The sequence below is a fragment of the Fodinicola feengrottensis genome (assembly GCF_010993775.1).
GTDB lineage: Bacteria > Actinomycetota > Actinomycetes > Mycobacteriales > HKI-0501 > Fodinicola > Fodinicola feengrottensis.
On the sequence record NZ_WOTO01000016.1, the window covers coordinates 55,910 to 111,410 of the forward strand.

The following is a 55,501-nucleotide window of genomic DNA, read 5'->3' on the forward strand; positions in this document are numbered from 1 at the left end:
GCCTGGCCACCACAGGTCTGTCCCACCAGCGGACTATTGCACCTTGATCCTAGAGATACCGGTCCGACGTTGGGGTGCCGCTGACACAAACTTTACCGTTGGACAGGATTGCCGAGCCATTGGCCGCGGCAGTGTAGTTACCGCGGCCGAGGTCGTCCTTACTGTCATGCTCAGTTTTCCAGCTCTTCCGGAAAGCAAGCCCTCCACTCCAGGTTTGGTCGTGACTGTAGTGGGGTCCTGACGCGTGGACGTGCCAGGCGTACGAGACCGCAGTGACCTTGACGGTAAATCCGGTAGTGAAGTTCGCGGGGTGGCCGTTTTTCTTCTCATGAAGGTAGATGTTGGATGAGCCGCAGTTTCCGTACACCGTATTGTCTGGCTGTACTGTTCGCACAGTCGTGCGCGGGTGCAACACCAGGTTGACCTCGTCCTGTGGTACGGAGACAGTGCTGCCGTCGTCCAAAAGGACAGGCACCGTTCCCGTATCGCTGACCGGGCCGGCGACGCGTACCGCCGCGGCGTAGTGCATGGGAGCGCTGACAATGACATTTGACGACGCGGCGGCTGTCTGCGAGGCGTCGGCGGCGGATCCGAAGTTGGTCGCGAAAAATGCCGCGGCCAAAGCTGGAATGGCGGTTCCGCCGATCAGCAGCCTTTTGGTCTGAGGTTTCATCGTTTTCCTTCTGTGACATCGCCTGCAGATAATTCGCGGGGCGGTTGGATGGGGGTTGCGGATGTGAACTGGTCCGAATGGTCTTGGCCTGGCCGACTCCTACGATCCAGCACGGCGAGTTGTCGCCACTTGCATCCGGCTGACTACCCATGAATGCCCGCTAGTACAGGCTAGAGCTGCACGAACACTAACCAACCAATGTCCTTGGCGGCAGTTCAGCGGCAGGTGCCGACGGCAGTTCCGCAGCCGACCCGGCGTCTCGGGCTCGCGGTGAATGTCGCGCGTGAAGTTAGGCTGCCGTCAGGTTGGTCAAAGGTTAGATTTCTGCTGGGACCGTCGGTCTCTGGCTCTACGTTGCCTAGTTGTCGTACTCGCGGCGGTGTCGCTGGAGCCGCTCAGATTATGTTGGCCGGTCGAGCGGCGGCCGCCGTGGCGTGGCGTACTAATCAAGGAGGCCGAGTCCGCGCGCTGGTCAGACCACTCGCGGTTTGCGGTGTCAGCATTAGCGCGATAGGGCATCCCGTAGCGAGGGCATCGGCGCGCTTCTGCCGCTTGTTCTGCCTCTCGAAGGTCTGGTGAACCCCTGAGTAGAAGTGGCATTTTCGCTGTTCAAAGGTCAGTGGCAGCCGACGAGCAGAGGTGGTTCAGCAGGCAAGCCGCTTGCAAGGCACGCTCGCGAAGATGGCCTTGTCCAATTTACCCGCTCAGCGGAACGAGGTCTTCGATGCTTACTCTTGCACAGCGCCGGGTCGCGACGGTCGCAGCGTCAATGATGGCCGCGGCTGCGGTCACGTCGGTGCTCAGCGCTCCAGCCAATGCCACGACTGCCCAGACCGAGTATTGCCTGTACAAGCCTCGCGACACTGTCGCCCACTACTTCTCGCTTGCCACCTACCCGCCGGTCGTCAAGGGCGTGTACTCGGCGAACCAGACGTTCTACGTGCCCAAACCCGGCCGGTATGACACCGTCGACGGTGTCGAGTACGTCCAGCGGGCCGCATCTCCGCAGTACTGGCTGCGAACCAGCGCGATCATCCGCGTTCCCCGCACCGAGTGCGCGACGACCTGATGCACCGCGTCGGCGACCTGCTATCGGCGCCCGGAGACGGTGGCCAGCAGGTCGGCGACTACATCGGCCTCCGGCGCGCCCAAAGCACTGAAGATGTCAGCGGCGGCACGCCAGGTGAGATCCGCCTTGGAGTGATCGCCCGCGGCAGCCCGGATCTGGCCAAGCTCCATCAGCACCCGGGCCCGGCCGTACCGGCTCTCGTCGTCGTCGTAGGTTCGCAGCGCCTGTTGTGCCCAGTTGACGGCAGCGGCGTCGTCGCAGCCCAACCGGTAGAACGCGGCGAGCCGAAGTGCGCTTTCGGCCACACATTTGCGATCACCGGTTCGTTCGGCCAGTCGGAGGGACTCGTTTGGGGCGACCAGCGCGGCCGGCCGGTCGTCGAGCGCAGTCAGGCTCTCGCCGAGAGTGCCCAGGGCGATGGCCTTCGCACCCTGGTCGCCAACCTTGTCGCACAGGTTCACGGCTCGACGCGCGTACGCTCGCGCCTCAACGGGGCGGTCAAGACCGTTAAGCGACTCGCCACTGTTAATCAAGGCAATAATCTGGATTTCCTGCTCTCCGAGCGCGGTAGCCACCGTCAAGGCTTCCTGATAGAAGCCCGCGGCTTCGGCGTTACGTCTGCGACGGCCGTACGAGCTTCCGATGTTGACCAACACCCGCAGCTCGTTCAGTTGGTCAGAGGTTTTGCGGAAGAAGTCCAGGGCGCGCTCATGCAGCGGCTGCGCCTCGGCCGACCGGTACAGACCATCCAGGCAGAGCGCGAGGCTGATGCAGGCGCGGGCGGCAAGTCGCCCGTCACCGATGGACTCAGCGAGTTCGAGCGCGCGTCGCGCCGACCGTTCGAATCCAAGCCAGTCGCCGCGCAGGTGGCAGTATCGCCCGAGCAGCAGCGCGAGATGGGCGCCCGGCTCGACAACACCGGAGGTGAGTGGAATCTGCCGGATCAGCTGGAAAAGGCTGCTGGACATGCGGTCGAGCCAGGCACGCGCCGCGGAGGAGTCCGTGAAGGTCAGCCGCAATGGGCTGTGGACGACGTCCTGCGGCCGGTCGGGAACGCGGCGCGGCACCATCACGGCAAGCGCGTGCTGGCTCGTACTTCCGGCGAATGTCATCATCCGAACCGCTACCGATTCCCGCTCGGCGTCGGTTTCGGTACGGTCACTGAGTTCTCGCGCGTACAGGTGCAGCAGATCGTGAATGTGGAACATATCTGGTGTGGGGCTCTCCAACAGATGCAGGTCAACCAGCGGATCAAGCACCTCATCAACCTCGGCGGCGCTGCGGCTGAGCAACGCAGCAGCGAAATCGGCTGGCAGCTCACTGCTCGGCCACTGGCCGATCATTCGGAACGCCCAGGACTGCACGGCCGGCAAGGTTTCGTAACTCAGTTGCAAGGATGCGCGGACAGCGAGGTTGCCGAGCCGCAGCTCGTCCAATCGCCGAGTGGAGTTCGCAAGCCGGTCGGCGAAGATGGCCAACGGCCACGCGGGCCGGCTGGCGACCCGTCCGCCGGCAACCCGTACGGCCAGCGGCAATCCGGCGCAGGTCTCCGCGAGCAACGCCGCGGCCGCTGGCTCGACCGCGATCCGCGCGGAACCCGCGATCCGCGCCAACAGGTCGATCGCCTCGGCCGCGGCGAGCGGCGGCAGGACCACCCGCTCGGCGCCGGCCAACTCGGCGAGCGTCCGGCGGCTGGAGACCAGTACGGCGCAGCCGGCGTTACCCGGCAGCAGCGCCCGAACCTGGTCGGCGTCGGTGGCATCGTCGAGCACCAGCAGCATCTTCCGACCGCTGGTCAGCGTGCAGAACACCGCGCCCGATCCTGCGCATTGACCGGAATCTCGCGGACAGCCAACGAAGACAGCAACGAGCCAAGCGCGTCCGCCGCCTCTACCGGATCTCCGGAGGCTCCCCTCAGGGTGACAAACAGTTGGCCGTCCGGGAAATGGTCCCGGATCGCTTGCGCCGCATGCACGGCCAGTGCGGTCTTGCCGAATCCGCCTGCCGCGCTGATCACCACAATCGCTGGTGCGGTGCTGGAATTCTCCAGCAGATGTTCGCGAATTCGCCGCAGCTCGGAGTCTCTGCCAACAAAGTCGGCGAGATCAGCGGGGAGTTGCGCTGGCCGCATCAGCGCCGGGTCGTGTACCGCCGAACCGTCCGCCACATCAGTCCCAGCGTTGAGCACCTCGTGGTAGCTGCGTTGCAGATCCGGGCTCGGATCAATACCGAGTTCCTCGGCGAGGTCGTGTCGGACCCTGCCGTAAAGGTCCACTGCGGTGGCGTGGCGACCGGCCGCGGCGAGCGTACGGATCACCGCGGCACACAGGTTCTCGTTCAGCGGATCCTCGTGGACGATGGTCAGCAGAGGCTCCACAGCCTCTCCGGCTCGACCGGCCGCCCGTGCCGCGGTCGCGAACTCGATCACCGCAGCGGCGATCTCGCGCGATACCGCTTGAACCGCCGGATCGACGCGCAATCCTGGAAAATCAGCCAGCGGTGGGCCCGCTGCTACTGCGATGGCGGCAGCCCACTCCTCATATGCCCAGTCGCTTCTTCGCGCTTCGCGCACCCGTGCCCGAAAGTCAAGCAGGTCGACCGCGCCATCTGGCGCAGCCAGCTGGTAACCGGTCGGGACACGCTCGAGCCGAACATCCTGTTGGCCCCGCAGCATCTGCCGCAATCTGGAAACCTGTTGGTGCAACTGGTCGACCGCCGGGCTATGTTCCGGCCAGACCGCCTCCAGGAGCCGGTCGCTGGAGACCGGGTGGCCGGCATGAAGGGCAAGATACGCCAGCAGGGTGCGCTGCCTCGCCGATACCAGCGGCACGGCGGCACCGGCCCGCTGGACGCCGAACGACCCCAGAATCGTGACCCTTACTCGTCTCGAGTCCGCTGTCATCCCGAGCGCGGCCAGCAGCCGGCGACTCGTGTCCACCTGTGGGGAGCCCACCCGGCCGCGTTCGAGATCTCGGATGGTACGTACGCTCACGCCGCAACGCTGCGCCAACATCGCCTGCGTCAGCCCTGCAGCCTGCCGCGCAGCGCGGAGAGCCTCCCCCGTGGGCACGACAGACACGGACTCACCCCCGTACGCGGCACAAGCATAAGCAATACAAGTCAGCGACCGGCATTTTTTTCGTCTGACTGCGTCATGCTATGCCGTTGCGCCCGTCTCGTTGACAACTGGATCTAGCATTCGTCACTGATCAGTGACGAAGGAAATAGGGACGCTCATGAAGATGCGAAGGTTCGCACAGCTCGCTCTGGCCGCCGGACTGTCAGGCCTCGTGCTTGCAGGTGGCGTCTGGGCGAGCGCGTCACCAGCGCGGCCGCCGACGACCCGTGCTACCCGGTTCCCGGTAACCCGACCGACCACCAAGGCATCCCGGGCGATGGAGGCACCCACAACCCGATTTGCGGAAATGACCCCGTCGGACACTTCGAATCGGCCCAGCTGATCAACCACGGCAGGCAGGTCGAAGTAAAGGGCTGGACGATCGACCCGAACACCGCGGATCCGATCGCGGTGCGGATCACCGTCGGCGCGAAGGTCTACCGAGTCGACGCCAATGTCAACCGACCCGATCTCGCTGGATTCCTCGCCTATGGGACCAAGCACGGCTTCCATGCGATTCTCACCGTGCCATCCAGCGGTGCCGCTCATGTCTGGGCGACAGCACTGAACGTCGATGCTGGCAAAGACACCAAGTTCAGCACAAAGAATCTTTGAATTTTCTCGCTGCAACTGAACGCGCACGCCCTACCATCACGATGGTCCGCCGGCACGATCTAGATGCCGGCGGACCGTTTTGGCCAGGTGCATCTCCCCGGCGATATGCAGGTCATCGACCCGCCTTCAGCCCCTCCTACTCAGACATTGTCCGTGTCGAGCTCAATGAGCAGGGCCTTATTGTGATCACCGCGTACACATCATCTGGTGCTGAATACGTCGTTCGATATCCAAACGGCTCTTTCGTGCCACTTCCGAGCGTCCCCCTTGCTGGTCCTTAAAAACTACTCGAAATGGACGCGGTTTTCGGGACCATAGCGGCAGTTGTCGCGTGGCTGGGTTTCGCGAGCCTGTTCGCGTCGGTCGTCGCGAGCGACTACACTCCCGGCCGCGACCACCAGCGGAGTCCCGGGATCAAGCACCGCCAAGCTACTTGATGGGATGGCCGCGCACCCCGGCGACCACCGTCGCGTTGGCGGTCTTCCTCGTCGGTCACATCCTCGACGGAATCCTGCTGGGCATCGCCGTGTGGAGGGTCATCCCGGTCGGGGGCCGCGGTTGCCCTCGCAATCTCGCAACCCCTGCACCCGCTTTTTGCCGCAGTCGTAACGATCCCGGTGCTGGACGGCCTGGCATGGGTCCTGCTCGCCATCGGCTTCGTCGCAGCCGCCCACGCCAGCATGAACGTGCGTACGTCGACAGTCGCCCAGCCAGTGCCCCAGTCGAGCCTTCACTCACTCCCACCCGGCCTTGCGTTGTTGATCTTGTTTAGGTTGCCTATCGAAAACGGACATCTAATCGTTATTTCCGTTTTGGATAGGCAAACTAAACAAGATCAACTCACATTAAGGTCCTGCGATGGCGCCGCCGGGATATTGCCGATGCCACTTGAGCGAAGACGAACAGGAGCACTGCGACCAGGATCCCTCCCCAGCCGACCGAAATCGGGCCGAGGAGGAACAGGGGAATGGTCGCGGCGAGTGCTACCAGCGCTGAGATGACTGCGGTGAACGCGACCCGGCCGGTGACCATGGCCCCCGCGATCAGCAGCACCGAACCCGAGAATGTTTCCCCGACGGCAAGTCCCAACGACTTGTTCTGACTGATTGAGCCAACAATGAAGAGCACGAGCGAGGTAGGCAATCCGAGCGTTCCAACGGCGACCATGACAAGCCCCACCACCGCGCGAGCACCCGTGAGCTGAGGCCCTGGATCGTGTTGTTTGGGCTGCCTGATCTTCTCCGGAAAGACCTTGTGACTGTTTCCTTTTGCCACCGATATTCCGTCGTACCCGAACGCGTAAGCCAGTCCGAAGAGAACGATCAGAAATCCGACCGGTATGCCGGCGACGACAAGACCGGGAGCGTCCCAGCCGGTCGACAGACACGCTCGGAGAGCTAGGGCGAAGACGATTAAACCGGCAATGCCGAGAGCCATCCAGGCGATTTGGATGATCTGCGTCTTTGTCCCACAGGACACGGAGACGTCGACCTGATGGTCACAGTTGCGGCACTTCACCTGGACAACCGCGGAGCCTTCAACTGGGCGACTGAATGCGACCGGGTACGTCGTGTAACTGTCGGTCTTCCTCACCGAGTAGCCCGTACTTCTGACGCTCCCGCCCACCCAGCAGCCGAGCCGCTTGCGCGGATGTTTCTGGATCCGTAGAAAGCCCAACGTCAGCCCCTCTGTGAGTACGCTGAAACGACCGTCTGTCCAAGCAAGTAGTCGTGACCGGCGCCGACGTTGATCGCGACCACCGATGCCGGCTGGGGTGTGGTGATGCCGGCCGCGGGGACCTTCGCGCCGAATCCGCGAGGGTTGTGAGCATCCGTTCGGTCCCGGGAAGCAACCAACGGGTATTTATTGGTGCCGATCGCGAGAACCACCTTGATCGTGTTGCTGGTGCTCGGATCCGTCGCCCGGCCGGTGATCATCCATTTGCCGTTGATCAGGTCGCTATTATCGACGGTGCCGGTTGGTGTCCATGCGTCCGGCGACGGGCGGTTTCCGGTCCACGGGAGGGAATGTGGGGTGACACCCGCCGCGGCCTGCGCCGGGACACCGACGACGGCCAGGCCGAGGCAGTCGGTGGCCAGTGTCGCGCCGATGATGCGGAAAGCTCGCCTGCGCATATCAAACTCCGTCCGTTGAGATATCGATGAGCGCGTACGAATCGTGTTGCCGCGACCTCAAGATAAGCTGAAAGCGGCCGACGTCGAGCTTATCTACGTCCAGCCGGTAACCTCCAGCACCCGGGATCACCACCGGACTGAGGCCGGCCTTTTCCGCCGCCGGCGGACCCGCCCGCAGCAGCGCCGCAACGTCGACAGGTACGTGTAGAGCGCGTCGACCGCAACTTCTGGCGCGGCATCCGGCCACACGAAGTCGATGATCGCGTCCGGCTGACCGGCCGGCCGGCGGCCAGCGCGAGCACCGCGAGGACGGCACGCGCCTTCGGGCCGCCTACCGAAGTCTCCTTCTCGGCCTCGCCGGCGGCATGCCATGCCCGTACTGCTCCGAGAACCTGCACGCGGACGGCCACGATTTCCCCGTTCTTGACTCGTGTGTATGGAAGACGGGCGTCGCTCACCTATGTCAACACGTTCGAAGTTAACTCCCGATCCGCATCGGCTGTCAACAGAGGTGAGACAAATGCGCTGTCGCTCCACTACAGTCAAGGACCATGACCTCGTCCCCGCCGTCGAGACGAACCATCAGCGCGAAGCTGGAGCACTTGTTTCATACGGTCCGCAAATCTAACCAGCGCGAATACAGCAATGACGAGGTCTCCGCGGCGATTGCCCGCGACCAGGACGAGACGATTTCGTCGTCGTACATCTGGTATCTGCGGTCTGGGCAGCGCGACAACCCGACACTGCGGCACCTGACCGCCCTGGCGCGGTTTTTTTGGCGTACCGGCCGCGTACTTCTTCGACGACGAGGCCACCGAGCGGGTCGAGGCGGAGCTGGCCCTGTTGACCGCGATGAAGGACGCAGGCGTACGCGACGTCGCGCTGCGCGCGGCCGGTCTGTCGCCCGCGAGCCTCCGCACGATTTACGACGTGATCGCCAGGGTCAGCGAACTGGAGGCAACCGCCCCGAAAACGCCCGAATCGCAGTAGGGTTCACCCGTTCTACGGGGGAGGACGGCGTGGATCCGAAGGCACTGCGCAAACGCTGCGAGGAGCGGCTCGCCGAGGTTGCCGTTCCGCGACCATTCGACCTCGGTCAGTTCTGCGCCCAGCTCGGCGAGAGCCGGGGCCGGCCCATCGTGCTGTTGCCGGTCGCGATCGGTGGCAGCGCCGCCGACAGCCCGTCCGGCCTGTTGATTCGCGGCGACCAGCGTGACTACATCATCTACGAGCGCGACACGACTCCCGTACACCAGCGGCACATCGCCCTTCACGAAATCGGGCATCTGCTCTGCGAGCACGGCGCGGCCAGCCAACTGCCGGATGAACATCTGCGGCGGCTTTTCCCGACGCTGAGCCCCGAACTGGTCCGCCGGGTCCTCGCCCGTACCAGCTATTCGACCGACGAGGAGAGCGAGGCCGAGATGCTGGCATCGCTGATCCTGCGGGAGGGAGGCCGACACTCGGGCCGCGAGTACGCCGCCGCCCGCCCGCCGACCCGACGACCGCGGAGATCCTCCGGCGGCTTGAGTCGAGCCTGTGAGCGTCTGTCCGCGATGAACCTGTTCATCTACGCGGTCACGCTTGCCTGCCTCGCGGCGCTGGTCGTCAAGACGCGCGAGCTCTGTCGCGATCCGCGGAACCTGTCAATGCGGTCCCTGTGCCTGGTCCTTTCCGGGCTGACCGTGAGCGTCGGCATCCAGCCCTTCGTGACCGCGATCGACCAGGGCACCGGCATCTCGCGGCTGGGCAGCTTCATCGGGCAGTGCGCCGTGCTCGTCGCGGCCGGCGCGGGACAGGTCTTCCTGATCCGGATCTATCGCGCGACGCCGGCCGCCGAATCCGAAAGCCGCTGGCGGCATGCCCTGCTGCTGGTCATTCTGGCCGCCAGCGTGGTGATGTTCGTACTGAGCCCGCTCGATCCGGAAAAAGGAGTCGGCGCGGCGGGTCACCTTTCGCTGCTGCCCCGGCCTTATCTCTATCTCTACCTGTATTTCGGCTATGTCGCCGTCACGCTTGTCGCGGTCATCCGGATGTGCCTGCGTTATGCCGCGCTGACCGAACAAAAGGCACTGCGTACCGGCCTGCGGATCCTAGTCGCCGGGTGCACCGCCGGACTCGCGTATATCGCGGCGTCTGTGGTCGCGCGGACCATGCAGGACTTCCATCTCAACGTCAACAGCTGGAAAGGTCCCGTCACCACTCCGCTCTACCTCACCACCGACGCCTTGATCCTGATTGGTTGCGTTTTCCCAGCCTGGGCCCCGCAACTGGGAGCTGGCTGGCGCTGGTTCGCCAACCGCAGGGCCGGACGCCGCCTGCAACCACTCTGGCTCGCGCTCTACCGCGCCATTCCGGAAATCGCGCTGGTGCCACTCACGAGCGGCGGCTCCTGGTCGGACACCCGTCTTCAGCTCTATCGCCAGGTCATCGAAATCCGCGACGGCCAGCTGGCGCTGCGGCCGTATGTCGATCCGCGGGCGTCCCGTATATCTCTGGAACTGGCTCAAAACTCCCGACTGACCGCGCGTCAACGCGCTGCGGTCGCCGAAGCCGCGGCCCTCGCGGCCGCGATCGAGGCGAAAATCAACGGCATTCCACCAGGTGACTATGGGTCGGCCGGCCAACCGGAACCGCCCGGCGGCGCCGACGTTGCCGACTTCGCCGCCGAAATCGCCTGGCTGCAACAGGTCGCCCGGGCATTCCGGTCGCCGATCGTCGCCCGTACGCTTCAGCAGCTTCATGCCTAGTTTTGGTCACAAACCCGAGGTTTCCAGGTTCGGATCACCGCCGGATCCGGGTCAGGCGGTGGGTCGGGGGCTGCGGCGGCCGGCAGGTCGTCGACGGACTCGACGTCGCCGTTTTGAAGCAGCGTAAGGTAACGCTCGCCCCGCCGAGCCTGTTCGGCGCGCTCCTGCTCGCTCAGCCCGTCGTGCCAGTCCAAGAGCGGTCGTCGCAGCCGCCGACAACGAGATGTTCGTGGTACGCGCTGGACAACAGTGCGGACCGCAGGTCGGTTCGGAGCGGTCATGCGGGGCCGGAGCGCAGAGATGGCCATTTTGAGTTCGGCCGGCAAATAACGATGATGGCCCGACTGAGGGTTGTCACACTGGCTCGTCGCGTACGATTGTCCCTCCAATAGTTGCTGGGTCTTCGTTGATACGCGTAGGTAGTTCTCAATGGCGGCAAGGTTGGGTAGGATCCGATCCATAGGCGACGCGGCTGATGACTTTGTCGGTCAACTCGCGGAGCCAGCGTTCGAATTCGCGGCGTACTGGGCGACCGTGATGACCACTTTCGCGCTGGGCACAGCGGCCGGCGACATGACCGCCACCACACTGCGTCTGGGCTATTTCTCGTCCGGCCTGCTTTTGCCGTCCTCATTGCGATCCCCGCCGTCGTGTACTGGCGTATGCGGACGAACCCGATTCTCACGTTCTGGCTCGCTTTACATCGTCACCCGTCCGCTCGGCGCATCCTTCGCCGACTGGCTCGGGGTGTCGCCCAGCCGGGGTGGGCTCGACTGCGGTACGGGTGTGGTCAGTTTGGCGCTGGCGGTGCTGATCGCCGTCTTCGTGGTGCGTATGACGCTCGTCAGCCGCAGTAGTCTGCGTGGACCGGCTTAACGCGCGGCGTAGCGGGCCTAGGCCACATCCCACGGATTTGCTCTGATCTGGTCGATCCGACGCCGGATGAGTGCGTAACAGCCCGCGAGGACAGCAAAACCTGCCACTGCCGTACCGAATCCAACCAGCAACGCGACCACTGCGGCGTAGGTGTCAGTGGTAGGGGGCCAGCGTCCGTTTGGGTTTTTACTTGCCGGTTCGGATGGGTTGGACGGATTTACGGACCTGGATGTGGGTGCCGAGCACCACGTGCTGGGATGTTTCTCGGTCGCGGTGCAGGGCGAGTCGTACGGCTGTGCGCCCCAGTTCTTCGTGGGGGACAGCACACGGTGGTGAGACCGGGTGTGAGGTCTTCGGCAAGTGGGATGTTGTCGTAGCCAACCAAGGAGATGTCCTCGGGTACGCGAATATTGGCGTCCCGGAGTGCAGCGATGACGCCGGCGCCGACCATGTCGGTGGCCGCGAAGATCGCGGTGAAGGGGTTGCCCTGGGCGAGCAGTTTTATGGTCCTGTCGATGCCTGAGGCGCGGCTGAAGGCACCGTCGAACACCAATGATGGGTCGGGTTGGAGTCCGTATGCGTGATGGGCGGCGGTGAATCCACGCAGGCGTTGGGAGGTTGTGGTGAGTTTTTATCGACTCTGCCGAGGAAGACGATATGGCGATGTCCAGCCGAAAGCAGGTGACTGGTGATCGCGTAAGCGCCGCCTTCGTTGTCGTATTCCACGACGGTGGCCGGAATATCGGGGCCCAGCGGTGGCCGGCCACACAAGACCAGGCGTGAGCCCGAGCGATCCAGCGCATGAGCGAAGTGGGTCATCCGTTCCAGGTGCAGGTGCTCGGTGTCCTCGTACGCACCGCCGAGGACGATGACGGCGTCGCGCGTGTTGTTCGCGCATCAGTTCTACGACATCGAGCTCGCGTTGTGGGTCGCCGTGGGTAGTGCATAGGAGGCAGAGCCGACCTTCGATGGTCGCCTGGTCCTCTACTCCGCGGGCGACCAGGGCGTGGAACGGGCCAGTGACGTCGTCGAGGATGAAGGCCACGTTTTTTTTTTGTGTTGGTGCCGGCCAATGCGCGGGCGTGCGCGTTGACGACGAAGTCCAGTTCCCGCATGGCGCGCTGCACTTTGGTCCGGGTCGCGGTGGCCACCGGGTATTCGCCGCCGAGTACGCGGGAGACCGTTGCCACTGAGACGCCGGCGAGTGCGGCGGCGACGTCGCGGATGGTCGCTCGGTCCTGACCCGATCCCCTGGTCATTCTGGTCCCTTCCTCTATCGTTGCGTCACCAGCATGACGCCCCATGGTGGCAGGCGTTGCACGCGGGAGAAGGTGCCGTCCGGGGACGCATAGGCTGTCTCGCGACGGGTGCTGCCGGCCAGCTGACGAAGCGTTTCGGTGTCTTGGCGGGACAACGGATCTGGCGCTCCAAGCGACTGCCAGCTGGCCACCACGTTGCCATGGTCGGAGTCAAGGACCTCAATGTCGATGGCGGCGCCCGGATCCAGCCCGGTTAACGCAATCTGCACAGTCGCCGGTGTTCCCAACCCGACCATCCGTTCTGCCGTTTCGCGGGTAGGAAAAGACTCGGGCGGGGCGAGCGGATGTTCGACAGGGTAGTGGTATGCGAGTGCGGTGAGGAGGCCGGATGTGTGGTGCCGGGTGACGATGCCGCCCGGTGTACGAGACAGGAGCTCGTCGCCGAGTGCGTGCAGAAACCGGTACGCGTGGAATGTGGGCTTGCCGATGCCTTGGTAGGTAAGGAGGCCGAAGCCACCGTGGAACGCGCTCGGCCCGGCGCCCTGTTCTTCGAATACGTCCGTAAAAGTCCAGTACGCGAGGGAATCCACGAGCCCGATCGACTCAAGGTTGGCTTTCACGACGAAGGTCGCGGCTGGCAGGTAGTCGTGGGTGTGGTCACGCGAAGACGGGCTTGAATTCCATTCCGTGCAATGGATTTCCGCGTCGGGAAAGTGACTTGTGACAACCACGTCCCGAAGCACGGCCAGATCCCGGCGGGTGGCGTCCACGCCGCGGGTGTAATGCGCCTGCGCGCCGTGCCCGTCCAGCGCCCAGTCGGTCGGGTAGGGGTGGCAGGAGACGAAGTCGACCGGCAGCGCCTCCCGATGGCAGTAGTCCACAAACGCTTCCAGCCAGACTGGCCGCCAGTCCAGCTCATCCAGATCCGCTGTGTTTGATACCACTGCGTGTTGGGAGATGTCCTCGGTTTCGCCGTCGAACCGGGCGTCCGGCACGAAGTTACTGGTGGCCGGTCCGCCGACGCGCAACTTCGGGTCGACGGCCTTGACCGCCTCTGCAGTTGCTTTGTATAGCTCGAAATATTCGGTACGCGTGCCGCTGAAGAAGGGGTGTAGGTTGGGTTCGTTCCACACCTCGAAATACCATTCGCGGACTTCGTCGAGGCCGTAGCGGTCAACCCAGTGCCGTACAGTGCGCTGCACGAGATCCGCCCAGCCGACGTAGTCCGTCGGTGGTGAGCCGTGTGCGCCCCACCAGAAGATGGTTGCCTTTTGTCGGGCGAGTGCGTCGGGAGCGAAGCCAAGCTCGACGGACGGCCGTACTCCGGCATCCAGTAGCCGGTCGAAAAGGTCGTCGATGTACTGGAAGTTGTCGGCACTGCCATGGCGGATGAACATGTCGTCGTGGAAGAGGCCGTGGAATCGGACGTAGGAGAATCCACAGTCTGCAGCGACGATCCGCAGTTGCTCCTGCCAGGTGGCCCTTAGGCCCTCGTTGGCCCGGCCGGCGCCGACCACCGTGCTCCAGAAGTGTCGGAGCGGTTCGCCCGACGCAGTACGCGCCGCCGCCAAAGTGATGGTCATCTGACTCATTCTCTTATGACTACCGGCAGCCCCGGCGACACCGCTGCCCGGCCAACATGAGTTTCCGCGAGTGTCGTCGCAAAAAGCGGCACGCCTTTCGCGCGTTGGTTGATGGCGTGACCCAATTCCGCCGACGGCCTATGTCCCAGGACAACATCGACAAGCTGCGTCACCTCGGCGGCCGTGAGCGGCGGCAGCCGTACCTCGCACCGCGGATCCGTCCGCCTGGCGTACGTCACCAGCAGGCGCAGGCCATCCGAGAGAGCGCCGTCGCGATAGGTGCCAAGCACCAACAGTCTTTTCGTTGCCGTGGAGCGGGCCAGATAGTGCACCAGCTCGACGGTGCCACGGTCGGCCCAATGCAGATCATCGACGAACAGCATCATCGGCTGGCGCTGCAGCAAGCGCTCGACCAACCTCGAGACGGCGATGAACATCCTTGTCGTCTCCAGCTCCGGATCGCCGACCGGCATGGGGATCGGCAGCGCTGGATGCGGGATCAACCTGCCAAGATCGGGCAACCCCGCGAAGATCTCCTCCACCTCGGGTTCGGGCCGCACAGTCAGGTGTGCCAGCAGCGCCTCGACGACCGGCGCATAGGCAAGGCCGGCGTACAGCGGATACGCACGTCCCTCCAACACGGCGAAACCTCGCTCGCGGGCCAGATCGGCCACCTCGGTAGCAAACCGGGATTTACCGATCCCTGCCTCGCCACTGACCAAGACGATCTGTCCGTGTCCACGCTCGGCCGCCGCCAGCGCCTCTTCCAAAGCGACCAACTCACGCTCACGGCCAACCAACCGCCGCGTCGTCATTCCGGCACTCTAACTCCACATCCCGCACGCCGCCGTACCTGCCGGGACACCGACGAGAGCTGGGCCAAAGCCGCCAGCAACTGTGCGAGACTTTTCGCGGGCGGACCCGGCCACCCGCAGCTACCCGAAGCCAAGATCGGCGAGATCCGGCTGGTGCTGGCGCCCGGCGAGTTCCGGCTGAACCCGACGATCGGCAGCAAGAACTTCTGGACCCAACGGACGATCCCGTACGCGGCGGTCAACGGCGCGCAGATCGTCGCCCGGCAGGAGAGTACCAGCGAGTCGCTGCTCGGCGGCGCCGACGTCCGCTGAACCAGGAGAAGGACATCCACTTCGATTACCTCGACAGTGCCGGCACCCCGTCACTACTGCGGTTCGGATGATTGGTCAGCGCCCCGAATCGGTTGACGGTCCGCAAATTTCTCGCCGTGGCGGAATGTTGGGCGGCCATGTTTACCCAGAAGAAGTCCCATGGATACAGAAAGCCCCGGCTTGTCCTGGCTGGGGCTTCTCTGTAACAGATCAGTTGAGCTTGACCGTATGGTGCGTTGCGCCGAATCAAATGTCAAGCCTGGGGCTACCTGTCAGAGTGTCCAGTCCGGCTCGGCCGCCGGTCAGCGCTGCTTTTACTAAGGACCAGAAGGTGCCCGTCCGGCCACATTCAAGTGCCGGTTAGGCTCCGCAGTACATTTGCACAGCGAAGCCACCCTGGTATTGAGTGTCGTCATTTTTGACATTGATGCGCCAAGTTTGATTCGTTACCGGGAAGGAGTCGGTGATCCTCGGACCAAATCCGCCGCCACCGACAACTACCGTACCGGCGGGGCAGTCCAAGGATTGCATCCCGGACTGGCCCGGCTCGAGTATTTTCTCGGGATTGTTTACTCGTTGGTAGTTAACGATGCCACTGCCGCATACCGCCTCAACAGTGGAGGTCACCGCGGTAGGACCGTAATTGTAGATTGTGAATGCCCACGAGCTATATTCGGCCGCTGATTCCTCGACATTGACCGTCCATGATGACGACACACCACCACCACCGAGGACTTGTTGTCCGCTAGGGCAGAATGACTGGGCGAACTTTCCTTCGCCGGGATTGACGGATGTTTCGTAGCTGACAAGATTGTAGTTGCTCAGGCCAGCGAAACACACTGCGTAGGCCTGGATTTGTGCGGAGATTGCCGAGTCATTGCGCACCATCACCAGCCACTCCGAGCCGATAGCATTGGGGAAGGTGCCAACCAGTGTGATTCCACCTACGCTGTTGTTGGATTCACCACCGCTGGTGGCCCGCATGGTTGGTGGGCATTGCTCCGTGATCTCTGTTATCGATCCCGGTCCTAGTACCACCGTGCTCGTGACGACCTGTTGCCGTGCGACGGCGGAACTGGCTGCGGTCCGCTGCGATTCGGACAGCGTCGTTTTGGCCGGGCCACGTGACGCAGCCGCCGCCCCAGTGCCGCCGGACATACACAGCATCGTGAATAACAGGGTGAGAACGCCGCTCAATAGGATTCGCGTGTCGTTTCGCAAAGGTATCTCCTCTGGTGTCTGATCCGCGATGACGATGCTGCATGCTGAGACTTAGCCACTATTCGCGGAGCCCTAACTGTAAAAATCTCCTGACTGAACACACACAGCCAAAAGGGCCGTCCGACGCGCAGACTTCTACGTCCGGAAGTTCCCCGACGCCCGCGTTGGCTGCTGAAGCCGAGGGCACGCCGGGCTGGGTGGTGAGCTGTCGGTTGAGCAGCATCATGTCGATGAGATAGGTGATGAGAGGTGGTGCCGCTCGCCCCGTAGTGCCGCACGGTCGCGTACCAGCGGTTGATTGGTTATGTCGAAGGCGTCCAGGGATAGTTCCCGGCGCCCTAGCCGGTCGGAGATCGCTTTCTGTATCCGCACGTAGCCGCTGATCTTGATGTCGATCGCGTGCAACCGTCCGGTTCCGGACGTTCCTTGCCCTCCGATTTCCAGACGTACAGCAATTCGTTACCGACGACGCCCCCGATTGGAACTGGCTGATTGCCGCAGACGGGTCGTGGGTTCACCACCTCGGGGCAACCGCATCCATCAAGGCGGACCGCGCCGACTCTGGCCGCACATCGAACAGCTATGGCAACGGTGGAACGACCATGACAGACCCACCCGCCACCGTCTCGACCTCCGTTGATCAACCGTGCTCACCAGTTATGGCTGGACTCAACCGAAACCCCATCACATGGAACGGATCCGCATCGCCCGCTGAACGTCGAGTCCGGCGGAGCGGTGCTTGACGGCGACCACGGGGAGCCGTGTCGTCCACCTCGGCCGTTTGGCGAAGTCGAAGGAGCGGGGGCCAGTTCCTACGGCGACTGACCGGGATTGCCCTTTGTGGTCGATCGGATCGCACGTGAGGGAAACCTTCGATCGCAAGATCTCGCATTTTGGTCGGCCCTTTTAGCCCTGCTCTTCTGCTGACGGCATCCTTATGTTGAGGGCGTCGCGAATCTGGATTATTCCATGGATACAGGTGCCTCGCGCCGCCAAGCCGCTGCGCGATGCAGGTTGCCACTAATCCTGTGCCGGCACCAACAGCATCCTGTTTCAGTCAGCAGAGGGAGAAGTGCATGCGAAGCGACGGGCGAAGGTCGATGAGTGGTGTCGTCGTATTGTTGCTCACGGTGTTGTGTGGGGCGGGTGGCACCACCGCGGCGGCCGCGTCCCCTGGCCCTACGAAGCCGGCACCCCCCAACCGGCCAAGGAGCGCGGTCAGTCCGGCTGACACGCGCGAGCAGGTGGTGTCAGGGGTGGTACAAGTGCGGGCAGGCCAGGACTACGGGGTGGAGAAGGACTGCCCACCTGGGATGCTGGCCACCAGCGGCGGCGAATCCAACGACAGCAACGCTGGGGTCACGCTGATTGACACATACGCCTACAACGGCGGCGCCTCGTGGCTGGTGTCGGTCCGCAACGACTCAACAACCACCGCGCAGATCACCGTTTACGCCGTGTGCTTCAGCGGCCTGACCAACTACCACCTCGTCACCAGTGTTAACACTGTTGTCTCCGGCAATTTCGAGGCCGCGCAAGCGGACTGCAGGAACGGGCAGCTCCTCGGAGGTGGAGGTTGGTCCGATTCATGGACTGTTGACCTAACCGGATCAGCGGAGGAGTATGTCACCGAGTGGGGGTACGCCGTCGTCAACCACGGGTCCACCAACGCGAGCATCACCGCCCAAGCGATATGCGGCGACGGTATCAACAACTACCAGCATATCGACGGTGGCGATAAACATTTCGGGGTAGCGGGGTACGCGGTGGAATCCGTGAGTTGCCCGGCCGGAACGGTCGTGGTGAGCGGCAGCGGGGAAGCCGACTACGGCAACCACGTCGAGAGGATTACCGACTCGTACCCGGCGAGCAATCAAACGTGGTACTTATATGCGAAGAACGACAGTCAGACCACGGAAGGATTAATGAACACATTACTGATCTGCGGATCCTGACACCGGCCGATACCCGCCGAATGGCTTCCAGGCCAACGAAGCCGGCGATAATCAGCGACAGCGACTAGTAGTACTTTGTTAGGTCGGGTCGGCATGTCGTGACGGCTTTTCTATTCTTTTCCTGGACAATTCATCTATGAGTTTACGGCGTGGCATTCGCGGGGAGCTTGAGGAGTACGTGTTGGATGTTTTTTCGGTGCGTTGCCGCGCGCCGATCAACGGGGTAAGGCGCTGGCGTATCTGCGTGGTGCGTTGACTGATGGTCAGCGGAAGTCGATGTGGCCGATGGCGGACCGGATCGGTGTGGACTACCAGCAGATTCAGCAGTTTGTGTCGTCCTCGACCTGGTCGGTGGAGCCGGTTCGGGAGCGGCTGGCGCAACTGGCCGATGAGGTGATCGACCCGATCGGATGGTTGCTGGATGACACGGGCTTTCCTAAGGATGGGAAGCATTCTCCGGGTGTGGCGCGGCAGTACAGCGGCACGTTGGGGAAAAAGATCGGGAACTGTCAGGTCGCTCCCAGCCTGCACCTGGCCACCGACGAGGCGTCGGCGCCGGTGAATTGGCGACTGTTCCTTCCCGAGCGCTGGGATGACTCGCTTGCTGAGGAATCCGAGGTGGATGCCATCGCCGCCCGGCGTGTCGCGGCGAAGATCCCTGACGGTGAGCGACACCGGGAGAAATGGCGAATGGGTATGGAAATGATTGACGAAACGATCAGTTGGGGCCTGATGCCTGGGGTGATATGCGCCGATCCCGGCTACGGTGACTGTTCGCCTTTTCGGACCGAACTCACCGACCGTGGCCTGTCATATGTCCTTGGAGTCAAAGGGGAAACCAGCGCGCATCCGGCCGATGCCCAACCGTCGTCACCAGCCAGGCCGCCCTACACCGGCACCGGCCGACCCCGAACCGCCCGATACCGCACCGAGCTCATCAGCCTCAAAGCACACGCCATGCTCGCCGTCCAACGCGATCCAAAGAAAGCGTTCCGGACCATCACCTGGCGAACCGGAACCATCGGGCCACTACGCTCCCGATTCATCATCCTCCGAGTCCGGCCAGCAAACCGGAACATTCCCCGCCGACCAGACGGCAGCCTGCCAGCGGTCTGGATGATCGCCGAATGGCCCAAAAAAAACAACGACGAACCAACGAAATACTGGCTGTCCAACCTCCCAGCAAACACAAAACCAAAGACCCTCGTCCAGTTCGCCAAACTCCGCTGGCGCATCGAACACGACTACCGCGAACTCAAAAAAGGCCTCGGCCTCGACCACTTCGAAGGCCGCTCCTGGCTCGGCTGGCACCACCACGTCACCCTCACCAGCGCCGCCCACCTCTTCATCACCAAAATGCGACTCACTGCCCCAAAAGCAACAGCGCCGGCCCACCCCTGACCCTCTACCAAGTACTCCGAGAAATCCAGACCATCCTCGCCACCTGGGCCGGCGCATGCCATACCTGCAACCAAATCCTACAAACTTAACAAAGTACTACTAGGGCGTGTCTGCTAATTGATGTGCCTCGTGGTAGGTGATGAGGGCTGCGAGGAGGACTCCGCCGAGGAAGTTGGTGGCGTATTTCTCGTAGCGGGTGGCGATGGCGCGCCATTGTTTAATGCCGCTGAAGGAAATGCGGCGTGCGGTCCGTGATTTTCTCAGTCGGGGTGCGCCGAGCTGGCCCAGGGATATCCGAGGCGTCCTGGATGAACACTCAGGGTCCATTTCCGGCCCACCTGGTGGTCTCCCGGCAAGCCGTAATCGCTACTTATCTGCTCGCCCGCGTACGGCTGGCCCGGATCGACCACGAGGATGGCCGCGCCCTTACTTTCACGTGTGACGGTCGCGACGACATCGCGCCGGGGAGCCGCATCGAGTGCGCAGTTCGCTATCGTCAAGGCTGGCAGGATGACTGCGAAAGCGGCGACGACACTGATACACAAGGTGCCCAACACCCAGGCCCAGGGTGGCGGTCCGCAGCGAATAATCCCCACGACGAGGATCACGACCAGGAAGAGAGCGGCGGACGCGAGAGCCGTTGGTATGTAGCCAGATTCCAGGCGATCGTCACGGTGGTACCAAATGGGCAGCACGATTTGCAGAATGATCCCTAACCCTATCAGCGCAAAGGTCCATACGAAGACCTTGCCGATTGTCCGTTCGTAGCAGTCCTCGCGTTCCTGTGGGCCATGGCCGCAATGTAGCCGGCAGAGCCAGCGATCGTCGCCGGTAATCCGGTGCACGTCCTGATAGCACCCACTTGCCGGCGCTTGCGTGCAACTACTTAAACAAGCCAACCAACCAGGGTTGACCACTGTTCAGGTATGAATCAGTGAGCCGATGCTGGATAGTGGCAACTTGCGACGCGGTAACCGTGGGCCTTTCGTAGGATCACCGGGTCTTCCTAAGTCGCCAGGCAAACTGACCGATCGCCGCGACCAACAAGCCGATCATCAACACCGTAAGTCCGCGTCGGATCAGGTTGTCCCAGCCACCGCTCATGAAATTGAAGCCGATAATCACGATGCACAACACAATCTGCGCCGTACTGCTCAGCAGTCTCCGTCTCATGAATCCAAGGTAGGCCGCGGATCGCCGCACGCACTTCGATCAACGCCACCGCTGCGCCTTCGGCAGCCTACCCCGGACCATCCGTACCAGACCACGCGCGCAGCACGGGCCAACGAGTCCCTGCTGGCGGCCCGATTCCTCGTACATACCCGCGGATCAGCTGGACACCGGGATGCAGCTCACCACGTCCCACTGGCCGAGCGTGCGCCGCTCATGGCGCTGCAGCGTCACCTCAGGATTCACCGAATCACCAGGCACCACAACATCACCTCCGGCGCTCCAGCGCTGCTACCGACCGATCGGATAAAGGACAACCCGCCACAACACGGTCCCCTTCAGGCCGGCACTGCCGCCGATCCGACAGCCCGTTCAGCAAGCAAGAAGGTAGGAACTGGGCGCAGGAGGCACTTGACACCGCCCGTAGAGACACGTTGCTGGGGGCTGTGTTTATTGGTATAGCTCCTGGGACCTAGGAGGCACCAGCGACTGATGTGACAGTGGAGCGGGCTCCGGGTGGGGCTGTGCCGGCGCCGGCGGATGTGGTGATCGGGCTAGCTAAATTCCCCATTGTTGCTAGATCATTTTCCCAGTTGAATGTCGTCCGCCGTGGCGTTCGCGCGCTGGTCAGGGTGGACTACTGGCCGTGCGTCGAGCCGGCCCCTCCAGCTCCGCGGCGACGCTGGTGGCCCAGGCCAGCTAGCCGGTAGGGACGTCGTCGTCGCCGCTGGCAGCGAGCATCTCGGCGGCGAACGCGCGTACCGTCTCCAGCATCCGCCAGCGTCCTGCGGCCCCCAGTACGACCAGGCTTTTGTCCACCAGCCGGCCAAGTACGTCGGCCAGCTCGCCAGCAGGCTGGCCCGGGTTGGTGGCGGTGACCGCGGCCAGATCGAAGCCGCCGACAAAAAAAAACCGCCAGCCGGCGAAAGAGCGACCGCTCTCGCGGGTCGAGCAGGTCGTGGCTCCAGCCGATCACCATCCGCAGCGATCGGTGCCGCTGATCGGTACCCCAACCTCCGGCCACCAGCCGCAGCCGGTCACGCAGGGCCGTACGCAGGCCGTCCATGCCCAGCGAGCCGATCCGCGCGGCGGCCAACTCGATCGCCAGCGGGATCCCGTCCAACCGCGAGCACGCGTCCGCCAGTAGTCCCGGCTCAGCTGCGAACGTACGGTCGACGGCCCGCGCGCGGTCGGTGAGCAGCTCTTGCGCTTCGACGCCGAGCGAGCGGCGGCACGACCAGCGTCCGTTCGGCTGGCAGGCCGAGCCGTTCCCGGCTGGTGGCCAGCACGGTGATGCCCGGGCAGCCGGCCAGGATCCGCTCAACCAGCGGCCCAACCTCGTCGTTGACGTGTTCGCAGTTGTCCACCACGAGTACGCCGGCCTGGTCGCCGAGCTGGTCGAGGATGGCGTTCGTCAGCGGCTGGCCCTGCCGTTCGACGACCCCGATGGCGGCAGCCACCGCAGGCACCACAAAACCGGCCCGTACCGGCACCAGATCCACAAAGGCGGCACCGGCCGGTGCGACTTCCATGGCCAGTCGGGACTTCCCGACGCCACCGGGCCCCAGCAGACTGACCAGGCGGTTCTGGGTCAAGGACGTCAGCAGCTCGGTACGTTCGGTGGCCCGTCCGACGAAGCTGCTGGCCGCCCAGGGCACAGCCACCCACCTCGGCACGGCCGTCGCCAGCGACCGGCGGTCGGTGACCCCGGCCTTGCGCAGCAGCGACGAGACGTGACTTTCGACCGTACGGATGGAAAGGTGCAGCCGCTCGGCGATCTGCGCGTTGGTCTGGTGCTCGCCAATCGCCGCCAGCACCTCAGCCTCCCGCGCCGAGATCGTCTCCCTCCAGTTCGCACTCACACGGCCATCATCTTCCGTACTGGCCACGATGTGTCGTATGCGGAGGAAACCGGTGCGCAAAGTCGGTTCTGCGATGTCGATGTCGTCGGATGGCTTCGTGACCGCTTCGAACGCTGGCCGCGAGAACCTGCCAAGGTGGGGGTGTGGCTGTCAAATACCGCGCCGTCCGGTGGTCCAGTTTCAGGATCTCCCTGTCGTGGTGCCGTCGTGGGGCGCGGTCTCCGTGGCAATGACGGCGAGCAGGCCAGGAAAGCGTGAGTCCAGATCGTCGGTGCGTATGCTCAAAATTCGGCGAGCGCCGTCGATTCGTTCATGGATCAGACCGGCCTCGCGCAGGATCTTTTGGTGGTGCGAGAAGGTGGAGCGGCCGATCGTGAGCCCGGCGGCCCGGTAGAGGTCGTTGCAGGGTGACGAGCCCAAGCCGGCGAGGGTTCGTACGGCGAGGAGGCGGACCGGGTCGGCCAATGCGCCGAATACGTCGGTCAGGGTGACGGTCTCGATCGGCGGGTGCCTGCCATCACTGCTCATACGTACAAACTAGGCTGGCCTTTAGTCGATGTCCATCGTACTGTTCGATGACTGTCGACATAAGGAGTGCCCGTGGCAACTGACGCCTGGACCACGTCCTTTCTCGCCTCTCTCGCCGGGCCGGACCTGACCCTCCCGTTTCCACCGCGGACGCGTACGTTCGCCGACCAGACGATCCGCCAGACGGTCCGGCTGCGGCGCGGCGGCACGGCGGTACGACTGGTGCGAGCAACGAATTCGGGCGTGAGCCGCTGGTGATCGACGAGATCGTGTTGAGCAGCCCGTCCAAACGCGATGTGCCGGTCGGCCGCAAGGGCCTTGCGCGCTGGGAGATCGCGGCCGGCGCAACCGCGATCAGCGATCCGGTCCCCGTGACGGTCGAAGCCGCCGACGAACTGACGATCAGCTGCTTCGTAGCCACTCGGACCGAGCCCGCGACCTATCTGCACTCGGCCCAGCGGACAGCCCAGATCGCGCCCGGAAACCAGCTGTGCGAACGGCAACTGACCAAGGCTGAGACGTCTTCGTCGGTCTACTGGATCGGCCGTGTTCTCGTCGACACACCTGCGCAAGGTCCGGTGCTCGTCGCCGTCGGCGACTCGATCACCCGCGGAGACGGCACGACAACCGACGCGGACCAGCGTTATCCCGACCACCTGCAACGGCGACTGCCGAACGGCGCGGTCGTACTGAACGCGGGCCTCGGCGCAAACCGGCTGCTGCGACCGGAGCTCGGTCCACCCATGACCGAACGGTACGAACGCGACGTGCTGTCTGTCGCCGAGGCCACCCACGTCATCATCATGGGTGGGATCAACGACATCGCGTTGCCGGCAATGCTGGGCGAAACCCGTCCGAGCGCCGCCGAGCTCGTGGAAGGCCTGCGTACGCTGGCCCGCCGCGCCCAGGAGCGCGGCATCCGGCCACTGCTGGGCACCATCACGCCGGTCGGCATCAGCCGTATCGACGACTTTGTCGCGTCCGGCAATCAGGACGTACGCCTGGCCGTCAACGACGCCCTAAGAGCACAGACCGAATGGCCAATCGTCGATTTCGCCGCCGCTGTCGCCGACGCCACCGACAGCAATCGGCTGGCCGGTTATTACGACTCCGGCGACGGGCTTCACCCGAACGACGCCGGAGCCCGCGCACTCGCTCACGCCATCGAGCTGGCCCGTTTCGATATGGCCTAGTTGTTGCTCGGTACGTCGAAGAACCAGCGGGTGCCCGACCTGAGCATGCTGGGCAATGGGCTAGCCGACGCCTCTACTGGGCAGAGCCGGCCGACCTCAACGCAGCCGCCTAGGCGTCGTACAGAGCGGACAGGAGTATGCCGAGGCGTGCGCGGCCGCCGCCGCGGCTCAGGTCCAGCAGTCTGCCCTGCAAACACAGTTCAACGGCCGAAGCGCCGCCCTAGCGGTGCTGCAGAGGACGTACGCATCCAGCTCGCCGCCGCGGTAGCGATGGATACCTTCAATCTCCAGTTAGGGGCCCAGTATTTGTCCGCGCTCGGCCCGGGCGGCGCGCCCGCCTCGGCCGCCGTGCGGGCCGTGGGGTTCGCGCTCATCCAGCGCGGCAAGCCGTACGTGTTCGGCGCGTCGGGCACCGGCTCGTATGACTGTTCGAGCCTGGTGCAGGAGTCATACCGGTACGCAAGCATCTCGTTGCCACGTAAGGCCCGGCCGCAATGGCGCATCATGCGGCCGGTGCAGGTCAACGCCTACTTCCCGGTGACATACTTTTTCCCGACAGACCGGAACAACTGGGACACCATTCACCACGTCGGGACCTACCTCGGGAATGGCGAGATGATCCACGCGCCGCAATCAGGCGACGTTGTCGGATCGCGCCCGTCTGGTGGGTGGAGTTCTTCGGCGCCACCCGGGTGGTCGGCGCGGTGCCGCCGGGCCAATCCGGAACCATCCCCACCTTTGCGTCCAGCGTCGGAACCCCGTCACGAGGCACGCAAACCGAACTGTCCACTCCTCAACCGCCGGCGAGCAATCCGCCCATGACGAAGCCACCTGTGACCAAACCTCCTGTGACCACGCCTCCGGATGCGCCATCGACGCCTCCGGGCACCCCATCGACGCCGGGAATGCCCAGCAAACCTCCTACCGACCCGCCATCCCAGACTTCACCGCCAAAACGCTCGATTCTTACTCAGCTCCAGCGGCTGCTCCGTGGTCTCTAAGCTCCCGTCGAAGGGCACTCAGCACCGTTGCTCGGTGGTTCAGAGGGCATTGAGTACCGCGACCATCTGGGCCACTGTGTTGTCGGCAACGGCGTTGAAGCCAGGTTTGAGGAATGGGTCGGCCAGCCTTGCGATGCCGTTGAACACGATCGTTGCGTGATACGTGATCGTGGTCCCGTCGGGTACGGCGGTGAAAGCAAGATCGTCCGTTGCTGTCGCGGTCTTGTTCTTGCCCACAAAAATCAGCCTGGTCTCTTCCATGTGGAAGAGCCGATAGGTGAGTTCAGTTCGACGGCCCCGGAATTCGGAGACGTTGTGCCATTGCGCGCCAGCCTCGATTGGCCCGATACCGACCCGCGTACAGGTCACGGTCCCAGGATCCCACACCTCGGTGTTCGCGAAATCCTTCAAATAGTCAAACAGCGGCCGGACCGGCTGGCGAACGGTGAAGGTACGCTCGACATCCATAACCACTCCCTCATAGGATCCGGCGTTGGTCGGTGACCAGGCGCTCGTTGTTCAGCAAGAGATTCGTCACCGATAGAGCGCCGGTTCACCGCACAGAAGCAGCGGCGGGTCGTCCTCACCGGCCGCCGTGAACGGGTGCGGCCGCCGGTGAAGTTGGTAGGGCCGTGTTCAGTTCGGCGGACTTACGGCGGCGGTTCGAAGGCGACGATCGACCCACGTGACGTAAGAGTGGGAGGCGTGCTGGTCTTCGCTCCGGCGCGGTTGGAAAGCTCCGTCGTCGGTGCTGCGGCTGGATGGGCTGAGCTACAGCGGCGTGCTGCAAGAGAAGGAGACCGGACATTTCCTTGACTTACTACGCACTGGTACAACCTACGTATCCGGCCGAAGACACCGATCCGTGGGCGACCCGAGCGGTCGCGCTGACCTCCGCGCACACCGACCGGGTCTGGACCTGCGGGCACCTGACTGACGACCGGCTGCTCGCACTGCACACCACGGTTTACGCGTACGAGTTCGCCGACCGTGACGCCCCGACCGCTTTTTTTTCGCCTTCCCGCCTGGCTTCCCCCGTCGCGCGCCTACCACTCATCGGAGGTGACCTATTTCTTCGACCAGGGATTCCCGTACACGTTTCGGCCCGACCAGCGGCTACTGTCCGACCAGCTGATCAGCTACTGGGCGACCTTCGCCGCGAACGGTGATCCGAATCGCGCCGGGCAACCACACTGGGCGCCATTCAACGGCCGCAACGCGCAGTCTCTGGCGCCAGGCGCGGTGCGCGGCGTCGATCTGGAGGCCACCCACCACTGCCAGTTCTGGTCTACTGTCTGACCCGTCCCGCGCCACTAACATTCCATCTCTCGAAGGGAATACTCCCATGGATCACCAAAAGGTCATGGACGAGTTGACCAAGCCCATCTCGCAGTAACTGATCAACTCGGCCATTCCGGCACGGTTCGCTTTCAACGGTGAAGACGGCTTTCCGCGGGTCGTTCCGATGGCGTTTCACTGGAACGCGGCGGACATCGTCATGTGCACCACGACAAACTCACTGAAATACCCGGCGCTGCGAAAGTTTCCGAAGGTGGCGCTGACCATCGACACCGAGGGTTTCCCGCCGCGGGTGTTGCTCATTCGTGGCACGGCCAGCACCGAGCTGGTGGACGGGATTCCGCAGGAGTATGTCGACGCCTCGCACAAGATCGCGCCGCCGGCGGGGCATGCGGAATGGGAGGCGGGCGTACGGTCGCTCTATCCGCAGATGGTGCGGATCACCATCCGCCCGGAATGGGCGCGCCTGCAGGACTTTCAGACCACCCTGCCGCAGAACGTGGAGAAACTGATCCGCGCCGCGCAAACCCAGCAAGGCAGCCACAGTTAGCGGCAATGCCGGTTAGTTAAGGGCTTGCGTGTGTTGTCAAGGTTGGTTCGGTGCAGTCTGTTCGACGACCTCACCGGGGTGTGTAGCGATTCATACCCTTCAGTGCACCCAAACAATCGGTCCTGTTGGGGGCTTGACCTGGACTGCGGTCCAGGTAGCAGGCTTCTGCGTCCGTGACGACTTTCGTTGAGGAGCAAAAAATGTTTGTACTCGGCACGATGCATTTTGGCACCCGGCTGGACGAGCGGACTTCCTTTGAGCTATTGGACCGATTTGTGGACGCCGGTGGCACCAGAATCGATACCGCCAACTGCTACGCGTTCTGGAGCGATCCCAGTGGCCACGGTGGTACGAGCGAGGCACTGATCGGGCGGTGGCTGAAGCAGCGGCCGGGCATGCGGGACAGGATCCAGCTGAGCACGAAGGTCGGCGCGGAGCCGGGCGAGACCGGGCAGTGGCCGGCCAACCGGGAAGGGTTGTCCGCGACCGCGATCAAGGCCGCCGTCGAGGGCAGCCTCGGCCGGCTGGGCGTCGACCGTGTCGAGATGTACTGGACGCACATGGACGACCGGTCGGTGTCCTTGACCGAGGTCTCCAGAGCGCTGAACGAGCTGGTCAGCGCCGGTGTCGTCGGTCGGCTGGGCGCGTCGAACCAGCCGGCTTGGAGAGTCGAGGCGGCCCGCCAGGTGGCTGCGGCGAACAACTGGGCGGCATACGGCGCGGTGCAGCTGAGCTACTCGTACCTCCGGCCGCGACCGGAGGCGCTAGTGCCGGGCAACGTCCACGAGCACGGCTGGGCGACGTACGAGTCGCTGGACCACGTCCACACCGAGGGCCTCGAGCTGTGGGCGTACAGCCCTCTGCTTGTGGGCGGGTACACCCGACCGGAGCGCCTTCCTGAGGCGTACGAGCATCCAGGCACCACCGCCAGGTTGGCTGCGCTGGACGAGCTGGCGAGCGAGCTCGACGCCACCCGTCATCAGACCGTCCTTGCATGGTTGCTCGCCGACGCGGCCGTACGTCCCATCGTCGGCGTCAGCACCGCCGCGCAGCTCGACGAGGCAGCCGCTGCCGTACGGATGACCCTCACCGCCGATCAGTTCAGCCGCCGCCTCACCACTCCCGCCTGACCGGTCAGGTCCATCGGTCTCATGTCATCGTGAGATGCGGGATTCGATGCCGGCGCACCGCGCCAATCACGTATGCGTTGACGGCGCGGCAATCGGCATGAGTCGTCCACGCCAACGCAGCCCAGCGTGGCCACCAATGTCTCCCCGCTGGCCAGCGCATGCGGCCCGAGCTGTGGGCGGCCCGCCGCCGTGGCTCAGATCCAGCACCCCGCGCTGCAAACGCGTTCACCAGCCGCAGCGCCGCCTTGGCGGTGCTGGAAAGGACGTACGCATCCCAGCTCGCCGCCGCAGTGGCGATGGATACCTTCAATCTCCAGTTGGGTGACCAGTATTTGTCCGGCGCTCGGCCCGAGTGGCGCGCCCGTTCCGGCCGCCGTGCGGGCAGTGGCGTTCGCGCTCGCGCGCCGTGCGTTCGCCCGCGGGCAGTGGCGTTCGCGCTCGCGCGCGCGCCGCCGCAGCGCGATGGATACCTTCAATCCAGTTGGGTGACCAGTATTTGTCCGGCGCTCGGCCCGAGTGGCGCGCCCGTTCCGGCCGCCGGCCGCCGTGCGGGCAGTGGCGTTCGCGCTCGCCCAGCGCGGCAAGCCGTATGTGTTCGGCGCGTCGGGCACCGACTTGTATGACTGTCCGAGCCTGGTGCAGGAGTCATACCGGTACACGGGTATCTCGCTGCCACGTACGGTCCGGCCCGCAACGGCGCATCACCCGGTCGGGGCAGGTCAACGCACTACTGCCCGGTGACCTGCTCTTTTTCGCGACAGACCGCAATAACTGGGACACCATTCACCACGTCGGGATTTACCTCGGGAACGGTAAGATGATCCACACGCCGCAATCGGGCGACGTTTGTCCCGATCGCGCCCGTCTGGTGGGCGGAGTTTTTTCGCCGCCACCCGGGTGGTTGGCGCGGCGCCGCCGGGCCAATCCGAAAACCATCCCCAGCTTCCCGGCCAGCGACGGAACCCCGTCACGAGGCACGCAAACCGAGCCCCCAGTCCGAAACCGCCGACGAGCAGTCTGTCCGCGACCAAACCGCCGGTGACCAACCCACCCGTGACCACGACTCCGGATGCGCCATCGACGCCGGGAATGCCCAGGCATATCTCCTTCCAACCCGTTATCCCAGACTCCACCGCCAAACCCTCGATTCTTGGTCAGCTCCAGCGGCTTCTCTGCGGTCTTAACATTCCGCCGTCGAACGGCAATTGGCATCGTGTTCAACTCAACCTCAGGTCACTGGGGGATCCAGTCGCTGTGCAAAGACTCGGTCCGATCTGGTCGCTGTCCAGTGTTGCGATCATTTTGATCTCCGCTCGGGAAAAATACGGTCCTTTCTGGTAGTCAGCATGGTCGGCGCCTTGCGCGAACACGGCCTGGGCTTAGAGAAGGACCCGCTCAAGAGTCGCTATGTTGCAACGGTTCCCGTCATTGACGAAGAGGCGATCCGAGAGTCAATACAACGAATCTTTGACGACTATTACGCCAATCTCAGGTTAATCAAAGAACGGAGACCGGCTGAAGCCCGAGAGTCTCAAAACTCTCGGCTTAGGCTTATTGGCATCACATATCAAAACTTGAAGTCCTCCACGCCTTCAATGATGGAACTTCTCGTACGAATCACCTCGTACTCAACAAGATGCTTGTCGAGAACGGATTCTATCCGGTGGTCCTTTCTATGCCCAACTCCCCTCAACAGTCGCCTGATGACTGGACCGCTGAACTAGAAAAGAGCAAGATGAAAAACTATTCTCGAAGTGGAGGCGAAGATGGGTCGCGAGGTGAATACCCGCCCCCGCACAAGGACGCAGTCCTCCCAATCCATGCGATTTTCGAGCGCCAGCTCGTCGGGAAAGGCATTCCGGAGTACTTTCCGGGCACCTCCTCAGAGGACGACTCGCCTGGTCGGTCATTGAATGCCGAACAGAGCGATGATCCAGCGGTCGAGGCGCTCAGGCCAGCGTCTCGCGAGAGCGGGGCGCCGCAAACAGAGATACAGCGGATCAGTTTAGCAACTTCTCACCTCGTGACGGCTATATTCCCGACGAGGATGACGATTACAGTGACTTGCGCTGAAAGCAGCACCCTCTACGTGCTGCCCCTTCGCCGGCATGACGGGATAAGAAAAACGGCTGGGCGCCGCACTCACCGACGTCCTGTCCGGTCGCCAGCCCCTTGCGCTGTTCGCCGTACGGGCGACCAACCATGGGCTTCCATGCGGGTCAGCTGGCGGGAAAGCCGGCCCTTCGACCAGAACATCTCGTCCGCCACTGCTTGCTGGCTGATTTCCTGGCCGGGGTGGCGCCGAGATGTATGAGGATGTGGCGCTCGACTGGTGACAATGTGGGGACCGGTCTGAGGTCCGTAGACACCCGCCAGCGCATGCGATCCGGGTACTGCCAGGGCTGAGCGCCACGCCTCGCGCTGCGGAGTCGCCCCGCTGCCGGCCGGTACGGCGGGGCGGCTTTGGCGTCTGTCAGAGTGCCAAGGCTGGCAGCTTGCCCTCCTGGTCTAGGTCGAACTCGCCCAGTTCGACTCCGGCCACGAATGCATCCCACTCAGCCGGCGAGTAGGACAGCACCGGGCCTGATGAGTCCGTACGCATGCGGATCTCGCCTCCCGCGAATTCGACCGTCGGGAAACCTGAGAGGACACCACCCGTGCGCACGTGGTCGACGAATAATTGCCAGTTTATTGGGAGCACGAATAAAACTGGGGACGCTTCGCCAAGTTTGGTGTCACGGATGAGAATCTGGTCATTTGATCCCACTTCGACGCATTGTCCTTGTCCGTTGGACCGGACGACGACGTACGCCAGTTGACGCACGCCTGTTCGTTGCTCATGTCTCGAACTCCTTTGCGATCTGGGTGAGCAGTTCTCGTGAAGACTTGCGGTCTAGAGCCTTGTTGGTGATGCCTTCGAATGCCCAGACATGGCGTTCGACTTCGGCAGGCTTGTTGAGGTAGGCCGCACCGGTCAGGCCCTCGGAATAGACCGTGGTCGGCTCGGAGTCCGGCGGAAAGTCCAGCACCACAAAAGACCCGGACGCCAAGGCGCCTCGGTGGATGCCCGCACTGAACGGAATGATGCGTACCGTCAGGTTCGGCAGGTCATCGATCAGCTTCACGAGGTGCCGCAGCTGCGCGGCCATGACTTCCTCGCCACCGACGGGTCGGCGGACGGCGGCTTCGTTCAGCACGATGTCGAATCTCGGCGCGGTGGGCCTCTGCCGGGTGAGCAGTCCAGCTCGGCGGGCGCGTACGTCCACCAGCTCCCGTACCTCGGTCTCGGTGATCAACAGGCCCTCCGCGTCAGCTCGGACGACGGCACTGGCGTAGTCGCGAGTCTGTAGGACTCCGGTGATCAACTCGGTGTGATACTCCCGCAGCGAAAAGGCGAGCGCCTCCAGCTCTAGGTACAGCTGGAACCAGCCCGGGATGGCCGTTGAGTCGTACCACCAGCCCTTGACCTTGGTCTGGGCCAGCAGGGTCACTAGGTGCTCGGTGGTGTCCTCGTCAGCGTCGGTGAATCGGGCCAGCGCCTCGATGTCCATCGTCCGTACGGTGACGCCGTTCTTGCCGCTCTCCAGCCGCCACAACTTGGCCTGGCTCCACTCCAGTTTGCCTGCCAGGTCTTCCTGGCGGAGTCCCTTGGCCTCGCGCAGCCGGGTCAACGTACGACCGAGCTGGCGCCTGGCGATGGCGGATCCTGCCGGTTCCGGTTCCGTCATTGCTCACCTCCCTTTTTCATCTCGGGTGAGTTTCACGCCGTATGAATATCGCACGCCGTCACCCGAAGCAATGAAGTTCCTTTTCGAGTACCCATCTAGCTGCACTAATGATGAAAAACTCGATATGAGTATTGCAAGAGTAGCCCTCTCGGTGCACTCTCATGCGCATCCCGCAACGGCGCAACCACGGGAGGCAACAGGTGCCGTACCAACGCGAGCACGAACCGCACAAGATCCAAGCAACAGTGGTGATGGGCCCTGGAGTCCGGGAGATCCATCGAGAGCTGGCCCAACTGGTCGACGACGCCAACGTCCGCCTGCAGCTGGCTCGAGCGCGTCACGAGATACGGGCTGTCGACTTCATCGGCGGGCAGCTGAGCGCATACCGGACCGTCCTGAGCGGGGACCTGTTCACCGAAGGCCAGTCATGACGCGCCCGAGGTACGAGCACAACCTGCCAGCACGGCTCCAGCCCGAGAGGCTGGCCCAGCAGATTGACCAGCGGCTGGCGGACGAGCGATTCACCCTCACGCCCGGGACGCTGCCGCAGATCCGCGGCTGGTGGTTCCACGAGCTGCATGCCTGGGGTGCTGTGCACAGGCCGTTCCCGATCGACTGGGACCTCGATCTGGGATTGGCATACACGGACGCCCGCCAGGACACCGAGCACGTAGCTGATGTGCGCCTGGTCGTCGACACGCCGCTCCTGTAAGAGCCGGTCGGCCGGTCCTGGTGCAGGCGATCACCCGGGACCGGCCGGGCCCTCCATCGCCCAGCCCGCGCAAGACCGATCCCCATCGCCGCGCGGGTTGGGTCTCACTCTCTGGAGGCGACGTGACCCACGTCCTCACCCACGAACACCAGCAAGACGGCCCCACATCGCTACAGGGCCTGCGAAACGTGTTCGCTGCAGCTGCACCCTCGTACCTGACCAGTGACGTCTCCGACCGGCTCTTCCACGCATGGGTGGCAGCCCTGCAAGCTTTCGCGTCGCAGATCTGGCGGATCGACTGGCGGGTCTTGTGCGACGTCGCCACCACCGACTACCCGACGGACCCGGAGGCCGTGCAGGCCCGCCTGGAGATTGCCGTCGGCCTCATCCCGGTGATGCCGAGGCAATTGACGCGGCGCCCTGACACGCGCCCGATCGTTTCGGAGTGGCGCGCGGCTGATGAGCTTTTCGATCCGGCCGCTATTGCGATGACCAAGCAGCGTGAGCAGTCATGATGCCGTGCTGCGAGGACTGCGACCACGTAGCGGGAGAGCGCGGTACGTGCCCCGGCTACGGCCTGGGTTTGTTGGTGCCGCAGGCATCCCTGGTGGCAAGGACGACCAAATGAAAAGGCGACCAGTCGTACGGACACCACAGCAAACGGAGGCGCCGGCTATGGAGCTGGGAATCTTCAACGAGGTCTATCTCACCCGAACCTCGGGCGCAGACCGAGTCAGCACACCGATCTTTGAGGCTGTCCAGAGCAGCCTCGGGCAGGTTGACTCCACACAACCGTCCAACGTGGACCGAGCCGCCCCGGCAAGGCTCGTCGTCGACCCGACCGCGCAGGGGTTTGCTCCCAGGACCAAACATCGGCGACTCCGACCAAGTCCACGGCCGCGAATCCTGGGGTCCCGCGCGCAACCCGACGTACGAACGAATCTCCCCGTGACCGCTGTCGCGCAGCGGCCTGCGGCAGCCCACGACAACCCGCAGGATGGCGCACAGAGCGACTGCCAGTCGTGCGGAACCCCAATCATCTATCAGAACTCTCGCGCGGCTTGGGTGCACACCATCACTCGATTCGAGCCGTCCCGGGTGGGCGATGCCGTGGTCGTCACCAGCGGAGCACATCTGGCGATGCCCCAGGAAAGCGAGTCCTGATGAGTGCCACAGTCACAACGGACCCGACGAGCGCACCCGTCCGCATCCAGCCTCGCGGCGGCCCGCAGCCGCCGCCGCGGGTGTTCTTCCTCTGGCGGACCAAGGACCCTAGCGGCGTATCCGGGACCGGATGCGTGGCGTGGGGTGTGGAATGGCCGGACGGGCACGCCGCAACGCAGTGGAGCGGCGATCGGTACGGCATCGCGCAGATCACCGAGTGGGAGCGAGTGCAGGACATCCTCACGATCCACGGCCACGGCGGCGCTACTGAGTTGCGTTACCTCGGTCCGCTGGTCTGCGACAGCTGTCTCACCATCCAACCTAGTCACCGCGGCGAGAGCGGCACGCCAGATCGGATGAGGTGAATCCGCAATGATCTACCCTGAATTCGATGCTTAGCCTCAGGCGCAACCGCGTAGGGCGTACCCGCTCTCGGCCGCAAGGAATTCGCGCGTCATAAGCGCGGCCACCTCATCGCCTATTGTTGCTTCCGCAAAGAAAGTTGTCGCCACCAATCGCTACATTGATTCCTCCTGGTGAATTTGTGCTCACTCGGGAGGATGTCAGAAACGCTGTATCGAGTAGGAAAGTAGCGGAGCATGGCCGTCAATCTCATCAAGAACGCACGTCAAGGCGCTCATTCTGCTGACAACCCGGACATGCAGACCGAACTCAGGAACGGGTACCAGATGCTCGTCAGAGTGGTGGAAATTCAGCAAGACGCCATCGACCAGCTTATGGTTCGCGTCGCGGACTTGGAAACCCAGCGCATCGAAGTGGGCTGGCGTGATGAACTCGCACCCGCACACCCCGAGCGTACGATCGCCGGCACGTTCCCGCTGCGGTTCAAGAATCGGAATACCGATCGCACAGGGCCGGTGGCAGCCGCAGGTCCGCACGCTACCCTGCCGCTGAACCGCTCGTAGAACTGGCGACGCTAATCGGTTTGACCGACATCGAGCACGAGGTCGAATTTCTTATCGCTGAGCGAAAGCGAAAAGCTGTGGTGGCGAGCGGGTATGCCGGACGCCGCACCCATGAGGCATATGGTCTTCACCGGTAATCCGGGAACAGGTAAGACCGTCGTCGCGCGTCTGGTCGCCCGCATCTACGCTGACCTGGGTTTGCAGACCTGCGGGCACCTAGTGGGCGTGTCTGTTAATTGATGTGCCTGGTGGTAGGTGATGAGGGCTGCGAGGAGGACTCCGCCGAGGAAGTTGGTGGCGTATTTCTCGTAGCGGGTGGCGATGGCGCGCCATTGTTTGATGCCGCCGAAGGCGCGTTCTACGGTGTTGCGTTCTTTGTAGACCTCGGGGTCGAAGGCTGGTGGTCGGCCGCCGGTTGAGCCTTTGGCTTTGCGATGCTGGATTTGGTCGCTGCGCTCAGGAATCGTGTGGGGGATCTTGAGATCACGCAGCCGCTGGCGGGTCGAGGGGTGTGAGTATGCCTTGTCCGCCAGCAGCCGGAATTTCCTGTCGTCGCCCTCTTTGTGAGCGGTGAGCAGCGGTATCAGATACGGGTTGTCGCCGGCTTGGCCGGCCGAGAGCAGGACGGTGACCAAGCAGCAGAGGGTGTCGGCCAGGGCGTGGATCTTGGTCGTCAGCCCGCCGCGGGATCGTCCGATCGCGTGGTCGGCAGGTTCATCGGGCCGATTCTTGTCATTCGAGGGAGCCCCCTGTGTCCGGCTTAGGGGCGCCGGCGGCGTGTTGATGCACACGGACGTTGGTTGAATCAACGGACAGCAATCGCATCAACTCAGCGCCACCATCCGGTGTCCCCGCTTGCACAGTCGTGAACATCCGCACGTAGGTTCCGTCCACTGACCAGCGATTATGCCGCTCCCAGAGGGACTGCCACGACCCGAAGTGATCCGGCACATCACGCCAAGGCGTACCGGTCCGGAACCGCCACACGATCCCTTCCAACGTCAGCCGATGATCATTCCACGGCCGTCCCCGCCGGCCACCACGCATCGGCATGACCGGCTCAATAACTGCCCACAACTCATCTGAAATAGCGCCCGTCCGCAGCATCCATTCATGATCACCTACCCGGCCGCGCCGAAATAAGCAGACACGCCCTAGTCGAGGTCAGTCGTACCGACCTCGTCGGTGAGTGTGTCGGGCAGACCGCTCCCCAAGTCACCGTCATCGTCGAACGCGCCATCGACGAACGCGCCATCGGCGGCGTCTTGTTCATCGACTTTACCGACCGCTACTGAGTGTGTTCGTGATGTCCGTACGGCTTGCGTTATGGGACGTTACGTGATCATTTACCGACTTGGCCCGGAACGTCCGCGATGTTCGCGAGCGTCGGTACGGAGGTCGGATGGTGCGGCAGGTTGTAGTCGGTCAGCTTCGAGTCCAGAAGTTGGCCAGGATTGGCGGGCGGCGGTCGTGGACGATCGTGTGGCCGGAAGGGGTGCTGCACGCCGGGGCGGACGGGTTTCTACGGCGCCATGAGGGGTCGGGACGCAGCGAACGTATGCGTATCTGCTGGTGGATCATCTGAGGTGGCTGGAGCGAGAGTGTCTCGGCATTGAGGTGGTGACGCTGCGGGGTCTGGAGCGGTATATGGGTCTGGTCGGCGCCGAGGTGGCCACGCTGCTGGGCGAGCCGTGGCGGACGGGCAAACGACCGTACGGGCAAGACGCGCTGTCAACGGCGGCGGCGTGTCTGAAAGGCTTCTACCTGCATCAGGCATCCCGTGGGATCAGCAAACACTCGGCAAACAGCTCGACCAAGCCAGGCTGCCGTCGCGGGCGGACCGTCGGCGCTCATTGCTCGGGCATGTGAAGGTGTCGATGCCGGCCAACCCATTGGCGCCTCGCGGGCTCATCGGCACCCGGCCGCTGCCGCTTGGTGTCGCCGGGCACGAAGGGTCCACCATCCTCGTCGGCCTCAACGGCCTCCGACTTCTGCGAGCCGCCTTGAAACGAGCCGACCAACCTGCCAACGGACCTTGACCCGTCCGGCGGCGGACGTGCCGTCACTAACGACCGGTAGTGACAGTTGTGCAAACCGTCCGATCCGAACTGACGATCGCCACGTCGCGATACGCGTGGATGGTTGTGGCATTTGTTGTTTTGCAATTCCTCAACCGGTCTCGGCCGAATGCGTGGCGCAGCACCCTCCCCGCGCGGTTTCGACCGTTCGCGGACACCGGCCGCGTGAGCAGGCCAGTCAATGTGGTTAAGAGGAAATTGGCGAGACAGGCGCGCGGGGTCCTGGTGAGGTGTCGGTTTCGTCGTCGAAGTCGCCGATGATCTGTTCGAGGAGATCTTCGATCGCAACGATTCCGGTGACGGTCCCGTTGTCGGTGGCGAGGGAGAGTTGGCTCCGTTTTTTCCCGCATGGTGCGTAGCGCGGCCGCAGCGCTGGTGTCTGCTGGCATCGACAGCGGCGTGGTCATCAGGTCGGATGCGATGGCGTTGTTGCCGTTGGTGGTGCGCGCGCGCGGCGTCGCGGACATGGACGATGCCGGTGATCTGGCTGTCTTGGGCGGTGACGAGCAGGCGAGACCGGCCGTGCCGGTGCCCGGTCAGTTCGATCTCACGGGCGCCCGCGGTTGCCGGGATGGTGACGACTTCGGCGATCGGTGTCATGACCTGGTCGACGGTGGTGTGTTGCAGACCCAGAATCGAGGTGAGCAACCGGTGATCGCGTACGGGCAGCGTGCCGCTGTCGCGGGAGGACTCGAGCAGCAGCCGCAGTTCCGCGGGGCCGTGGGCTTGTGCGAGTTCGTCCTGCGGGGTGACTTTGATGGCTCGCAGCGCGGCGTTGGCGAGTCCGTTCAGCACGGCGAGGACGGGCCGGGCGAGGCGGGTGAACCAGCCGAACGGCTGCCCGAGCAGCAGAGCTGAGCGTTCCGGGTCGCTGATCGCCCAGGATTTCGGTGCCATCTCACCGATGACGACGTGCAGAAAGCCGACCAGCGCGATCGCGAGCATGAACGCGATGACATACCCGGCGGACTCCGGAAGGCCGATGGCTGCCAAGGCGGGTTCGAGCAGGTATGCCACGGTTGGCTTGGCGAGCGCACCCAGGCCGAGGGTGCACAGGGTGATACCGAGCTGCGCGCCGGCGAGCATCAGCGACAGTTGCCTGCTGGCGGCAAGCGCGGCGCGCGCCGCGCGGCTTCCGGTGGCCGCGACCGCCTCCAGCCGGTGTCGTTTCGCCGCGACGAGCGCGAACTCCGCCGCGACGAAAAACGCGTTGAATGCAAGCAGCAACAGGGAGATCAACAGCGCCCAGGTCGTACTCATGCCGACTCACCGACCTGGCCGGACCGGTCCGCGCCGCGGCCCGCCGGCGTCACACCCTCGGGTGGAAGGCGGCGTAGGCGCACGGTCGCCGGTACGTGCCGGCGTACGGCAGTCACCGTGAGCTGGGCCATCCCCTGGTCGACGGGATATCCGTCAGGGTCGAGGGTCGGCGCGAGTGCGACGGCGATGTCGTCGGCGACCGCCGCTGTCCGGCCGAGCCGATGCAGGACCAGGCCGGAGACGGTGTCGAAGACGCTGTGATCGGGAAGTGAGATTCCGGTTGCGGTGGCGACTTCGTCCAGCCGCCACCGGCCGGGAACCAGCCACGACCCGTCGGATTCCCGCTGCGCGGCGGGTTCGGGCCGGTCGGTTTCGTCGCGAATATCGCCGACGAGCTCCTCCGCGATGTCCTCCAGGCTGACCACGCCGGCGAATCCGCCGTATTCGTCGATCACGACGGCCAGCTGCCGGCGCGCTGATCGAAGCAGCTCCAGCAGATCGGGCAGCGACAGCGTTTCCGGTACGACGAGGGCATCGGTGGCCAGGGAGGCGATGGTGGTGGCCGACCGATGCGCGGGGTCGATGGCGATCACGTCCGCGACGGCGACCACGCCGACAAGGTCGTCGATGTCGGTGCCGATGACGGGAAAACGGCTGTGGCCGGTGTCAAGGAGGTCGATGACGCTGGTCGCTGGAGCATCGGCGCGTGCTGTGACGACGTCGACCCGAGGCACCATCACCTCCACCGTCGATCGCGAACCGAAGTCCAGGGCGCGTTCCAGCAGCGCGGACAGGTCTGCGTCGAGCAGCCCCTCGTCCCGGGACGCCGCGATGATGTGATCGAGATCCGCGGTGGTGGCAGCGTCGGCGAGTTCCTCGACCGGCTCGATCCCGACCATTCGCAGCAGCCGGTTGGAGGTCGCGTCGAACAGCCGGATAACCGGACCGGCGATCGCCAGATAGACCACCGTCGTTCGTCCCAGGGCGACGGCCAACCTGTCGGGCTGAGCGATCGCGAGATTTTTCGGTACGAGCTCGCCCCCACCACCATCTGGATGACGGTGGCGACCAGCAACGCGATGCCCACGGACACGGACAGGCCCACGGCTTCCGGATCCCGGCCAGCCCGAACAGGGCGGCGAGCCCCTCACCGAGATAGGGCTCGGCGACGTAACCGGCCAGCAACGCGGTGACCGTGATTCCCAGCTGCGCGCCGGACAACACGAACGAAAGTCGCCCAGTGATCCGCAACGCCCGTGCCGCTGCCCGGTCGCCGCCCTCGGCTCGTACCCGGAGTCGGCCGCGGTCAACCGCGACGTACGCGAACTCCTGTGCCACGAAGTACCCGGTCGCCGCCGTCAGCACGACGATCGTCAACAGCCCGAAGGCGACCAGTCCGATCGCTTGCACCATCAGAGGCTCCAGGCCGCCCGCATCGGGTGCATCCTGTCAACCAGCCACCATCTCGCTCGCCGGGCACTACCCGGCCCGGGACTACACCCGCCGTCGGACATGGCCGCACAATAGCCGATCAGAGCGCCATTGTTCACTGCGGCCAAACCAGGAGCGGCCCAGGCTGTTCAGGGATACCGGCGGGTTCGTCGACTGTCAGCCGGTAGGCCCGCCGCGCTGGGTGAGATGCGACGCGTACTCCGTCCGTCCAGGTGGGCGGCTGCTGATCGCCGACCTCCGGCGCCTCAGCTGGACTGATCGGTGGTGGGGTGCTCCCGACCGCGGCGGAACGTCAGACCGGCCAGGACCGCGCCGGCGACGGCGACCACGAGCGCGGCGACGGCGACCCAGAGCGCCGCGCCGCCAGCCGAACCAGCCGCGCTGGCGGCTGGGGTTGAGGCAGACGGGTCCGCCGCGTGCCCGCCGCCGCCGTAACCTTCGTCAGCCGAACCGGTCAGCTTCACCACCGGCGCCGGCTGCTCGGGCTCCTCGCCGTTGGCGGTCGGCGGCTGGTCCCATGTGACGACCTTGCCGTCGCTGTAGGTCTCGGTGGCCGGGATCACCAGCGTGTCACCACCGACACGGGCAACGCCCCGGTCAGGATCTGGAACAGCCCGAACTGGCCAGGTGCTATCCCAACCCCGGGCTCGGCGGTCCACACCACCGACAGCACTGCCTGCGTGATGGTCGCATTCTCGATTGTCACGGGCTTGGGCAGCTTTCCCTTTGTCACCACTGCCTTCCAGCCTGGCAACGGGGCCGTACGCACCGAGGTGATCGGTGTGGCGGTCGGGAAGGTCAGCTCGAACTTGACCGTGCTGGCCGTCGCCGACTCGTTCGGCGCCCGGAACGAGATCTGGTTGTACTCCGCCCGCGTCACCACGGTCGGGTCCGTGGTGATGTGCGCGGACGCCGCGCCGCCACGGTGGAGAGTACGAGCGCGGCAGCAGCGGCCACCACTGCGCCGGCACGTACGAGCACCGACCTGCCATGGATGCTGGACATCTTGCTCCTTTGAAAGATGCGACCCAAAAAAATCGTCTATGGAGGTGGTCGCCACGCGCCGGCCGTTAGTTCCGGTTGTCCATGGTTCACCCGGGGCCTGGCGGGCTCACCCGGCGGACGGCTGGCGGTGGTGGCTGAGCGCGTCATGTTGGTCGCCGTGCACCGGCGCGGGATCGATGTGCACCGTCACCCCTCCCAGTCGAGGGATCGCGTGCAGCAGCTGGTGTTCGGCGTCCACCGCGATGCTGTGCGCGCCCGTCAGCGACATGTCGGGTTCCACGGTCAGGTTCGTCTCGGCGTGCAGGCGGTGTCCGATCCACCGCAGCCGCAGGACACCGACATCCATGATGTGCGGGACCGCGCGCAGGGTCTGCTCGGCCCGCTCGACCAGCTCGGGGTCGACGGCGTCCATCAGTCGCCGGTAGATCTCCCTGGCCGCGTCCTTCAGGACGAACAGGATCGCCACCGTGATGAACAGGCCGACCACCGGGTCGGCCCACTGCCAGCCGATCGCGACGCCACCGGCACCCACCAGAACGGCGAGCGAGGTGAATCCGTCGGTACGCGCGTGCAGCCCGTCGGCCACCAACGCGGCCGACCCGATCTTGCGTCCGACCTGGATCCGGTAACGCGCGACCAGCTCGTTGCCGACGAACCCGACCAGGCCGGCAGCGGCGACCGCCCACAGGTGGCTGACCGGAGCTGGATTGATCAGCCGCTGGACCGCCTCGTACCCGGCCAGCGCCGAGGACGCGGCGATGAACACCACGATGACGATCCCGGCCAGATCCTCAGCCCGCCCAAACCCGTACGTGTAGCGGCGGGTCGCGGCCCGCCGGCCGACCAGGAAGGCAAGACCCAGCGGCACCGCGGTCAGCGCGTCCGCGACGTTGTGCAGCGTGTCACCCAGCAGCGCCACCGAGCCGGAGAACACGACCACTACTGCCTGCAGAGCCGCCGTCGCGGCCAGAACGGTCAGCGAGATCCACAAGGCCCGCATGCCTTCCCGGCTGGACTCCATCGCGGTGTCGACCTTGTCGGCCGAGTCATGTGAGTGCGGGGTCAGCAGGTGAGCAATCCGCCGCCACCAGCGACCGGAACCCTGGTGGCCATGGGCGTGCCCATGGCCGTGCTCATGCCCGTGGCCTTCGTCCGTGGCTAGCGGCTCATGCTGATCAGCCGTCGACATTCTGAGCTCCCATCCATGCGAACGTGGCAACCCGGCCACTATACGTGCTCATGTACGCACGCGACAACGGTGTTGGTACCAGCTTGCGGCAACAACAAGCTGGTGGCGCCGCGTTGGACAAGGCCGGAGGGCCGCAGCCATCATCTGTGCTTATGTACGCACCCCAGGAATCCGGCGGCAGTCATCCGCAAGACCTGCCCTCGGACGCGCACGTTGACGCGGCAGCGACCGCGTTGCGGATGCTCGGTGATCCGACCCGGTTACGGCTGATCTGGCTGCTGCGGGACGCCGAGATGGACGTGAGCACCCTGGTCGCGGCGACCGGCGCCGCCCGCCCGGCCGTCTCCCAGCACCTCGCGAAGCTACGACTCGCCGGCCTGGTGCGGGTACGCCGGGACGGCCGCCACGCCCTCTACAGCGTGCGCGGTGGACACGTACGACGACTGGTCACCGAGATCGTCAACGCCGCCGACCACCAACTCACCGGCGAACCAGACCACGACTAGGTAGGCCGTGTCGGGCAATTCTGGAGGGTGAGAGTCGAGACCTAAACATCAGGCGGCGCTGGGCAGGACGACGGGATGAATGTGATCGCCCCCGGCTATCGCCCCGCAGAAAGTGGCGACGCGGACGCGGCCTCACCGGACGACGACTAACCGGACGACGACTAACCGGACGACGACTAACCGGACGACGACTAACCGGACGACGACTAACCGGACGACGACTAACCGGACGACGACTAACCGGACGACGACTAACCGGACGACGACTAACCGGACGACGACTAACCGGACGACGACTAACCGGACGACGACTAACCGGACGACGACTAACCGGACGACGACTAACCATTGCCGGTGTCGGGGCCGAGGGTGGCGACAACGGCGTCCACCACACGTGCCGCGCGGTCGCGCAGGTCGGTCGCGCCAGGCCCGTAGGTGAGGATCACCTGATGCACGGCGCCGAGGATGGCGAGCGCTATCGCCTCGCTGTCGATGTCGCCAGACACCCGACCGCGCTGCTTTTCGGCCTCCAGATAGTTGGCGACGGCGCGCTCGCCGCCGCGCAGATCGAATGCGCCGCCCGCCATCATCGTGCCGAGCCGCGCCAGCAGAGCCGGACGTGACAGTACGAGGCCGCCGAGCGCGAGCATGTTCGAACCCAGCAGTGACAGGGCTGCCTCGCGTACGTTCTGGCGGACCGTACGCGTGCCGGTGCGAGCCGCGAGTCCGTCCAGGTCCGCGCCGCGGTGATGAGCCCGGTCCAGAACGAACTCGGCGAGGAAGTCGTCGAAGGTCTCGAAGTGGTTGTAGAGCAGACCCGCCGCGTACCCGGCCTGCCTGGTCACAGCCCGCCCGGTCAGGGCCGTCGGCCCGTCCCGGTCCAGGACGCGCTCGGCCGCCAGGAACAGCCGTTCGCGTACCTCCGGGATCGCGACTCCACGTGGCGACATAACTCCCCACCTAGCCGTTCCCGGATGTGGGCCTTGCCAGAATGAACAGTTGTTCATAGATTAACTATGAACAACTGTTCATCACCGTGTGAGGAGACTGGGCCGTGACAGTGGACGCGAACGGCGTCGGCGAGTTCCGCTGGACAGCGCGGCACACGATGGCCCTGGTCATCCTGTGTCTGGCGCAGGTACTTGACGGGATCGACATCACCATCGTCAACGTGGCACTTCCCGCGGTCCGCGCTGATCTTGGATTCTCGGCGAGCGCGCTGCCCTGGGTGGTCAACGCGTACATGGTCATGTTCGGCGGGTTCCTGCTGTTGGGGGGCCGGGTCGGCGATCTCTACGGCCGCCGCCGGGTACTCCTGGCCGGCGTCGCGCTTTTCGCTCTCGCCTCGCTGGTCAGCGGCGTCGTTCAAAACCCGGGGGAGCTGATCGGCGCGCGTGCCGTCCAGGGGTTGGCGGCCGCGCTGATAGCGCCGATGACGCTGGCGCTGATCGGGGTGATCTTTCCCGCCGGCCGGCCACGCAACCGCGCATTCGCGGCCTGGGCCTCTTCGTACGGCATCAGCAGCGCGTTGGGTCTGCTGCTGGGCGGCCTGCTGGTGGACGGGCCCGGCTGGCGGTGGATCTTCTTCGTGAACGTACCGATCGGCGTCGCCGTGGCACTGGCCACCATCGCGTACGTGCCGGGCGACCGGCCGGTCCGCCGGCACCGCCGGTTCGACGTCGTCGGCGCGGTGACATCCACCGCCGGTGTCGGGCTGCTGTCCTACGCGGTGTTGCAGACCGATGGCGGTGGCTGGGGATCGGCTCGTACTCTCGCGCTGCTGGCGGCTTCGCTGCTGCTGCTCGGGTATTTTGTCGTCCACGAGACAAGAGTCGCCAGCGAGCCGCTGGTGTCGGTCGGGCTCCTGCGCGCGCGCCTGGGGGTCGCCGGCGCAACGGCCGTATCGGCACTGCGAGGTGCGGCGATGTTCGCGCTGTTCTTCTTCGCCACTCTCTACCAGCAACAGGTCCTGCACTACTCCGCGCTGCAAACCGGCCTCAACTACCTGCCGATGACCGCGATCCTGATCGTCGCCGCCGCGTTCGGCCCAATCCTGGTGCGCTGGATCGGCATTCGCCTCGCCGTCGTCGCCGGCTCACTCATCGCCGCCGCCGGGATGGTGCTGTTCGCTGGCATATCAGCCAACGGGAGCCTGCTGGACGTCATCGTCCCGTCGGTCGTGGTCTGCTTCGGGCTGGCGATCGTCATCGTGCCCACCACCATCGCGGCCCTGGGCAACGCGCCAGCCGAGCATGCCGGCGTCGTGTCCGCGCTGCAGAACGTCAGCCTCCAGCTCGGCGGAGCCCTCGGACTGGCAGTGCTGGCCAGGCTCGTCACCCAGCGCACGACCAATGAGCTGGCCGCCGGACGTCCGCTCGCGGTCGCCCTCACCGACGGCTTCGGGTTGAGCTTCGCGATTACCGGTGCCCTGATGCTCGGTGCCGCGGTCCTGGGCGCGGTGTTGTTCGGCGAACAGGGGCGTGGCGAACGGATCGACGTGACCGAATTGCAGAAATCCAGCATCGACACCTGAAACCACGGACCGAAGGAATGACCAAATGTCCAAGACCACGCAACGAAAAGCCGTCATCGTCGGCGCCGGCATCGCCGGCCTGGCGGCCGCCCGCAGACTCAGCGAGATCGGCTGGGAAGTCGTCGTCGCGGAAAAGGCACCCGAACGGCGCGGCGGCGGTTATCTTCTCGCGCTGACCGGGCTCGGCTATCAGAGCGCGGATCGGATGGGACTGCTTGCGGCGCTATCGGCCCGCGCCCTGAACCCGGTCGAGTTCCGCTACGCCAATGCGGCCGGCAGGTTCGGCTACTGCGTACCCGGCGACACGATGCGCGCCGTCCTCGGCCAAGACGCCGTGATCCTGTTCCGCGGCGACATCGAATCGGTGCTGTACGACGCGATTCCCGGCAATGTCGACCTCCAGTTCGGCCAGACGGTGGACGAGATCACCCAGGACGACACCGGCGTACAGGTCACGCTCGCCAGCGGCGGCACGCTGACCGCCGACCTACTGATCGCCGCGGACGGACTGCACTCCGCCACCCGGCGCCAGGTTTTCGGCCCCGAGAAAGGATTTCGACGCGACCTAGGCCACATGCTCTCGCCGCCACCACGCTCCACGAGCCACCCGACGGCATACCCGACGGCACCGTGAGCACCTTCACGGCGGTCGGCCGGACAGCCACCATCGCCAACCTCGGCCCCGACCATCGCGCGGCGTTCTTCGACTACACCACCAACGACACACAAAGCGAACTTGGCAAGACCGCCTTCGCCGCACTCGCCACTCCGTACGAGGACTTCCGTACCGTCATCCCCGACGTGCTCACACAGCTGCCCACGTCCGCGACTACATACTTCGACACCGTCAGCCAACTCGTCATCGACCGCTGGACCGACAATCGGGTCGTCCTGCTCGGTGACGCCGCCTGGTGTGTCAGCCTGTTCGCGGCTACGGCGCCTCCCTGGCCCTGGCCGGCGCCGACCAGCTCGCCACCGCCCTCGACCAGCAGGACATCCCGACCGCGCTGCGGACCTGGGAGACCAAGCTGCGACCAGAGACAACAGCGAGCCAGCGACGCGGCAGCCGCAACGCGCGCCTGCATGCACCCACGAACCGGCTCCGTCTGCTCGCCCGTGACCTTTCGATGCGTGCCACCGTGTGTCCCCCCTGTCCGGCAGCTCATCCGCCACCAACTCCGTGCCTGACCGGCGCGTTCACCACCGCCACCGGACCAGCATGAACTGTTCCTTCCATGGCGGCAAAGCCGAGCCGCTCGACGCGGCGGACGGCACATTAAACGTGGTGCTGTCGAGCCTGGCGGTTCACCACATCCCCGAGAATTCAGCGCCGCGGCCTTCGCCCAGATGCGGCGGCTGCTCACATCGGGCGGACTGGTGTTGCCGGCGGATCTCCGGCCGCCGCATGGGCGACTGGACCGGCACGTGATCGCGCCGCGGGCGAGGCGATGCGAGACAACCCGGACGAACAGATCGCTCCCGGGCTTGCCGCCACCGGTTTCGAGACCGTCTCGGTCAGCCAGGTCGGCGGGTTCCTGCACCACAAGCGCGCCGTGAAACCGGGCGCGGACGCATGAACCGCCACCTTGTCCACGTTCTGGTCACCCTGCTGATCATCGTCGGACTCGCTGTCCACATCGGACTCGGCTACCGGTCCGGCCTAGTGATCGCCGGAATCGGCGTGGCAGCACACCTCGCGCTCACACTGGCGGCACTGGCGGCACGGAAACTCCTGCGGGGTAAAGCCGATCAGACCAAGACCGAAGCCGACGACTCATGCGTCTAGGGCCACGCGACTCCGTATGGCCACCAGGAATGGCGGGCGTCAATGGCGAACCTGTGTGACGACCGGCTCGCCGCCACCGCCACAGCCATCTCCTGAGGCTGGACATGGCCAGCCCAACGCTGCCGATGGTGAGAACACCAGCCGGGAGCGCCGGTGTGGTCGTCGGCGATGGGCGATCCGCCACCCCCGACCGGCAGTCGCTCGCCGTAGAGGCTCACCAGCACAACCGACCCCCTTTGCCCAACTCGCAAACATCGTTCGCATCGATCTCCCCGCGCCAGCAGGTGAAGCCCCTTCGAGAACATGTAAGCTACGTATCCGAGCAGGTCAAGGGTCAGTTCCGGACTCCGGCGGTCGGCAAAATTGATGAGGCGTACGCACTGAGCGATCGCACCAGCCACGACTTCGGTCCCGAAGCCATCGCCACCCTGCTGCGACTGATGGAAGAGCACCGCGCCGATCTCGTCGTCATCGGAGCCGGCTACGCCCCCAATATGGAGACCTTCCTCCACAGCAACAACCCGGACTCGCATCCCGATTCCCAAACGACTGCATTTCCCCGACTACACCACCGCCGAACTGGTCGCCATCTACGAACTCCACGCAAGCGGTCTAGCCTGAGTTTCCCTGCTATGTGATTGGTCATTTATGAGCCTCACGGACGGGCGAGTAAATGCAAATTTCGTACTGATGATTCTTCGATAGCGGATGTCGTACGTCAGCGGCGGTGCTCAGGCTGACAGTGGCGGTGCCGGACGGATCGCGGAAGCATAGAAGTTGGACGGGGCAGGTTCGCGACGCAGTACATTTCCTTCTTCAGGCCAAAACTAGGCTACCGGTCAAAATTTGATAACGAGCCTGCAGTCCGTTTTCCGGATGGTGAAGAGATTGATGTGGTCGGGCTTGGTGTTGTTGGCGTACGCGGTGATGGTGGGAGGGGTGGTGCGGTCAGTGTCCCAGTTGCGGATCTGGGCGCAGAGTCGCTCAGCGAGATCTGCTCCGACAGTGCCGTGGCCGGTCGCTCCGAGTTCGAAGCGTGCGTCGTCGGCGTCCGGGAGCCGGCGGGGTGGTGAGGTAGGCCAGCGACGCGTTTTCAGCTATGGCGGGGCTGCGGATGCCAACGGCTGGTGTGCAGAGTCCGCTAGTGGTGGCGGTTTTGTCAGCGGCGATGCGGCAGGTGCCGGGTTCGGTGGCGCTGAGGTGGAGCCAGATCCGGTCGAAGGGTTCTTCGCCGCGCACAGTGACGCCTGACCACGTGGCTGCTTTGGGCTGGGTGCAGATCCCAAGCAGCCCGGTTGTATCGATGTTCTGATCTTCGTCCCAGTACAGGGACACATGGCCGTCCGGGTCGACGTAGCCGGTGTGTTCGCCGTCTTGGCCGAGCATCGGGACGAAACCGCACAGCCCCATCGAGTCCGAGATCATCTGTGCACCGTCGTAGGTGAACGCGACGCTCTGGGTTTGTCCGCGCCATCGAAGTGGCGCGACGAGCCGGCCGCCGGGTGCGAGTTGGGTCCACCAAGGGGCAGGGAGGTCCCAGGCTCCGACCGTGACAATCAGCCGGTCGTATGGGATGGGATGTGTTCGGTGTCGCCGAGGGCGCCGTCGCGGGTGGCGACGTGGACGTGCTGGTAGCCATTGTTGCCAGCCGCCGCGGCGGGCGCCGCCGGTGATGTTGGGGTCGATGTCGACGGTGGTGACATACCCGTTGGGTCCTGTGAGGTGAGCAAGGAGTGCGGCGTTGTAGCCCGTGCCGGCGCCGATCTCCAGGATTCGCTGTCCAGGTTGGATGTCGAGTTGGTCGAGCATCATGGCCACGATCGCGGGGGTAGAGGCGCAGCTGAGCGCGGCACCGGTGGCGTCGCGTTTGGTGATGACGCTCTGGTCGTCGTACGCCTCCTCCAGCGTCGCATCCGGGACGAACAGATGTCGAGGAACGGTTCGCATCGCGTCGGCGACCCGCTCGCAGGCGGGCCAAAAGCCGTGCTGGATGTGGTCGACCATGCGGGCGCGCAGAGTCTCCGGTGAGCTGGTGGCGGTGTCGTTCATGTGATCCCTTCCAAGGACATTCGGAGGCTAGCGAGCTTCGGACCCCAAGGCTGACGGTGGCGCTCTATAGGGCCGAGTCGTCGTCGAGCAGGAGGCAGGCGTCCCACCATGAGTGCGACGCCTGTTGGTCGCCGTACTGAGCGAGTCGCACGCCGGCGGCGCGCGGTGAGCAGCCCATCGTGGCCTGGGAGGCCACTGCGACGCAGGTGCTCACTTAGGCGGTACCGCAGCTGGGGCAGTGCCGTGCTGGCCAGCCGATCGTCGGTTGCATTGGCGGCAACGCGGGCGGTGGTGTGAAGGAGTCCAGCCCAGCCGTGGCACAGCGACGCGTCGCGGATGAGGGCGAGCTGGTGGTGGTCCGCTAGGCATTCAGCGAGAGCCTGTTCGGCGCGGCGCGCGCGGTCGGAGTCGTCGCGGGCCAGACCCGCGAGTTGTTGTGCGCGGGCGATACCGGGAGTGCCATAGCACCAGGACGGCCGACCGGGCGCTCGACGTGCGAGGGTCTGTTCATGGTGCTCGTATCGCGAAACGCTCTCCGGCCACCACGTCGCGGCAGCAGTGCCTTGGGCCCATTGGTCCAGCCATCGGCAGATGCGGTCGATCGATGCGCGTCGGCGTGGCCAGTCACAGTGATCTTGCGACGAGAGGCCAGGGACAATAGGGCGAGGGGACCGGTGATCCCGTGGGCCAGTCCAAGGTCGGCGTGCCCGCCGCGCGGGTCACCGTGCGGTCGATCAGGCGGCGCTTGGTGCGACCACCAACCGGGGAGAGTGTCGCCGTCGACGGTGACCGGTTGAGTCAGACGTACCAGGTAGGCGATGACCTCGCGTAACAGGTAGCGCTGTCCATGGTCCGTGTTTCGCTCGCGGTGCAGGAGAAAGACACCGATGCCGGCGAGGCCGCGGATCAAGTCAAATTCCCTTGCGTCCGGGAGTTGGCCGGCCTCGATGCGCGCGTGGGCTCGGCGCAAACGGGTACGCGTCGTGTTGGCGATGTGGTGGTCGAGAGTGGTGAGTGCACCGCTGTAGGCGTGGTGGCCCGCTGCGTGCAGCGCGAAGGCGACGGCCGGTGCGCCGCGGTCGAGTCCGCTCGCGTCCGCGTGCGCCGTCACCGGATGCGCAGTCATGGCCCGGGCCCATTTCTGGACGGTGCCCCACCCGGCGGCGCCGGTACGGGCGCGTTCGATGTGCAACAGTGCGATGCCGGGCGCGCCGGCGTAGAGGTCGGCGCTCCAGCCCGGATCGGGGTTCGCAGGGGGCAGCGATGTCGGGCGGCCATTCATGTGGTGTTCGCCGGTGAGGATGCCCATGCACGCGCAGCCTGGCGGGCGAGCCTCCGGCACGCTTTTTCTCGCTGTCCGGATCGACACCGACGGCCCGGTTGTGGTGCATATGTAGCAGTGATTCCAGGACCGTATCGATATCGGTTTCGGTGGTCAGATGCTCGCGGTAGGTCTTGAGGGCACAGTTTCGTTCCCGCCACGCTGCGAGGACGTTCATTGGCAAGTCCGGAAGATTGTTGCTTCGGACGAGTTCGATCGCGCGGGTGGCGATCGTACGATCCCCGGGCTTCTTGGACGGGGTGGCGAGTGTGGGTTGGGTAGCCAGCCATGTCATTCCCCCCGTGAATCCGAGAAGCCCGGTCGCGATATGGACCATGTTCACCGCAACCATTGCCGCCGGTGCGATCGTCGTGGGAGGCGCTTGCCGGAGGGTGGCGGCGGCCACGCGTGAGTCCGTGACGAACACTGTTTCGGCTGCGGTCATCGCGGGCCCGCTACCGTACCGGCCGACTTCGGGGTAGTAGGTGTCCAATACCAGTCGTCCGGCGCATTGGGTCTCGAGCAGTCGCGCGCTCCATGCCCCGACGGCCGCGGCGTACGCGCCGTACTGGCTCGGTTCCGGTACACGCAGGCGCAGCCGGAGGTGGTCGGTCTCGTGGGCGCTGCGATAGCGGATGAACCACCACGACGGTTCAGCGCCCGCATCGCCGTACGCAGGTCCGGTGAGCTCGGCTAGTAGGTCAGGGAGGTGGTGCGCAATGAGGTCGTTGAACAGTTCGGGATGGGTGTGGATCTTCGCGTACAGCCACCGCGCGTCGGGTCCGGCAGGTGAGTCTGCCTGACGGTTCCTGACGATCGGCAGTGGTCCGACCAGCGGTGACGGAGCTGGCGTTTGGGTGGTTACGAGCGGGAACGCGATGTCGTGGGCGTGGTTGTCGAACCAGGCGTAGGTGCTCGATGCGAGTGGCTCGGTGAGTACTGCGTGGTCTTTGCGGGCTAGGTGGGTGCGCAGGATCGCGGCGTGCAGCGGTTCGTCCAAGGTGAGCCTGATGGTCCGGTCGTCCTCGCGTAGGTCGACTACGACCGGCCAGTGCCACCGCCCGCGCCATTGGTCCAGTCCAGCTCGCCACATGTCATCGCTGGCGGAGGCGGGTGGTAGGCAGTTGCGAGTCAGCCGCCATCGGGCCGGAGCCAGGATGGCGCGGCGGTAGCGCACACGCGGCAGATAGGGGAGTGCCTCAGCTGGTAGGCCCCAGTCCAGGACGGTGAACGCGGCGGCGAATCCGCGGGTCAAGTGCGCCAGGAACCGTGCCAACGGCGGTGGCTGCTTGTCCAGGTCCAGCGCGTGGAGGACCTGCGGTTCGATGACTTGACGGCGGGCGATGCTGACCAGGTGCAACTTGGTTCTAGCCGCCACTAGCGCCAGATCATCGACAGGGACGCACTCCTGTTCGTCTGCGGCTGCTCGAAACTCGCCGAGCGATAGGAGGTGCGGAAGGTACGCCGGGACGCGACAGATGTTCTCCGCGTGGGAGTAGGCCGGTGGGAACGACATCTGCACCGCCAACGCTCCCTTGGTGGCAAGGGGAAGGTCCCGGTATACCTGGTCCAAGCCGGCGCCGGTTGTGGTGGGAGTGAACCGGGAGGTCAGAACACCGCCAGCACGAGCCGGCGCGACCGTCAGCAGATAGTCGCCGCGATCCACGGACTCCTTGCTCGCGGCGTGGATCCGGGCGGCGATCTCCACATGCGGTGGCGCGTACGCTCCATCGAGCTGGCCGCCAGCGATCTCATTGATGTTGTGGTCGGTCAGCAGGATCTCTCCGTTGCCTTTGGCCGCTGCCTGCCAGGCCAGGGCCAACAGCCGGCCATCTCGCGCAGTCACCGATTCGGTTGGCACGGCGAGCACACTGCCGGGGTATCCGGCTGGATATCCCAGCCCCGCTCCCGGATCCAGGACGTCGACGAGCGGGACCAGCGCGCCGATGCCGTACCGGTCACAGAACGCGGAATGGTAGTCCCGCCACGCTGGCCGGCCGGTCGGATATCGGGTCAGCCGCAGTAACGCGCTCGCCGCGTGTGCGGCCTCGTCGGCGATGCTGTCGGGAATCTGAACGGCGCAGTCTAGGGCCATGTCGACCGCCAGCGGTGTGCGTCCGGCGTCCGAGAGGTTCCGTTGCTGTCTGACGGCATTCGAGCGCAGTTGGCTTAGTACGACCTTGTCGGACGAGGTCGAGTCATTGTGGCGCCGCAGAGCGGTGTTGATCGCACGTAGGTCGTCGAGCATCGGCGCCATGCGCAACTGCTGCAGCAAGTGAGCGAGCGGGTCGACAGTGGTACCCGGAGCGCGTAGAGAGCTGAGGACGAAACCTTGACGTACGAGTTCGGCAAGGGCTCGAACGACTCGTGGCCGGTAGGCACCGCCGAAGGTTTCCGTGAGTTTGTCGGCCAGGACACTGAACAGTATGGGCGAGGCGGCGTAGTCGCGGACCGCGCGCACAAGCGGTGTGTCACGGATCGTGACACGGCCAGCCCCTTGCGGGACGTCCAGCCGATCGCCTCGGCGCACAGCTAGGTTGGTGAACTGGACCTTAAGCTCCTCCAATACTTCGAGGTTCGCGTGCAGCTGATCGATGATCTCCACGAGCCACTGGCTATCCGCCCGCGCGATGGGACGATGCTCAGTTCCCCACCGCACGTGGGTCGGTCTAGCGATCACGACCGGGGCTACACCTGCGAAAAGTCCAAAAAGGGGTCGGGCGACCGGTCGCGCGCAGCAGGTACCGAGCGCTGGCCACCGTGGCACGCCGCACCTGCTTGTCCGGCCGACCTTCGGCGGTGTCGGCAGTCAGGAGTGCCATCGCTTGTGCCCGCAACGACGGACTGGCGTGTCCGACTGCGTCAGCGAACTGTGGGTTCGACCAGATCATTTCCAGCCACGCTAGGCAGCCCGGGAGGTCGGCGGGATCCGGCCATCCGCTGGTGATCCGGGTCGTCGGCCACACCGCTGCGCGCAGCAACGCGACGCCTGTGTGCCGATACAGCCGGCGGCTGTCGTCGGGAACGCGCATCCGCCCCAAGGCTCCGTTCTTACGTGAGGTGTGGAGAAAGAAAGAGGGGAAGCGGTCGGTCATCTCCGGTCGGAACATTGACTGACCGCTTCGCCCACCGATTTATCCCCGGCTCGCGCAGGAGGAAGCACAGCTCGCCGCGCACCCGTCGTTGGTGCTACAAGGCGCCTCGATCTCGCCCGGACGCGCATCGGTGATCACCTGGATATCGAGCGCAAACAGGTCGCTGATATCAGTACTGGTTTCACTCATTTGGCGGTTCCTCTCTTGGTAATCCATCGGTTTCGTACGTGATCCCATTAGCCGGGCTCGGCTGCTGTGCCCAGATCAAGACGCATCGCCGGTCGGACAACGCGCTGATCGGCTTGCGGCTCGTTTCCAGACCCGTCGCTGGAAGGCTGGAATGCGAAGAGAATTCGAATGTGTCAGGGACTCGTCTGTTGGTCATCGTCGGATGGAAGTCGGGCGACCCCGGCAACGATGAGCTCGTGAGTGGGGCCGCGCTGCGAGACGGTGGGGCCAGGCGGCCACCATTTGTCGGGTGAGGTCAGTCCTGGGTCGACGAGTTCGGTGCCGCGGAAGAGGTCTTTGAGGTCGGCGATAGTCCCGAATGTCGTAGGGCCGATGCGTCGGGTCAGAACCTGTTCCAGGCCCGCGGCGGTGGCGGCCAGCTTCGACGGTTCGGCGGGGGGGTGGGGGGGAGGGTTAGTGCGAGGTAGGACCCGGGTGGGAGCTGGCTGATCCAGGCCGTGGGTGATGGCCGCCGCTGGATCGGGCGCGTGGTGCAGGGAGTGCGGGTAGAGGACGGCGACGGGGATCTGTGGTTCCAGGAATGCCTGAATCACGGGGTCGTTGGCGATCGATGTTGCCAACAGCGGGTCTGCCTTGCTGTGCGTGACTTGGCCAGAGTCCAGCATCAAGGCGTCGATATGCGCAGCGAGAACCCTGTCGGAAGCCACATATAGGACGGCGGCGTCGGATGGGCGAGTCTGCAGGACCCGCTCATGAAATGTTGTTGTGACGTCGAGGAAATTGTGGACCGCAATCGATGAAACGTGTGAGGCCGCGATCGAGTAGATGAGCAGTCACCCGCGCGATGAACGCGTACGCCTGGCCGACGGCCTCGCAGTAGTCCGGCGCGACCGCGAGGAGCTGCGCGAGGGTTTCCTGGTCGTCGGCGAAGTTGTCCTTCCCGCCATGTGCTGCATCGACCAACCTCGCCGCACGGGCGGCTGCCGTGTCGGTGTCGTGGAAATGACTGGGCGCCGACAGCAGCACAGCTGCCCAGCGCCGCCAGGTTGGCGGCCGATCGCGGAAGGCTCGGACTCGTCACTGCAGTCACCGGTGGTGCCTCGCCCAAGAGGATCGTCCTGTCTGTGACGCAGCTGGATGAGCTTCCAGGCAGTTAGTGGAGTGGTGCGCTGGGCCGGGGGACCGCAACGCACCACTCGCTTGATGGGCCGCGGCCAGTTCTGCCACGTCGGGCGGTGATGTCACAGTCACTTGGCCTTCCCTTAGCGCGCAGGCGATAGTGCTCACTGATTCAGCGACGCGAATGTACGGCACGATCGAGCTGCCCTGTGCGGGGTTGCGAGAGTTGCGACCCGTTAATAAAAGGCCGTATCAGCCGCGACCAGACGGCTACATACGCGAAAAATTTGGCAGACTGGCGTTGATCTTGACTGCCTGGATCTGATCGGTAACAATCAGTCTTGCCGCAACTATCCGCAACTCTGAGACTCGGGAGCTGCTATGAAGCTGACGTTCGTGGGCAAGGATCCGAACTCCAACCCGTCCGGATCGCCCACCGTCTACAAGACCGACCGCGACACCTGGGTGGTGCAGGGCTGGGTGATCACTGACCCGGAGGCGCTCGCGGAGATGGGCATCCCTGAGGGTGAAAGCGCGGTGGAAATCCCGGACCGGATGCTCCAGTTCTTCCCCCAGACAGGCGCATGACGACCTCGATCAGCGCGACCGACTTCGAAAACCTGCTGACGGCATTCGAGCGCAGCTCAGTGCACCTGGAAATGCGCGAGGCGTACGGCACCGAAGTCGAACTCCCGCACATGGGCCAATGGGCCGCGGGCGAGCCAGATGATCTGGCGTGGCTGGACGGCTGGTGCGACACCGTCCGCGGCCATGTCGCAGCGGGTAGGACGGTACGGCGAGCCAGGGTCGTGTGCGAACCATTGAGCGATTACCAGCGCTGGTCGCACAGCATCGCGTACCCGATGGTCGCCGC

61 protein-coding genes and 8 pseudogenes (1 of these 69 only partly in view) are annotated in these 55,501 nt (G+C 64.6%); 34 read left to right on the forward strand and 35 right to left on the reverse strand.

The window, feature by feature from the left end; all coding sequences use genetic code 11:
- Positions 1-49: 49 nt before the first annotated feature.
- Entirely contained in the window at positions 50-673 is a 624-nt protein-coding gene (locus GNX96_RS16730; RefSeq protein WP_163568806.1) for a hypothetical protein, read from the reverse strand.
- A 724-nt stretch (positions 674-1,397) separates the two neighbouring features.
- Here GNX96_RS16730 and GNX96_RS16735 point away from each other — a divergent pair.
- On the forward strand, positions 1,398-1,742 hold the full coding sequence (locus tag GNX96_RS16735; protein ID WP_163568807.1) for a hypothetical protein: 345 nt from the start codon (positions 1,398-1,400) through the stop codon (positions 1,740-1,742).
- Between the two features lie 20 nt (positions 1,743-1,762).
- Here the strand turns inward: GNX96_RS16735 and GNX96_RS16740 are convergent, their stop codons facing one another.
- Together GNX96_RS16740 and GNX96_RS16745 are read right to left on the reverse strand one after the other, a co-directional pair.
- Positions 1,763-3,553, reverse strand: a complete 1,791-nt coding sequence (locus tag GNX96_RS16740; protein ID WP_163568808.1) for a tetratricopeptide repeat protein — start codon at positions 3,551-3,553, stop codon at positions 1,763-1,765.
- Complete coding sequence (locus GNX96_RS16745; protein ID WP_313885683.1) at positions 3,538-4,821, reverse strand: BTAD domain-containing putative transcriptional regulator; 1,284 nt, start codon at positions 4,819-4,821, stop codon at positions 3,538-3,540. Before GNX96_RS16745 ends, GNX96_RS16740 begins: the two co-directional genes overlap by 16 nt.
- A 450-nt stretch (positions 4,822-5,271) precedes the next feature.
- Here GNX96_RS16745 and GNX96_RS16750 point away from each other — a divergent pair, with 450 nt between their 5' ends.
- Positions 5,272-5,475 (forward strand): hypothetical protein, encoded by a 204-nt coding sequence (locus GNX96_RS16750; protein ID WP_163568810.1) that lies wholly within the window; start codon positions 5,272-5,274, stop codon positions 5,473-5,475.
- Between the two features lie 840 nt (positions 5,476-6,315).
- Here the strand turns inward: GNX96_RS16750 and GNX96_RS16755 are convergent.
- The 3 genes from GNX96_RS16755 to GNX96_RS16765 all read right to left on the reverse strand — a co-directional run bounded on the left by GNX96_RS16755 (position 6,316) and on the right by GNX96_RS16765 (position 8,020).
- Positions 6,316-7,068, reverse strand: a complete 753-nt coding sequence (locus tag GNX96_RS16755) for a hypothetical protein (RefSeq protein ID WP_163568811.1) — start codon at positions 7,066-7,068, stop codon at positions 6,316-6,318.
- A gap of 86 nt (positions 7,069-7,154) precedes the next feature.
- The gene (locus tag GNX96_RS16760; protein WP_163568812.1) at positions 7,155-7,610 is read right to left on the reverse strand and encodes a hypothetical protein; all 456 of its coding nucleotides are present in this window, start codon (positions 7,608-7,610) and stop codon (positions 7,155-7,157) included.
- Between the two features lie 89 nt (positions 7,611-7,699).
- On the reverse strand, positions 7,700-8,020 hold the full coding sequence (locus tag GNX96_RS16765) for a hypothetical protein (protein ID WP_163568813.1): 321 nt from the start codon (positions 8,018-8,020) through the stop codon (positions 7,700-7,702).
- A gap of 433 nt (positions 8,021-8,453) precedes the next feature.
- Between GNX96_RS16765 and GNX96_RS52400 the strand changes: the two genes are divergently transcribed.
- From GNX96_RS52400 to GNX96_RS16780, 3 genes are all read left to right on the forward strand, one after another.
- A complete protein-coding gene (locus GNX96_RS52400; protein WP_279580571.1) occupies positions 8,454-8,600 on the forward strand; it encodes a hypothetical protein in 147 nt (48 codons plus the stop codon).
- A 29-nt stretch (positions 8,601-8,629) separates the two neighbouring features.
- Positions 8,630-10,360 carry an MAB_1171c family putative transporter gene (locus tag GNX96_RS16775; RefSeq protein ID WP_163568814.1) on the forward strand — a complete coding sequence of 577 codons (1,731 nt, stop codon included), beginning with the start codon at positions 8,630-8,632 and terminating at the stop codon, positions 10,358-10,360.
- A gap of 429 nt (positions 10,361-10,789) precedes the next feature.
- Positions 10,790-11,236 carry a COG4705 family protein gene (locus GNX96_RS16780; protein WP_163568815.1) on the forward strand — a complete coding sequence of 149 codons (447 nt, stop codon included), beginning with the start codon at positions 10,790-10,792 and terminating at the stop codon, positions 11,234-11,236.
- A gap of 217 nt (positions 11,237-11,453) precedes the next feature.
- On the opposite strand, the pseudogene GNX96_RS52405 reads toward GNX96_RS16780, so the two are convergent.
- The 4 genes and pseudogenes from GNX96_RS52405 to GNX96_RS16795 form a co-directional block, all read right to left on the reverse strand.
- Positions 11,454-11,846: pseudogene (locus GNX96_RS52405) on the reverse strand (substrate-binding domain-containing protein); the annotation flags it as partial.
- 205 nt (positions 11,847-12,051) lie between these two features.
- A complete protein-coding gene (locus GNX96_RS52410; protein WP_313885684.1) occupies positions 12,052-12,540 on the reverse strand; it encodes a LacI family DNA-binding transcriptional regulator in 489 nt (162 codons plus the stop codon).
- Positions 12,510-14,078, reverse strand: a complete 1,569-nt coding sequence (locus GNX96_RS16790; RefSeq protein ID WP_163568816.1) for a GH39 family glycosyl hydrolase — start codon at positions 14,076-14,078, stop codon at positions 12,510-12,512. Before GNX96_RS16790 ends, GNX96_RS52410 begins: the two co-directional genes overlap by 31 nt.
- 5 nt (positions 14,079-14,083) lie before the next feature.
- Positions 14,084-14,893, reverse strand: a complete 810-nt coding sequence (locus tag GNX96_RS16795; RefSeq protein ID WP_279580574.1) for an ATP-binding protein — start codon at positions 14,891-14,893, stop codon at positions 14,084-14,086.
- A 153-nt stretch (positions 14,894-15,046) separates the two neighbouring features.
- On the opposite strand from GNX96_RS16795, the gene GNX96_RS52415 reads away from it, so the two are divergent.
- A complete protein-coding gene (locus GNX96_RS52415) occupies positions 15,047-15,205 on the forward strand; it encodes a hypothetical protein (protein WP_279580575.1) in 159 nt (52 codons plus the stop codon).
- A 360-nt stretch (positions 15,206-15,565) separates the two neighbouring features.
- On the opposite strand, the gene GNX96_RS16805 is transcribed toward GNX96_RS52415, so the two are convergent.
- Complete coding sequence (locus tag GNX96_RS16805) at positions 15,566-16,426, reverse strand: hypothetical protein (RefSeq protein WP_163568819.1); 861 nt, start codon at positions 16,424-16,426, stop codon at positions 15,566-15,568.
- A gap of 1,313 nt (positions 16,427-17,739) precedes the next feature.
- Here GNX96_RS16805 and GNX96_RS16810 point away from each other — a divergent pair.
- Positions 17,740-18,381, forward strand: coding sequence for a hypothetical protein (locus GNX96_RS16810; RefSeq protein WP_163568820.1), 642 nt, complete (start codon positions 17,740-17,742; stop codon positions 18,379-18,381).
- 136 nt (positions 18,382-18,517) lie between these two features.
- A pseudogene (locus GNX96_RS16815) lies at positions 18,518-19,782 on the forward strand (IS701 family transposase).
- Between the two features lie 260 nt (positions 19,783-20,042).
- On the opposite strand, the gene GNX96_RS16820 reads toward GNX96_RS16815, so the two are convergent.
- The 5 genes from GNX96_RS16820 to GNX96_RS16840 all read right to left on the reverse strand — a co-directional run bounded on the left by GNX96_RS16820 (position 20,043) and on the right by GNX96_RS16840 (position 23,342).
- Positions 20,043-20,390: a hypothetical protein gene (locus GNX96_RS16820; protein WP_279580576.1), complete on the reverse strand. Its 348-nt coding sequence runs from the start codon at positions 20,388-20,390 to the stop codon at positions 20,043-20,045.
- 385 nt (positions 20,391-20,775) lie between these two features.
- On the reverse strand, positions 20,776-20,955 hold the full coding sequence (locus tag GNX96_RS16825) for a hypothetical protein (protein WP_163568823.1): 180 nt from the start codon (positions 20,953-20,955) through the stop codon (positions 20,776-20,778).
- Positions 20,956-21,589: 634 nt separating this feature from the next.
- Entirely contained in the window at positions 21,590-22,075 is a 486-nt protein-coding gene (locus tag GNX96_RS16830; RefSeq protein WP_163568824.1) for a hypothetical protein, read from the reverse strand.
- 31 nt (positions 22,076-22,106) lie between these two features.
- Positions 22,107-22,814, reverse strand: a complete 708-nt coding sequence (locus tag GNX96_RS16835) for a LuxR C-terminal-related transcriptional regulator (protein WP_163568825.1) — start codon at positions 22,812-22,814, stop codon at positions 22,107-22,109.
- A 180-nt stretch (positions 22,815-22,994) separates the two neighbouring features.
- Positions 22,995-23,342: an ArsR/SmtB family transcription factor gene (locus tag GNX96_RS16840; protein WP_163568826.1), complete on the reverse strand. Its 348-nt coding sequence runs from the start codon at positions 23,340-23,342 to the stop codon at positions 22,995-22,997.
- A 72-nt stretch (positions 23,343-23,414) separates the two neighbouring features.
- Between GNX96_RS16840 and GNX96_RS16845 the strand changes: the two genes are divergently transcribed.
- The 3 genes from GNX96_RS16845 to GNX96_RS16855 all read left to right on the forward strand — a co-directional run bounded on the left by GNX96_RS16845 (position 23,415) and on the right by GNX96_RS16855 (position 25,357).
- Positions 23,415-23,600 (forward strand): hypothetical protein, encoded by a 186-nt coding sequence (locus GNX96_RS16845; RefSeq protein WP_163568827.1) that lies wholly within the window; start codon positions 23,415-23,417, stop codon positions 23,598-23,600.
- Positions 23,597-24,535 carry a GDSL-type esterase/lipase family protein gene (locus GNX96_RS16850; protein WP_163568828.1) on the forward strand — a complete coding sequence of 313 codons (939 nt, stop codon included), beginning with the start codon at positions 23,597-23,599 and terminating at the stop codon, positions 24,533-24,535. The genes GNX96_RS16845 and GNX96_RS16850 overlap by 4 nt, the downstream gene beginning before the upstream one ends.
- A gap of 270 nt (positions 24,536-24,805) precedes the next feature.
- Positions 24,806-25,357 carry a C40 family peptidase gene (locus GNX96_RS16855; protein WP_163568829.1) on the forward strand — a complete coding sequence of 184 codons (552 nt, stop codon included), beginning with the start codon at positions 24,806-24,808 and terminating at the stop codon, positions 25,355-25,357.
- Positions 25,358-25,575: 218 nt separating this feature from the next.
- Here the strand turns inward: GNX96_RS16855 and GNX96_RS16860 are convergent, their stop codons facing one another.
- Complete coding sequence (locus tag GNX96_RS16860; RefSeq protein WP_163568830.1) at positions 25,576-26,004, reverse strand: SRPBCC family protein; 429 nt, start codon at positions 26,002-26,004, stop codon at positions 25,576-25,578.
- 522 nt (positions 26,005-26,526) lie between these two features.
- Here GNX96_RS16860 and GNX96_RS16865 point away from each other — a divergent pair.
- From GNX96_RS16865 to GNX96_RS63770, 5 genes are all read left to right on the forward strand, one after another.
- Positions 26,527-26,835 (forward strand): carboxylesterase family protein, encoded by a 309-nt coding sequence (locus tag GNX96_RS16865; protein ID WP_163568831.1) that lies wholly within the window; start codon positions 26,527-26,529, stop codon positions 26,833-26,835.
- Between the two features lie 166 nt (positions 26,836-27,001).
- Positions 27,002-27,385, forward strand: a complete 384-nt coding sequence (locus GNX96_RS16870; protein WP_452124480.1) for a pyridoxamine 5'-phosphate oxidase family protein — start codon at positions 27,002-27,004, stop codon at positions 27,383-27,385.
- 200 nt (positions 27,386-27,585) lie between these two features.
- A complete protein-coding gene (locus tag GNX96_RS16875; protein ID WP_279580577.1) occupies positions 27,586-28,515 on the forward strand; it encodes an aldo/keto reductase in 930 nt (309 codons plus the stop codon).
- A 516-nt stretch (positions 28,516-29,031) separates the two neighbouring features.
- A complete protein-coding gene (locus tag GNX96_RS16885; protein WP_163568832.1) occupies positions 29,032-29,256 on the forward strand; it encodes an NlpC/P60 family protein in 225 nt (74 codons plus the stop codon).
- Position 29,257: 1 nt separating this feature from the next.
- A complete protein-coding gene (locus GNX96_RS63770; protein WP_390624040.1) occupies positions 29,258-29,557 on the forward strand; it encodes an NlpC/P60 family protein in 300 nt (99 codons plus the stop codon).
- Positions 29,558-30,988: 1,431 nt separating this feature from the next.
- Here GNX96_RS63770 and GNX96_RS52420 read toward each other — a convergent pair.
- Both GNX96_RS52420 and GNX96_RS16905 read right to left on the reverse strand, forming a co-directional pair.
- Positions 30,989-31,339, reverse strand: a complete 351-nt coding sequence (locus GNX96_RS52420) for a DUF397 domain-containing protein (protein ID WP_279580578.1) — start codon at positions 31,337-31,339, stop codon at positions 30,989-30,991.
- A gap of 13 nt (positions 31,340-31,352) precedes the next feature.
- On the reverse strand, positions 31,353-32,243 hold the full coding sequence (locus tag GNX96_RS16905) for a helix-turn-helix domain-containing protein (protein ID WP_163568834.1): 891 nt from the start codon (positions 32,241-32,243) through the stop codon (positions 31,353-31,355).
- A gap of 200 nt (positions 32,244-32,443) precedes the next feature.
- On the opposite strand from GNX96_RS16905, the gene GNX96_RS16910 reads away from it, so the two are divergent.
- The 6 genes from GNX96_RS16910 to GNX96_RS16935 all read left to right on the forward strand — a co-directional run bounded on the left by GNX96_RS16910 (position 32,444) and on the right by GNX96_RS16935 (position 35,045).
- Positions 32,444-32,674 (forward strand): hypothetical protein, encoded by a 231-nt coding sequence (locus GNX96_RS16910; protein WP_163568835.1) that lies wholly within the window; start codon positions 32,444-32,446, stop codon positions 32,672-32,674.
- Positions 32,671-32,955 (forward strand): hypothetical protein, encoded by a 285-nt coding sequence (locus GNX96_RS16915; RefSeq protein WP_163568836.1) that lies wholly within the window; start codon positions 32,671-32,673, stop codon positions 32,953-32,955. The genes GNX96_RS16910 and GNX96_RS16915 overlap by 4 nt, the downstream gene beginning before the upstream one ends.
- Positions 32,956-33,077: 122 nt before the next feature.
- The gene (locus GNX96_RS16920) at positions 33,078-33,470 is read left to right on the forward strand and encodes a hypothetical protein (protein ID WP_163568837.1); all 393 of its coding nucleotides are present in this window, start codon (positions 33,078-33,080) and stop codon (positions 33,468-33,470) included.
- A gap of 109 nt (positions 33,471-33,579) precedes the next feature.
- Positions 33,580-34,119 (forward strand): hypothetical protein, encoded by a 540-nt coding sequence (locus GNX96_RS16925; RefSeq protein WP_163568838.1) that lies wholly within the window; start codon positions 33,580-33,582, stop codon positions 34,117-34,119.
- Positions 34,119-34,484 (forward strand): hypothetical protein, encoded by a 366-nt coding sequence (locus tag GNX96_RS52425; protein WP_279580579.1) that lies wholly within the window; start codon positions 34,119-34,121, stop codon positions 34,482-34,484. The genes GNX96_RS16925 and GNX96_RS52425 overlap by 1 nt, the downstream gene beginning before the upstream one ends.
- Before the next feature lie 234 nt (positions 34,485-34,718).
- A complete protein-coding gene (locus tag GNX96_RS16935; protein WP_163568839.1) occupies positions 34,719-35,045 on the forward strand; it encodes a hypothetical protein in 327 nt (108 codons plus the stop codon).
- A 182-nt stretch (positions 35,046-35,227) separates the two neighbouring features.
- Here GNX96_RS16935 and GNX96_RS16940 read toward each other — a convergent pair.
- Positions 35,228-36,152: pseudogene (locus GNX96_RS16940) on the reverse strand (IS5 family transposase).
- Positions 36,153-36,617: 465 nt separating this feature from the next.
- Between GNX96_RS16940 and GNX96_RS52435 the strand changes: the two are divergent.
- On the forward strand, positions 36,618-36,914 hold the full coding sequence (locus GNX96_RS52435; protein ID WP_279580580.1) for a hypothetical protein: 297 nt from the start codon (positions 36,618-36,620) through the stop codon (positions 36,912-36,914).
- A 44-nt stretch (positions 36,915-36,958) separates the two neighbouring features.
- Positions 36,959-37,084: pseudogene (locus GNX96_RS52440) on the forward strand (hypothetical protein); the annotation flags it as partial.
- Between the two features lie 714 nt (positions 37,085-37,798).
- Here GNX96_RS52440 and GNX96_RS52445 read toward each other — a convergent pair.
- The 6 genes and pseudogenes from GNX96_RS52445 to GNX96_RS16970 all read right to left on the reverse strand — a co-directional run.
- Positions 37,799-38,383, reverse strand: a pseudogene (locus GNX96_RS52445) (CNNM domain-containing protein); the annotation flags it as partial.
- Positions 38,380-39,534 (reverse strand): hemolysin family protein, encoded by a 1,155-nt coding sequence (locus GNX96_RS16955; protein ID WP_279580581.1) that lies wholly within the window; start codon positions 39,532-39,534, stop codon positions 38,380-38,382. The gene GNX96_RS16955 and the pseudogene GNX96_RS52445, both read right to left, overlap by 4 nt.
- Positions 39,535-39,583: 49 nt before the next feature.
- Positions 39,584-39,796, reverse strand: a pseudogene (locus tag GNX96_RS52450) (CNNM domain-containing protein); the annotation flags it as partial.
- A gap of 284 nt (positions 39,797-40,080) precedes the next feature.
- Positions 40,081-40,398: a DUF1775 domain-containing protein gene (locus GNX96_RS16960; RefSeq protein ID WP_163568840.1), complete on the reverse strand. Its 318-nt coding sequence runs from the start codon at positions 40,396-40,398 to the stop codon at positions 40,081-40,083.
- Entirely contained in the window at positions 40,395-40,895 is a 501-nt protein-coding gene (locus GNX96_RS16965; protein ID WP_163568841.1) for a DUF1775 domain-containing protein, read from the reverse strand. Before GNX96_RS16965 ends, GNX96_RS16960 begins: the two co-directional genes overlap by 4 nt.
- A 51-nt stretch (positions 40,896-40,946) precedes the next feature.
- Positions 40,947-42,029, reverse strand: coding sequence for a cation diffusion facilitator family transporter (locus GNX96_RS16970; protein ID WP_163568842.1), 1,083 nt, complete (start codon positions 42,027-42,029; stop codon positions 40,947-40,949).
- Positions 42,030-42,079: 50 nt separating this feature from the next.
- Here GNX96_RS16970 and GNX96_RS16975 point away from each other — a divergent pair, with 50 nt between their 5' ends.
- Entirely contained in the window at positions 42,080-42,535 is a 456-nt protein-coding gene (locus GNX96_RS16975) for an ArsR/SmtB family transcription factor (RefSeq protein WP_279580582.1), read from the forward strand.
- Positions 42,536-42,876: 341 nt separating this feature from the next.
- Here the strand turns inward: GNX96_RS16975 and GNX96_RS16980 are convergent, their stop codons facing one another.
- Positions 42,877-43,485 (reverse strand): TetR/AcrR family transcriptional regulator, encoded by a 609-nt coding sequence (locus GNX96_RS16980; RefSeq protein WP_163568843.1) that lies wholly within the window; start codon positions 43,483-43,485, stop codon positions 42,877-42,879.
- A 104-nt stretch (positions 43,486-43,589) separates the two neighbouring features.
- Between GNX96_RS16980 and GNX96_RS16985 the strand changes: the two genes are divergently transcribed.
- From GNX96_RS16985 to GNX96_RS17000, 7 genes are all read left to right on the forward strand, one after another.
- Complete coding sequence (locus tag GNX96_RS16985; RefSeq protein ID WP_163568844.1) at positions 43,590-45,068, forward strand: MFS transporter; 1,479 nt, start codon at positions 43,590-43,592, stop codon at positions 45,066-45,068.
- Positions 45,069-45,093: 25 nt separating this feature from the next.
- Positions 45,094-45,702: an FAD-dependent monooxygenase gene (locus tag GNX96_RS52455; protein WP_279580583.1), complete on the forward strand. Its 609-nt coding sequence runs from the start codon at positions 45,094-45,096 to the stop codon at positions 45,700-45,702.
- Positions 45,699-46,256 carry a hypothetical protein gene (locus tag GNX96_RS52460; RefSeq protein WP_279580584.1) on the forward strand — a complete coding sequence of 186 codons (558 nt, stop codon included), beginning with the start codon at positions 45,699-45,701 and terminating at the stop codon, positions 46,254-46,256. The genes GNX96_RS52455 and GNX96_RS52460 overlap by 4 nt, the downstream gene beginning before the upstream one ends.
- Before the next feature lie 31 nt (positions 46,257-46,287).
- Positions 46,288-46,497: a class I SAM-dependent methyltransferase gene (locus GNX96_RS52465; RefSeq protein ID WP_279580585.1), complete on the forward strand. Its 210-nt coding sequence runs from the start codon at positions 46,288-46,290 to the stop codon at positions 46,495-46,497.
- 19 nt (positions 46,498-46,516) lie between these two features.
- A complete protein-coding gene (locus GNX96_RS52470) occupies positions 46,517-46,645 on the forward strand; it encodes a hypothetical protein (protein ID WP_279580586.1) in 129 nt (42 codons plus the stop codon).
- A complete protein-coding gene (locus GNX96_RS16995; RefSeq protein WP_163568845.1) occupies positions 46,642-46,854 on the forward strand; it encodes a hypothetical protein in 213 nt (70 codons plus the stop codon). The genes GNX96_RS52470 and GNX96_RS16995 overlap by 4 nt, the downstream gene beginning before the upstream one ends.
- A 104-nt stretch (positions 46,855-46,958) precedes the next feature.
- Entirely contained in the window at positions 46,959-47,492 is a 534-nt protein-coding gene (locus GNX96_RS17000) for a hypothetical protein (protein WP_163568846.1), read from the forward strand.
- A 346-nt stretch (positions 47,493-47,838) separates the two neighbouring features.
- Here the strand turns inward: GNX96_RS17000 and fxlM are convergent, their stop codons facing one another.
- The 8 genes and pseudogenes from fxlM to GNX96_RS17035 all read right to left on the reverse strand — a co-directional run bounded on the left by fxlM (position 47,839) and on the right by GNX96_RS17035 (position 54,534).
- Complete coding sequence (fxlM, locus tag GNX96_RS17005; protein WP_163568847.1) at positions 47,839-48,903, reverse strand: methyltransferase, FxLD system; 1,065 nt, start codon at positions 48,901-48,903, stop codon at positions 47,839-47,841.
- Positions 48,900-49,562, reverse strand: a complete 663-nt coding sequence (locus tag GNX96_RS63775) for a lanthionine synthetase LanC family protein (protein ID WP_163568879.1) — start codon at positions 49,560-49,562, stop codon at positions 48,900-48,902. Before GNX96_RS63775 ends, fxlM begins: the two co-directional genes overlap by 4 nt.
- Positions 49,559-50,212, reverse strand: a pseudogene (locus GNX96_RS63780) (lanthionine synthetase LanC family protein); the annotation flags it as partial. The pseudogene GNX96_RS63780 and the gene GNX96_RS63775, both read right to left, overlap by 4 nt.
- 46 nt (positions 50,213-50,258) lie before the next feature.
- Positions 50,259-52,991: pseudogene (locus GNX96_RS17020) on the reverse strand (lantibiotic dehydratase); the annotation flags it as partial.
- Positions 52,894-53,334, reverse strand: coding sequence for a lantibiotic dehydratase (locus GNX96_RS63785; protein WP_390624032.1), 441 nt, complete (start codon positions 53,332-53,334; stop codon positions 52,894-52,896). The pseudogene GNX96_RS17020 and the gene GNX96_RS63785, both read right to left, overlap by 98 nt.
- 24 nt (positions 53,335-53,358) lie before the next feature.
- Positions 53,359-53,556: an FxLD family lanthipeptide gene (fxlA, locus tag GNX96_RS63790; RefSeq protein ID WP_390624033.1), complete on the reverse strand. Its 198-nt coding sequence runs from the start codon at positions 53,554-53,556 to the stop codon at positions 53,359-53,361.
- Between the two features lie 125 nt (positions 53,557-53,681).
- A complete protein-coding gene (locus GNX96_RS17030) occupies positions 53,682-54,341 on the reverse strand; it encodes an SAM-dependent methyltransferase (RefSeq protein WP_163568880.1) in 660 nt (219 codons plus the stop codon).
- The gene (locus tag GNX96_RS17035) at positions 54,259-54,534 is read right to left on the reverse strand and encodes an SAM-dependent methyltransferase (RefSeq protein WP_163568851.1); all 276 of its coding nucleotides are present in this window, start codon (positions 54,532-54,534) and stop codon (positions 54,259-54,261) included. The genes GNX96_RS17030 and GNX96_RS17035 overlap by 83 nt, the downstream gene beginning before the upstream one ends.
- Before the next feature lie 474 nt (positions 54,535-55,008).
- Between GNX96_RS17035 and GNX96_RS17040 the strand changes: the two genes are divergently transcribed.
- Complete coding sequence (locus GNX96_RS17040) at positions 55,009-55,215, forward strand: hypothetical protein (RefSeq protein WP_163568852.1); 207 nt, start codon at positions 55,009-55,011, stop codon at positions 55,213-55,215.
- Positions 55,212-55,501 carry the 5' portion of a DUF6879 family protein gene (locus GNX96_RS17045; protein WP_163568853.1) on the forward strand. It continues 232 nt past the right edge of the window, so 290 of the gene's 522 nt are visible here — the first part of the coding sequence; it begins with the start codon at positions 55,212-55,214; its stop codon lies off the right edge, out of view. Before GNX96_RS17040 ends, GNX96_RS17045 begins: the two co-directional genes overlap by 4 nt.

What these genes read in the sequence shown, in the direction of transcription:
- GNX96_RS16730 (WP_163568806.1), bottom strand. Translation starts at nt 673, where the DNA reads ATGAAACCTCAGACCAAAAGGCTGCTGATCGGCGGAACCGCCATTCCA.
- GNX96_RS16735 (WP_163568807.1), top strand. Translation starts at nt 1,398, where the DNA reads ATGCTTACTCTTGCACAGCGCCGGGTCGCGACGGTCGCAGCGTCAATG.
- GNX96_RS16760 (WP_163568812.1), bottom strand. Translation starts at nt 7,610, where the DNA reads ATGCGCAGGCGAGCTTTCCGCATCATCGGCGCGACACTGGCCACCGAC.
- GNX96_RS16780 (WP_163568815.1), top strand. Translation starts at nt 10,790, where the DNA reads ATGGCGGCAAGGTTGGGTAGGATCCGATCCATAGGCGACGCGGCTGAT.
- GNX96_RS52410 (WP_313885684.1), bottom strand. Translation starts at nt 12,540, where the DNA reads ATGGGGCGTCATGCTGGTGACGCAACGATAGAGGAAGGGACCAGAATG.
- GNX96_RS16790 (WP_163568816.1), bottom strand. Translation starts at nt 14,078, where the DNA reads ATGACCATCACTTTGGCGGCGGCGCGTACTGCGTCGGGCGAACCGCTC.
- GNX96_RS16795 (WP_279580574.1), bottom strand. Translation starts at nt 14,893, where the DNA reads ATGACGACGCGGCGGTTGGTTGGCCGTGAGCGTGAGTTGGTCGCTTTG.
- GNX96_RS16810 (WP_163568820.1), top strand. Translation starts at nt 17,740, where the DNA reads ATGCTGGCCACCAGCGGCGGCGAATCCAACGACAGCAACGCTGGGGTC.
- GNX96_RS16825 (WP_163568823.1), bottom strand. Translation starts at nt 20,955, where the DNA reads ATGAGACGGAGACTGCTGAGCAGTACGGCGCAGATTGTGTTGTGCATC.
- GNX96_RS16840 (WP_163568826.1), bottom strand. Translation starts at nt 23,342, where the DNA reads ATGAGCAGTGATGGCAGGCACCCGCCGATCGAGACCGTCACCCTGACC.
- GNX96_RS16855 (WP_163568829.1), top strand. Translation starts at nt 24,806, where the DNA reads ATGGATACCTTCAATCTCCAGTTAGGGGCCCAGTATTTGTCCGCGCTC.
- GNX96_RS16860 (WP_163568830.1), bottom strand. Translation starts at nt 26,004, where the DNA reads ATGGATGTCGAGCGTACCTTCACCGTTCGCCAGCCGGTCCGGCCGCTG.
- GNX96_RS16870 (WP_452124480.1), top strand. Translation starts at nt 27,002, where the DNA reads ATGGCGTTTCACTGGAACGCGGCGGACATCGTCATGTGCACCACGACA.
- GNX96_RS16875 (WP_279580577.1), top strand. Translation starts at nt 27,586, where the DNA reads ATGTTTGTACTCGGCACGATGCATTTTGGCACCCGGCTGGACGAGCGG.
- GNX96_RS16905 (WP_163568834.1), bottom strand. Translation starts at nt 32,243, where the DNA reads ATGACGGAACCGGAACCGGCAGGATCCGCCATCGCCAGGCGCCAGCTC.
- GNX96_RS16915 (WP_163568836.1), top strand. Translation starts at nt 32,671, where the DNA reads ATGACGCGCCCGAGGTACGAGCACAACCTGCCAGCACGGCTCCAGCCC.
- GNX96_RS16925 (WP_163568838.1), top strand. Translation starts at nt 33,580, where the DNA reads ATGAAAAGGCGACCAGTCGTACGGACACCACAGCAAACGGAGGCGCCG.
- GNX96_RS52425 (WP_279580579.1), top strand. Translation starts at nt 34,119, where the DNA reads ATGAGTGCCACAGTCACAACGGACCCGACGAGCGCACCCGTCCGCATC.
- GNX96_RS16935 (WP_163568839.1), top strand. Translation starts at nt 34,719, where the DNA reads ATGGCCGTCAATCTCATCAAGAACGCACGTCAAGGCGCTCATTCTGCT.
- GNX96_RS16970 (WP_163568842.1), bottom strand. Translation starts at nt 42,029, where the DNA reads ATGTCGACGGCTGATCAGCATGAGCCGCTAGCCACGGACGAAGGCCAC.
- GNX96_RS16975 (WP_279580582.1), top strand. Translation starts at nt 42,080, where the DNA reads ATGTACGCACGCGACAACGGTGTTGGTACCAGCTTGCGGCAACAACAA.
- GNX96_RS16980 (WP_163568843.1), bottom strand. Translation starts at nt 43,485, where the DNA reads ATGTCGCCACGTGGAGTCGCGATCCCGGAGGTACGCGAACGGCTGTTC.
- GNX96_RS52455 (WP_279580583.1), top strand. Translation starts at nt 45,094, where the DNA reads ATGTCCAAGACCACGCAACGAAAAGCCGTCATCGTCGGCGCCGGCATC.
- GNX96_RS52465 (WP_279580585.1), top strand. Translation starts at nt 46,288, where the DNA reads ATGAACTGTTCCTTCCATGGCGGCAAAGCCGAGCCGCTCGACGCGGCG.
- GNX96_RS52470 (WP_279580586.1), top strand. Translation starts at nt 46,517, where the DNA reads ATGCGAGACAACCCGGACGAACAGATCGCTCCCGGGCTTGCCGCCACC.
- GNX96_RS16995 (WP_163568845.1), top strand. Translation starts at nt 46,642, where the DNA reads ATGAACCGCCACCTTGTCCACGTTCTGGTCACCCTGCTGATCATCGTC.
- GNX96_RS17000 (WP_163568846.1), top strand. Translation starts at nt 46,959, where the DNA reads ATGGCCAGCCCAACGCTGCCGATGGTGAGAACACCAGCCGGGAGCGCC.
- fxlM (WP_163568847.1), bottom strand. Translation starts at nt 48,903, where the DNA reads ATGAACGACACCGCCACCAGCTCACCGGAGACTCTGCGCGCCCGCATG.
- GNX96_RS63785 (WP_390624032.1), bottom strand. Translation starts at nt 53,334, where the DNA reads ATGTTCCGACCGGAGATGACCGACCGCTTCCCCTCTTTCTTTCTCCAC.
- fxlA (WP_390624033.1), bottom strand. Translation starts at nt 53,556, where the DNA reads ATGGGATCACGTACGAAACCGATGGATTACCAAGAGAGGAACCGCCAA.
- GNX96_RS17040 (WP_163568852.1), top strand. Translation starts at nt 55,009, where the DNA reads ATGAAGCTGACGTTCGTGGGCAAGGATCCGAACTCCAACCCGTCCGGA.